Below are 57671 nucleotides of genomic sequence, written 5' to 3'. Positions count from 1 at the left end.
TCGCCAACGTAGAAGAAAACGGCGTCGGCCAGCGGCTCCGACAAGTTGCGCGCTTCGGTCGGCAGGAACTGCTCGTACTGGACAAAATTCTTGACGAAGACCCGAACCCTGATCTTGTCTTCGACGCTGAACACGCGTGAGCCGAGAAGCGCGTCCCGACCGAGGCTGGCATGCGCCTCGCCGAGCCGGCTGCAGTGACTTGGATCGAACGCAAGCCAAGTGCCGACAAACTCGTCGATCTCGACCTTGACGTCGAACAGTCCCTGCAAGAACCGCGTCAGCCGTGACGCACATTTCGTCCTCGGGGCGACCAGTCCGACGAAGCTGAGCTTCGCCATGTCGGGTACGGTGTCCCGATTGGCGAAAACGTCTGAGCCGAGGCCGGCGAAGGAGCCGACATAGGCGATGAAGCGATCATCCGCGGGACGGTCGTGCTGCGCGATCGGCCGGGCGTCGGCCCAGGCACGAAAGAAGAGCTGCAGGAACCGGCCGTTGAGCAGGTCAAGAAAGCGCGGGAAGGCGTCGTCCCGCATCAGCCACCAGCTCAGACTTTCATCGGTCGTGGCAAGTGGCAGCGCACCTTGCGGACCCAGGAGGCCGAGAAACTTGACGAGGATTCTGAGCCGGCCATTCTGGTCGTCGACTACGGCAAGATTAGAGGCAGGGAACTCGAGGTAGGGCACTTGGCCGAGATCGACGTACTCCTCGCGGCGGGCGGCGCTGTCACCGATCCGAGGTCGATCCGGATTGGCTCGCTCGAGCTGACGCAGGGTATTGAAGAAATCGAACCGCCAGGGTTCGGTCTTCATCTGGTCGATCAGCGTCACAGTGGTCTCCGCGTGCCCATGCGCGGTGGCCACCGCATGATCTCGCCACGCTCCGGCGTCGAGACGATCGTTTGGGTGAAGGTGTTGAAGCCTGAATAGTCGGCGAAGAAGCGCTCCAGCACAGCTCCGAGCAGGAACACGCCGCTCCCCTCGAACGCCTTCTCGTCAAGTGTGACAGTGATCTCCAGGCCGCGCGCGGCACCGCTCCCGGTGCGCTCCCGCACCCGTCGCACGACGGGCCGGCTTTCGATGCTGCGCACGCCCCGGATCTTGCGTTCGGTGGCGTCGTCGTACTGGTCGGCAAACAGGGACAGCATCTCGCGTAGCGCTCCTGCGTTCTTGCCGCCGTTGCGCTCGACGAGGCCGAGATAGTTCAGGCTCAGCATGTTGATCAGCCGCCAACTGACGATCCCGCTGTTGGCGATTTCGCTGCGACTGCGCAACTGGGCGACCACCGGCTCGCGCGGCCGGGTTGGACCAGCAACGCACACCAGGTCGAGGGACGTGTCGTCCAGCAGGTGGAAGTCGGCGCCGCTCGCGCCGACCGGCAGGTGCTCAGTGAGGTGCCGATTGGAACACAGCGCTCGGACGCTGAGCTCGGCGGCCGAGTTCTGCCCGTTCAATTCGCCGGGCTCGAGCAGCGATAGAAACATGTCCGTCCCGGTGTAATCGGAAGATGAGCCGTACGTCTTCTCTTCCACCGTGCGGCGCCGGGGCAGGCGGCGGACGGTGAAGTAAAGCCCCTGTGCGCTGGTTTGGTCGACGCTTGCCGAATACAGCGGGCGTACCAGCCGCTTGTCCTTCTCCGCCGGGAAATGCGCGTAGACTTCGAGGACCTGGTGCGGCTCGTATTCGAGATAGCGACTGCGATCCGGCACCACGTGATATTCGTGGGTGTTCGACTTGACGGGGATTCGATCACTCGTCTTCTCGAACAGATTGATCGCCGGTGCGGTGTAGAGCCTGAAGCTATCGGAACGCACCGCGGCGGCGAGCCGAGAATTGTGTTCATCGAAGGCGAAGACGATATCGATCGACTTGCTGCGCAGGCGCGGCATCACGCTGCGGAGTCCGGTCAAGTGAACGCCAAGGAACTTGCGCGGAAACATGAAATATTCCCGGAGCAGCTCTGAGCCGCGAAAGACGCGGTTGTCGTGCGGAAACAGCGACTCGGTTTCGTCGAAACCGATCTGCTGCACGCAGTCGTGCGGTGCGCGCGTCACCACCGGATCGCCGAAATCGTCGAGATGTCGGAAGTAGACGCCCTTGCAATTCGATATCAGTTGTTCGTAGAGCGCTATGCCATCTGATTCCGCACCGACGAGATAGATCGGGAGCTCGCTCATGCGGCAGCCCGCAAACCAGGTTTCCGGCTTTGTCCGAGCCTCTGCATCCGACAGTTCCTCGTCAACCTGGGCCGCGGTGCGGTGGGTCAACGACAGCCTGAGTCCGGCGATGACGTCGCCTCCGACCGGGATTCCGAGTGCCTGCAGCGCGCCCGCCGTCGAGAAGTATTCGGCGCCTGTGATGTCGAACGGCCAGAGCGTGATATCGCGGCAAAGTCGAAATCGGCAGGCGAGGCTTCGCTCTCTCTCGCGGTAGGTGGCGTCGAAATAGGCGCCGCGCGCGATCTTTTTGCCGTCGCGCAGCGCCGGGTCGGCATAGGGCGGTCCTGCTGCGACCAGCATGGCCGACGGGGTAGGGGCAAGGTAGTTCGGAACCAGCTGTTCCAGCAGATTCGAGGTGAATTCCGGAAATTCGTGCTTTAGCTTCAACTGGACACGGGCGGCAAGAAACGCCGCGCCTTCCAGTAGCCCGGTGATCATCGGATCCGAGCGGTCTCTGATCAGGCCGCCCAGGCGTTCAGCGATGCCGGGATACTCCTCGGCGAAATCTCCTGCCTGCTCGTACAGCAGGGACAATTCGCGATTGTAGAAGTCCAGGAATTCGCGATTCATGCTAAAGTCGGTTGATCTGGATATCGCCGCTGTCGAGCTCGACGTCGGCGACGAATTCCACGGGAACGTTGAGCGGTTCAGCTTTCAGATCGGCGTGAACGATGAAGCGCAGCTTGAGCTGCTCGGGTCCGATCGAGGCGTCGCGGCGGACCCGGATTGTCTTGCGATCGAGCCTTGGTTCATAATTGAGCAGTGTGGTGCGCAGCGAGTTGCTGAGCTCGTCGTCCGTGACCTCGTCGATCGAACGATTGGCGATGTCGGGAAAGCCATAGTTCAGAATCGACGTTCGTACGCAATCCCGGCCGCTCATGTCTAGCGTCGATTCGAGAGCGATCGTATTGAGGAGCGTTTCGACGTCATGGGAGACCTCGCGCCGGAGGAGTGCCTCCGAGATCGGATGGCGTCCTGTGCTGCGCCGGCCTGCGATAATCCGTTCACCGGACTGATCGCGCAGATCGAGCTTCTTGCGCGCATCACGCGCTTCATGCGCCGCGCGAAAGGCGAGCATCAGCGGCGGAGAGAGCCGATCCTTTTTTGGCGTAAGCGTCAATCTGGTCCCCATGACGTTCGGCGCCTATGCCGCTTCGAAGGCGGCAATCGGCGTCGCACTTGACGTATCGTGGCCAGGCACCCGGCCGTAACCGGGGCCATTCGAAGGATGCAATTTGGGATATCGCCGCATGGCGCCGGTGACCGCTATTGGCAACCGGCGCCAGGCGAGGGGCCGAAGATCATGCCCATTCCTTGTTGGCAGGAACGTCCCAGCCGAAGGTCGGCGAGGCGCCGGCGGCACCCTTGTCCGTCTGGGTCTTGTAGGTCATCTTGACCTTGGCGAAGTTCAGACTCACGTTTTCGGTTAGGCGCTCTTCGCCGTGCGATCCGCCGGTCGACACGCTGGAGACCAGGACGTGCTTCATCTCGATCTTCAGATACTCCAGCGGGTTCTCGCCAGCCTTGCGCACAGTCAGGATCGCCGTTTCGATGTGCTTTCCGTTCGCGCAGACCTTAAACAATTCCGGGGTGGCCTTGTCCACGAAGTGCGTGAAGTGGAGATCCTGGATGTTGACCTTGCCGGCGCCGCCTCCGGATCCGCTGTGGAATGTACCGGCCTGGCTTTCGCCGAACGACCAGCTCAATACATCAATCTCGTCCTTGTGCTTGTCATCCAGCGACTCGCCCTTGATGGGATCGAGTTTCAAGAAAATATCGACAGCCATAGCTTAGTCCTCTCAAAAATCTGCAATTGACAGTTGCGATGATGTGGCGTCAGGAGCTCGGGCCTGGTAGGCGCGACACAAGACTGAGGCCGACGTCCATCGCTTCGAGTTGGAAGTGTGGACGGAGAAAGAAGCGTGCGTTGTAATATCCCGGGTTCTCCTCGTTTGCTATGACCTCGACCTTCGCTGCGGCCAGCGGCTTGCGCGCTTTCTGAGCTTCTGACGATAGGGCTGGGTTGGCATCAACGTACTCGTTGATCCAGGTTTGCAGCCAGACCGTCAGCTCATCCTTTTCCTTCATGGATCCGATCTTGTCGCGAACCATGCACTTCAGATAGTGCGCAAAGCGGGACACTGCGAACATGTAGGGCAGACGTGACGACAGGTTGTCAGACGCGGTTGCATCCACGCCTTTCTCGCCGAAATACTTCTTCGGCTTGTAGAGCGACTGCGCACCGATGAAAGCCGCCTTGTCGGTGTTCTTGCGATGGATCAGCGGGATCAAACCCGCCTTGGCGAGTTCATGCTCGCGACGATCGCTGATCGCGATCTCGGTTGGACATTTCAGGTCCACGCCGCCGTCGTCGGTCGGGAAAGTGTGCGTGGGCAGGTTGATGACCTCGCCGCCGGACTGAACACCGCGGATGCGGGTGCACCAGCCGAACTCCTTGAAGGCGCGATTGATGTTGACAGCCATCGCGTAGGAGGCGTTGATCCAACCGTACTTGTCGCCGGTATGCCCGTCGGTTTCTTCCTCGAAGGCGAATTCTTCCACCGGCTCCGACTTAGCGCCGTAGGGAAGGCGACCCAGCACTCGCGGCATGCAAAGGCCGAGATAGCGCGAGTCATCCTGATCGCGGAGACCTTTCCAGGCCGCGTATTCCGGCGTGTCGAACACCTTGCCGATGTCGCGGGGATTGGACAACTCGGTCCATGAATCCATGCCCATCAGCGTGGGCTCGGCTCCGGCGAAGAAGGGAGCGTGCGCGGCGCCGGCGACCTTGCTGAGATCACGCATCAACTGCACGTCGGTCGGCAGATGACTGAAATAGTAGTCGCCGATCAAGCAGCCGAACGGCTCGCCGCCTAACTGGCCGAATTCGTACTCGTAGACCTGCTTGAACAGCGGGCTCTGGTCCCAGCGGGCGTCTGGATATAGCCGCAGGTTGCGATAGAGCTCGGTCTTGGAGATATTCATCACGCGAATCTTGAGATTGGCGTCCGTCTCGGAATTGAAGACGAGGTAATGCAGGCCGCGCCAGGCGCTTTCGATCGCTTGGAACTCGGGCGCATGAAGAATCTCGTTCATCTGCGCGGTGAGCTTCTGGTCGATCCGCGCGATCATCTCCTCGATGGTGTCGAGGACATCCGACTTGATGACGCTCGTGTCCTTCAACGCCTCCTGAACGAGCGTGGATACCGCATTCTCGACTTCGGTCGCAGCGCGTTCCGTGCGGGGCTTGAAGCTCTGCTTGAGTAGGTTCGCAAACTCGTCGGCCTCGGCGGTCCCGACCTGAGTGACGTTCGCCTTTTGACCAGCTTCTTTTGCCATGGTCCCCAGTCCTTCTCTTTATTTCTATTTCTCGGCGTCGGGTTCGGTCGGTTGGCTCGCTGTCCGTTCTTTCAGCGCGGCCATCAGCTGCGGATCGCTAAGGAGCTTCTTCAGCTGATCCTCGGCAGCCACCTTGCCGTCCATGTAGCGGAGCAGGTTGGCGAGCTGTTCGCGGGCCTCCAGCAGCTTGGCCGTGGCTGGAACCTGTCGGGCGACCGCTACGGGTGAGAAGTCGGCCATCTTGTTGAAGCGCAGGCTGACGGAAATCTTCTCGTCGGCCGCTTCGCTTAGGCGGTTGGCCACGCGGGCTGTCACCCCGGGCTGGATGGCCGCCATGCGGTTGTCGAAATTGTCCATGTCGAATTCGAGGAACTTGCGCTCCTCGACCTTGGGTTTCTCCACGCCAGCGTTGTTGCCGGAAAGGTCGGAAAGGACGCCCATCACGAACGGCAACTCGATCAGCCGCTCAGCGTCGTAGGGATCTTCGTAAGTGATGTGAACGCGCGGTGCGCGGTTACGACGGATGAATTTTTGACCGCTGTCGGTAGCCATGGTTCCCCTCTTTGCGAAATCATTGAGAAGCCGGTTTGCCGCGACGCAGGTTACAAGAGCAGCTCAACTTGCGGTCGGCAAAATCTGTATGTCCTGTTAGTGACGTCGAGCGAAATGCGGGTTCAATACGATTTGTCGATTGTCTTGAGCGCGCCCTCGGGCAGGACGTCATTCAAAAGGCTGAGAAAGTCTCGCTGTGCCAGTTCGCGCGCGCGGTCGACCAAAAAGGGAATAGGGCTCGACGGTTCTGCGGTCCGGAAAAATGCGGCCACTTTGGCCAGCATGCCCAAGGCCTGTGCTCTATTTTCTGCAGAGAAAACAGTATCTTGAACTTCGCTCTCGATCCCGGACGAGGATGGGGTGGCAAGCTCCGCCATCCGTTCGATGGGCAGGTCGAAGAACTTGTCTCGCCCGATATTGATCGCGGCGCTCTCTACGTGGGCGGGCACCAGCATTCGCATCACTTCGATAAAAGATTTACCAACCATCTCCTGCGCCTGACGCACCAGCAGCAGGGCGGGATTCGACGGTTCCATTCGGGCGAAATAGTCCGCGGCGGCGGCAAGTGCCGCGGTGGCCTGCCCCGACGACGCCAGCGCACCGGTTGCCTCAATCGGGTGTTGCGTGTCGGATAGTTCAGCGTCGTCTGACGGCGCAGCCACAACGGCGCTCGGGTCACGCTCCGCGACGAGACCCGCAAGCCAGGCGGCCATGCCATTGACGACGCCGGAGACCCTGTCGAGGCTGATGGGTTGCCCCGAGTTCAACTTTTCGTGCCAGATCGTCTTGATGCCTGCAATTTCGGCAGCGACTGCCGAACAACGTGCACTCACCGCCCTCAGGGTCTCGAGATCTGTGTCGTCAATGATCCGCTCGATCATTGCAAGATCGGGACCGTCAGTGTCGGCGCCACCAGCGGGAATTTCTCCCTTGGCAACCTGATAGGCACGGTAGTTGAGGGTCCCCTGTCTGCGATTTTCGATCAGCGGCAGGAATTGGAGGGGATTGATCACGGTCGGAAACACGTCGATCGCTTCGATCGTGACTGCGCGAAGAGCGTAGTCGCCGTCTTCGGCCCTCGGATGTACAGCTTCCCACTGCTCCCTAAGCAACGTGGTCGTCGCCTTCAGGCAATTGAGAAAGCCGTCAAGATCCCGGTTGAGGATGGAGAACTTGGCCAGCAGCATGTTCAAACGCAGATCGCGGGTGCGCGCCAGAAGAGGTCGTGCGGCCGCAAACTGGCCCGCGACGTCGATGGCCTTCGGATCGAAGCGCCCGCGATCTCCATTGGCGTTGACCACCTCGAAGTACGACATCGGAAGCAGCGATTCCGCACCTGCGAAGAAGTTGAGGTACTGAACGTCCCCACTTGCGTCGAGATCGGGCCCGCAGGGATCGTCCGCGGCTACGGGCTGGGTCAAGGAGGCGACGTCGAGCATGATCGTCCATCTGCTGGGCCCCCGCCGAACCCCGTGACGTACCCTGGAGCGCGGGAGGGACTATGATCCGATTGTCTTATGGGTCAGATGCCTGGCGGTCCCGGTTCATTCCCGGTGATCATGACAGTTTCGCGTGAACCAGCAAGCTCTTGGAGGCGACTACTTGAAGGCCTGGGTGGTTCTGTACGGCTGCTGTGGCGCGTTAGGATGCCAACCCCGGACGGACTTACCGGCCTGCCAGCAGCGGCCAGATGTCCGTGGTTCTTGCATGACCGTCTGATCTGCTCTTTGGAGCCGATCATGCGGCCGACGAGGGAGTTTAACGCCCACATGGGCCAGCTTACCCAAGATACCCGCCTCTGCGAGCTCAAGACGCCACTCGGCAAGGACGTTCTGGTTTTCGTCGGATACGAGGCTTCGGAAGGTCTCAGCGAACTCTTCGAGTATCGTATCGAATGTCTCAGTGAGGACGCCGATCTCGACTTCGACCGCGCAATCGGTCAGCAGTGCACGCTGAAGATAAAGCTTCATGAGAAGGAGCGCGAGTTCAGCGGCATTCTCACCGAAGCGCAATGGCTTGGGGTGAAGAACGACTATTTCAGCTACAGAATCGTGCTTCGGCCCTGGTTATGGCTGCTATCGCGAACCACCGATTGCCGGATATTCCAGGACAAGAAGGCGCCCGACATCATCAAGGAGGTCTTCAACGATCGCGGCTTCACCGACTACGAATCGAAGCTGACCGAGGAAGGTTCCTGTCCGAAGCTCGAATATTGCGTTCAGTACCGCGAAACCGATCTGAATTTCGTTTGCCGATTGATGGAGCAGCACGGCATCTACTACTTCTTCAAGCACGAGGGCGGCAAGCACACGCTGGTACTGGCGGACTCAAAATCGTCGCACAGTCCGATCAATGGACTCGCCTCGATCCCATACATACCGCTGACGGGTGCCGACCGGCGAGGCGAGCAACACATCTACGAATGGGTCTCGGAGCGCAGGTTTCGGACCGGCAAGGTCGAGCTCAACGATTACAATTACCAGAAGCCCAACGCGCAGATGATCAGCGACGCCAAGGGCAACGAGCATTACTCCCGATCAGAAATGGAATTTTACGACTATCCGGGGAAGTTCAAGGAAAAATCCGACGGCGAGCGCTACGCGAAGATCCAGCTTCAGTCCGAGCAAGCCATGGACCGGCGGCGCCGCGGCAACGGTGATGCAGTCAACCTGTTCCCCGGTGGATTGACTAAACTCGAGAAGCATCACAAGGACTCGCAGAACGTCGAATATCTGGTGGTACGAGCCACCCATTCGTTCTCGATCGAATCTTACCGCACGGGTGGTCCCAGCGACGCCGGTCAGCACGTCTATTTCGGGAGCTACGAGTTCTTGCCGAGCGACCGTCCGTTCCGGGCGCCGATGTTGACGCCGAAGCCAAGGATTAATGGTGTCCAGACCGCCAAGGTGGTAACCAAGGACGACAATTCGAGCGAGGAGATCGACGTCGAAAACCTCGGCGAAATCTATGTACGGTTTTTCTGGGACCGGAAGAAAAAGCGGTCTTGCCGGTTGCGCGTTGCTCAGGTCTGGTCCGGCAAGAAATGGGGCGGTCAGATCATTCCGCGCGTCGGACAGGAAGTGGTCGTCGAATTTCTGGAAGGCGATCCGGACCGGCCCCTGATCATCGGCACCGTCTATAACGACGAGTACAAGCTGCCCTATGACCTGCCGTCTAAGAAGACGATCGCGGGATTGAAGTCCGATTCGACCAAGGGCGGCGGCGGCTACAATGAGTGGAATTTCGAGGACAAGAAGGGCTCCGAGAAGATCACGGTGCATGCCGAGAAAGACCATGACGTGACGGTCCGCGATACCGAGACGCGGACCATCGGCGAAGCCGCGCTCGGCGGCGACACCCGCAAGACGACCCTCGTCAATGGCAACGACAAGCTCGATATCGAGTTGGGCGGTCAGCATATCAGTATGGCGATGGATCAGTCGGTCACCGCAGGCCTAACCATCACGCTCATGGCCAGCGTCAACATCACGCTGCAGGTCGGCCCCAGCCAGATTATCCTGACGCCTGGGGGCATCGTCATCAACGCGCCGACCATCGCGATGACGGCGCAGGGAGCCATGGCGCTAACAGCCGGGGGCCCGCTGGGTGCCCACGGCCTGCCAACCCTTGTCGGTTGAGTGCTATGAGCCAAGTTAGGTTCGGTGCGGTGCGGGATCTCTTTCAGGCCTACCCAATGGCGCGCCATGACGTCGGCAGGGCCGAGCCCGACATGCCTTCACTCGATTTCCTGCAGGACGCCACCGATGCGTGCAATTGGAACGGGGCCGTCTCCTTCTGCGCTTATCTGCTGCCCCGGCGCGTCGCCGTTGCCTGGGGATGCCGCTCGTTACGGCGGATGTTCGACCATTTCGATGCCAACGACGCCAGGTCGCTGAACTACGTCGATGCCTGGGTCAGGCAGCCCGACGAGCAGTCCCGGAACAAGGCGTTGGCCGTCGGCAACGCCAACGATCCGGAACAGCCGGCGACATGGCTTGCGCTGGCGGCCGGATGGTCTGGCGGAAGCGTGGTCCCGGCGGAATTTGCGCCGGTCGAGGCCAAGCCCGATCAAGCTGCACGCGCGGTACGCGCGGCCCTGCTGATCGCCCTTTGCCGGCTCCCCCGCGAGTCCCGGGACCGGATAATGACGGCATGCCTAGAGGATGGTATTCAGTTGGCACGCGGCGAACCGCGCCCGCCGCGCTAACGAGACGAAGAGATGGTGCTTCGCTTCAATATCGAGAACGAATCGAACCTTCCGGACGGTGGCCCTGTATCATTTACGGTCACCGGCAGGCGCTCGGTCGATATTGGCCGTGACCGTCATCTTGACTGGACGTTGCCTGATCCGGCTCGGACGATCTCCGGAAAGCATTGCGAGGTGCATTTTCGCGATGGCGGCTATTGGCTGCATGACGTCTCGACGAACGGCACCTTTCTCAATGGCGCCGACCAGCGAATGCGGGCACCGCACCGGCTGCGTGACGGAGACCGGCTCACCATTGGCCACTACATCATCGGGGTTTCACTGGAGGATGAGGCGGGCGGGCATCCGCAGGACCGCGAGGCACAGCAGCACGTTCCTCTCGTCCAGCAAAATGCCGATTATCAGGAATTGTGGGCGGCCGATCGCGACGTACCGCCGCCCATCGATCCGCAGCAATTGAAGAAGCCGCGCGAGGCGGCGCGACCCGTCAATCCGGAGTTTCTGGATTGGGCGGCGAGCGTCCCGTCGCCGGGCGTGGATCCCTTTCGACGACCACCGCCGACGTCGCCGTACCTGTCTTCCGCGCAGGACGACATGAGCTGGGCCGACGGCCCGGTCGCCGCACCGAAAGCCCCCATCGAACCGCCGCCCGCGATGCCGACCCCGCGCCGGCCCTCGGTGTGGGCCGATGCTGAAGCGGCGCCCGTCCAGCCGCCGCCACCGCCATATGTCGAGCCGTCGCGACCGGCGCAGGCGATGGACGAAACGCCGGCGCCCGCCATGACGGCCGGCGGTGCCGACTTCGCGCGGCTGGTGGCACGCGCCGCCGGATTGCCCGACAATTTCTTTGCCAACACGACCGATGCCGAGCTCGCCGGACAGCTTGGTAGCATCTTGCGCATGACCGTGGACAATCTGATGGCGCTGCTGCAAGCGCGAACTCAGGCCAAGCAGCTGACGCGCAGCACCAGCCAGACCACCGTTCAGGCGATTGAGAACAACCCGCTGAAATTCTCGCCGACCTCGGAAGATGCAATGCGGATTTTGTTCGGGCCCAAGACGAGGAGCTATCTCGACGCGCAACGCGCCTTTGCGCAGGGTTTCAGCGACCTCAAATCACATCAGTTGAAGACGTACATGGCGATGCAGCACGCCGTTCACGAGCTCATCACCGGCATCGATCCGACCCTCATTGCGCGCGAGCTCGAGCTTCAGCGCGGGGCCAAATCCTGGCTCGGTTCGAACAAGAGCAAATTGTGGGATGAGTTCATGACGCGCTGGAAGGCGCATCTCGGCCGCGACAACAGCGCGCCGATCGATACCTTTATGCTGTATTTCTCCGACTATTACGACCGCTCCGACAAAAGCGGTGCAAAGTGAACTAGCGGCGGCCGTCCGGTCGCCGACATTGCTAATGTGGATGTAGGAATGTCTTGGTACAGCAAGGTTTTCTGGTCGGAAGGTCTGTTTCTGCGGCCGCACCATTTGCAGCAGAATGATCGCTATGTCGAGCACTTGCTGGAAAAGCGCGTTCGTTACACGACGCCATACCCTTGGGGATTTGCCCAGCTCGAGATCAACACGGACCTCACTGAACAGAGTAAATTTGCGGTGCGCAACGCCTCCGGCGTCATGCCAGATGGCACGCCATTCGACATCCCAGCGGACAGCCCGATCCCGGACGCGATAGAGGTGCCGGATTCGGCTGCCGGCCAGATCGTTTGGTTGATGATGCCCGTCGCCGCACCGAACACGCGCGAAGTGGACGAAGATCGGACCGACAGCGCCAGCCGCTATGTTCGCACTTCGGAGACTTTCATCGACTCGACCTCCACGCTGCGCATCGAGGAAGAGATCGACATCGCCTATCCGCGGTTGTCATTCGAATTGCGCAAGACCAGCAAGCCAGGATACATGGGCCTCGGCATCGCGCGCATTCTGGAGGTGCGTGACAAGAACGTGCTGTTCGATGACAAGTTCGTGCCGCCGATGCTGGTCTGCGCCGCACATCCGATCATCGAGGGCTGGCTCAATCGCATCATCGGCTGGGTCGAGACCAAGCTCGATGAGCTCGCACGCTACGCGGTCGATCCATCGTCCGGAGGCGGATTGCAGAGCGTGGACTATCTGGTGCTGCAGGTCCTCAACCGCACCATTCCCGTGCTGACCCATTTTCAGCGCTCCGGAAGTATTCATCCCGAACGGCTGTACGAGGAGTTGCTGAGGTTCGCCGGTGAGCTTGCGACGTTTGCCACGCCGGAACGCCGCGCACGCAACTATCGGGCATACGATCATGATGACCTCGAAAACATTTTCACCCCCTTGGTAAGCGACATCCAGGACTTCCTGAGCGCGCGGCTTGGCCGGCGGGCGATCCGCCTTGAGATCATCGAGCGTGCACAGAATGCATTCGTGTCGCCGATCCGCGATCGGGCGCTATTCCGGAATGCGACCTTGGTGCTCGAAGTTGCGGCACGGCGGCCGCTCGTGGAAATCCAGAACGATTTCCCGCATCTGTTCAAGGTCGGCCCGAACACCAAGATGAACGAGATCGTGCACGCCAACTTGCCGGGGTTGACGTTGGTGCACTTGCCGACCCCGCCGCCGCACATCCGGGCCATCACCGATCACGTCTATTTCTATCTCGATCGCAAGTCGCCGCTGTGGCCCGAGTTCAGCACGGCGGCCTCGATCGGGATGCACTTCTCCGGCGACTGGCCGGAGCTTGAACTGTACCTTTGGGCGATCCTGGAAGATAGGCCATGAGCGACAGGGACAAGCCGGTCAATCCATTCGGTCGGGGGGAGCGGACGATCATCCGTCCCAATCCCGGCGGGAAATTGCCGCCGGCGCCTGCCGCCCAGCCGCCGGCGGGAGAAGGGCCTGCGGCACGCCCTGCCTATTCGCCGTCGCCCGTGCCGTCTCCCGGCGCCGCACCGTCGTCATCGTTTTCCCCGGTTCCGCAAGGCCCGAGCTACGCCGCCGCACCAACCAGCCACCCGTCGGAGGAATGGATATCGACCCCGACGCAACCCTCCGCGCAGCAAGCGATGCTGCCGCCCGGACCGCCTCTGCGCGTCGACGATCTGGTCGCGCCGAACGCCAATCCGGTGATGCGCGCCGCAGGGCCCTTGCTGCAACTGCTAGGCCGCTTGCGGGTGGCGCTTATGCGCGCTTCATTCGCAAGTCTGATGGAACAAGTGGCCGATGCCATAAAATTCTTCGAGAAGGACATCCGTTCGGCGGGCATCTCCGAGCACCAGGCCAATACGGCAAAATATATCCTGTGCGCCACCGCCGACGATATCGTGCAGCATATCCCGACCGAGGAGCGCCACGTCTGGACGCAATACTCGATGTTGAGCCGGTTCTTCGGCGAGCGGGTGGGCGGTGTCCGCTTCTTCGAGATCCTTGACCATTTGAAGGTTGATCCGCTGGTCAATTATCCGGTGCTCGAATTGCAGCATGCCTGCCTCGCGCTCGGCTTCCAGGGCATTCACCGCACATCGACGGGTGGGCTCGCCAACCTACAGGTGATCCAGCGCAACCTGTATGAAACGCTGCGCCGGGTCCGTCCCAAGACGATGAGCGACCTGTCGCCGAACTGGCGGGGGCAGGCGCTGGCGGCTCGCCGGCAGCGCCTCCGTGTTCCGGTTTGGCTGGTAGCGGCCGTGGCCGCCGCGCTGCTGACGGGCTCTTATTTCGTCTTGCGCACACTGCTGGCCGGCCGGTCAGAGAATGCCGCCGAGGTGGCGCTGGCCCTGCATCCAACTGATCCGATCGAGCTCAAACGCAAGGTGATCGCGCCGCCGCCGCCATCACCACCGCCTCCGCCACCACAGCCGGACCGCATCACCCAGTTGCAGCGCATCCGCAACGCGCTCGCCAAGGAGAATACCGCCTGCGCCATGACCGCGGACCAGACCGCGAGCTTCATCGTGATCAGGGTCTGTGACCTCGCACTGTTCTCGTCGGGCCAGGCCACCATCCTCGACGGCTTCAAGCCGATTGCGGTCCGGGTCGCTGCAACCCTCGACAAGGAGCCGGGGCGAATCCGGGTTGTCGGCCATACCGACAGTTCGCCGATCCGCACCGTGCGCTTCCCGTCGAACTTCGAATTGTCGGTCGAGCGCTCCAAGGCGGTCGCCGCGGCGCTGAAGCCCGGCCTGACGGATGGTTCGCGTGTCGACGTCGAGGGCAAGGGCGCGGACGCGCCGATCGCTCCCAACACGACACCTGAAGGACGCGCCAAGAACCGGCGTGTCGAAATCTTTATTGAACGCAGCGAATAGCTGCCACCACAGCTCACGCTGTTTGCGACAGGTACCGGTCAATGCTCGCCAAGGATATTATCCGCATCATTCTTTACGGAGTTGGGCTCAGCTCGCTCGGCTGCGTGATCTATTTCGCCGGTCCCTTCATCGCATTTGGCGACTGGCACCCACTCGAGAACCACATTATCCGCCAGATCGCAATTCTGCTGCTCACCACGGCGGCGGCTGGCATCGGCGGCTTCAGCTACTTCAAGCGACGCAAGAACGCCGAGAAGATCGCCGACGGGATCAGCGCGTCCGATCAGCCTGTCAGCGACGAACCGGTGCTCAAAGAGCGCATGAAGGATGCGCTCGTGACGCTGAAGACCGCAAGCGGAAACAAGTCGGGCTACCTCTACGATCTGCCCTGGTACGTCATCATCGGGCCACCCGGCGCCGGCAAGACCACAGCGCTGGTGAATTCCGGGCTCAAATTTCCGCTTGCACGCGGGGCAACGCCGGCGGCGATCGCGGGGGTCGGCGGTACACGCTACTGCGATTGGTGGTTTACCGAAGAGGCCGTGCTGATCGACACCGCCGGCCGCTACACGACCCAGGACTCCAACAGCAAGGCTGACAAGGAAAGCTGGCTGGCTTTTCTCGACATCCTGAAAAAAAGCAGGTCGCGCCAGCCGATCAACGGCGTTCTCGTCGCCATCAGTGTCGAGGATGTGCTGATGCTGCCGAAGCAGGAACTCGCGCTTCACGCCGACGCCGTCAGGATGCGCCTGCTCGAACTGCATCAGAGGCTCAAGGTCAGCTTCCCGGTCTATGCCCTCTTCACCAAAACCGATCTGGTCGCCGGCTTCACCGAATATTTCGCCTATCTCGGCGAGGCCGGTCGCCGTCAGGTCTGGGGCGCCACGTTCCAGACCGCCGACAAGACCCAGAATCTGGTGGGACAGATTCCGGTCGAGTTTGACCGTCTGCTGGAGCGCCTGAGCGAGGAGACGCTTGATCGTCTGCAGGACGAACCGACGCCGCAACACCGCGTCCAATTGTTTGGTTTCCCCGCGCAGATGGCGCGCCTCAAGCCCCAGATCCACGACTTCCTCAACCAGATATTCGAGCCGACGCGCTATCACGTTAATGCGAACCTGCGCGGGTTCTACTTCACCTCGGGTACCCAGCAGGGGACGCCGATCGACCAGTTGATCGGGTCGCTTGCGCGCACGTTCGGCGCCGAGGAGGTCGGTTCCGGATCCTATTCAGGAACGGGCAAGAGCTACTTCCTTGCCGATCTCATTTCCAAAGTCATCATCGGTGAGGCTGACTGGGTCTCGACTGATCGTGCTGCGGTCCGCCGCGCGCTGATCATCAAGACCGCGGCGCTGTCCTTGATCGGCCTTGTCTCGATCGGGCTGATCGCGGCGTGGTTGACGAGCTACAAGCGCAATTCCGACCTGATCGAGCAGAGCCTGCAGGCGGACAGCGAATATGCAGCCGCCGGGGCGCCGCTCATCAAGCAGACGCTGATCGACGACCACGATCTCGACAAGGTGTTGCCGCTGCTCTATCGGCTGCGCAACGCGCCCGCAGGCTACGGATTGCGCAACGAGGCGGTGCCCCTGTCGGCCCGCTACGGCCTCAGCCAGCATCGACGCCTGCTGTCGCCCTCCAAGGCCGCCTATCACGCCGCGCTCGAACGCATGTTCCGGCCGCGCCTGCTGTATCGCCTGGAGGAGCAGCTCAATGCGCGCATCAACGAGCCCGCGTTCGTTTACGAGGCGCTCAAGGTCTACCTGATGCTCGGCGGCCTGCAGTCGCCGGACCGCGAGCTGATCCGCTCCTGGATGCAGCGCGACTGGCAGGACAACCTCTATCCCGGTGCAACCAACGCGGAGGGACGGCGCCTGCTCGATGAGAATCTCACCGCGATGTTCGACCTCGAGACGGAGCAGCCGCCGCTTGTCCAGCTCGACGGCCGGCTGATCAAGCAGGCGCAGAACTCGCTCGCGCGCCTCAGCGTGTCGCAGCGCGCGTACGAGTTCCTGAAATCCGAGGCGCGGTCATCAACCGCAGGCGACTGGATCGCCGCCCGGCGCGGTGGTCCTGATATGGCCATCGTGTTCGAAACTACGACGGGGCAGCGTCTGGACGCTGTGCGGGTGCCCCAGTTCTTTACGTATAGCGGCTTCGAGCAAAACTTTGTCGCGAAACTGCCGGGATTGTCGGAGCGTATGAAGAAGGAGCGCTGGGTGCTGGGCGATGCCGGCCAGCAATCGGCCATCGACCAGCAGTACGACAAACTCGCCGGCGACCTCTTGAATATTTATTCCAACGAATTTGTCACGACGTGGCGAACCGCACTGGGCAGCTTGCGTCTGAAAAAACTGCTCGCCGACAAGCCGAAATATGAGGTGCTGAGGGCTCTTTCCGCGCCAACCTCACCGATGCGGCAAATCCTGGAATCGGTGCGCGACGAGACGGTGCTGACCAAGGAGCGGCCGAAGCCGGCGAACGCAGCGGCGCCTGCCGCGGCCGCGCCGGCACCGGCTCTTTTCACCAACGCCCAGGATGGACCGCCCGGGGCGACAATCGAAGCGCAGTTCAAGCCCTATCATGCGGTGCTGGAAGGCGACAGCACGCACCGTCCGATCGACTCGACCATCGCCAACCTGAACGATATTGCGCAGAACCTGACGCTGATGATCGAGAATCCACAATTGACCGCGCAGGCGACCGCTTCGCTTCAGACCCAGGTCGCAGCCCTGCGCAATAATGCCTCCCGCATGCCGCCGCCGTTCTCCGACATGTTGCGCGCGGCGGCTGCCGAGTTTGAAGGCAACATCGCGGCCTCGACGGCCGGACAGATTCTGCAGACCTTGCGCGATCAGGTCACGCCGGTCTGCCAGCAGACGGTGAGCAATCGCTACCCGTTCGTCCGCGGTAGCAATCAAGAGGTTCCGCTCGCCGACTTTGCCAAGGTGTTCAGTCCGAACGGCGTCATGGACAAGTTTTTTACCCAGTACCTCGCGCCTTACGCCGACACCTCGAAATCGGACTGGGCTTGGCGAAAGGAAAGTCCCGTCGGACGATCGTTCTCCTCCGACACGCTGAAGCAGTTCCAGAATGCGGCCTATATCCGTGATGCTTTCTTCCAGACCGGCGGCAGCGTGCCTGCAGTATCGTTCGCGATCCGGCCGCCGGGCGCATCCGGACCCGGCGTGACGGTGAAGACGGAGATCGGCGGTACTACAATAGCGAGCCCGATCACGCCGGGCGCGCCGACCGCCTCGCCGATGTTCGGCGGCGCGCAACCTCCGCCACCGCAACCGCAAAGCAACCCACCGACCACCGTGCTCTGGCCGGGCCCATCGCCGCGAACCGCGATTTCGGTGAGCAACGATACCGGAGCGCCATCCATTCTCGAGCGCATCGGCCCCTGGTCGTTGTTCCGGATGCTGGAGGCGGGCTCTTTGGCTGTGAAGGCGGAAAGCGCCAGTGCGACTTTCATCGTCGCCGGGCGGGAGCTCAACTATCAGATTTCGACCGGATCGTTGCGCAATCCCCTCAACCTGTCCGTGCTCCGCGAGTTTCGTTGCCCGACCGGAATATGACCATGCGTTGCGGACTATTCGGCAAGATCGGCGCCAAACGCGATTTCATCGCGATCGCAACGCCGCGCAGCTTCCTGGAAGCCTGGGAGCCGTGGGTGCAGGCTGGGCTGTCTGCAAGTCGCCATCAGCTTGGCTCGGGCTGGCAGCAGGCCTTCCTCACTGCGCCGGTGTGGCGCTTCTGGCTCGGCGCGGCGATCTGCGGCACCACGGTGACAGGGGCAATCATGCCTTCGCTCGATGGGGTGGGACGATACTATCCGTTGACGCTGCATGCGGTGAGCGACGAGATCGCCTTGTTGCCCCCGCCAGGCATCGACCCGCAGGATGAATGGTTCGCCAAGGCGGAGGCCTTTCTGCTCTCGACCCTGGACCGCGCCGCAACGTTCGAGCAGATCTCGGATTCGCTGGATCGTCTTTCGCTGCCGCGACTACAGCCATCGCTCTCCAATGGATCGGACGTGACCGCATTGGGCGCAACGGGGGTGGCAGCGCTTTCAGACGTCGGCGCGTTCGCCCAGTCGTTCACCACGCTTGCTGCCGCAAATCCGCAGATTCATGCCGCTGCCAGTTTCTGGTGGACCGCCGGTGGGGAAGGCTTTCCGTCAATGGCGCTGGCTTGTCGCGGATTGCCGGATCCGTTTCACTATTCCACACTGCTGACCGGCGATCTCGGCCGTACAGAATCCGGGACCGGGTGACGCGCGATGGTACAAGTCGCATCCTTGTTCGATGTTGGCAGCGTCACCCATGCAGGACGGGTGCGGACGCGTAACGAAGATTCCTGCCTGGTCCGGACCGATGTCGGCATGTGGGCGGTCGCAGACGGCATGGGGGGCCACGAGGCCGGCGATCTCGCGAGCCGCATCGTGGTGCAGTCGCTCGATGCAATAGGCATGACGGATTCCGCCGCCGACTTTCTGGCGGAGTGCGAGGAGCGGCTGTTCCGGGCGAACCAGGAGATACTGACGCTCAGCCGGGAACGGCAGGGCGCAACCGTCGGCACCACGGCGGCGGTTCTGCTCGTGCGCGACGGCTATTATGCCTGTATATGGGCAGGCGACAGCCGGGTGTACCTGATCAACCGCAGCGGCATCAACCAGGTGTCTCATGATCACAGCGAGCTGGAGGAACTGATTGCCGGCGGTGCGGTGTCGCGCGAGGACGTCAAGGACTGGCCGAGCAATGCGATCACCCGGGCAGTCGGCGTCGCCGACGATCCGGAGTTCGAGGTCGTGACAGGTCCGGCCGAGCCGGAAGATGTCTTTGTGATCTGCAGCGACGGCCTGACCAGGCATGTGCAGGACGACGAGATCCTGCAGTATGCAGCCATGCAGCGCGCGCAGGCGGCTTGCGATGATATGCTTGCTTTGGCTCTGGACCGAGGAGGGCTCGACAACGTGACGATCGTAGTGGTGCGGCTGCTGACGCCTCGATCCTCGGAGCCGACGAGAACGCCCCTGGATCGGGAGCCGCAAGCATGAACTCCAACGATCCGTTCCGGTCGAACTATCGCGGTGTGCCGCCCGGCACCCGGCTCAACGGCATCTACGAGATCGAAGCGGTGATCGGTGCGGGCGGGATGGGCGAGGTCTACAAGTGCCGTGAGATCCAGACCGGATCGCCGGTTGCCGTGAAGATGCTGTTGCCCGACATGGTCGAAAACGAGGCGGCGCTTGCGCTGTTCCGGCGCGAGGCGGCGGCACTCCACAATCTTCCGCACGATGCGATCGTTCGCTATTTCCTGTTCACGGTAGAGCCTGTGCTGCAGCGGCCATATCTCGCGATGGAGTTCGTGAACGGCCGGTCGCTGTCGAACATGCTCGACGAAGGCCCGTTGACCTTCGAGGCGCTGGTGAAGCTGATGCAGCGTGTCGCGTCCGGGCTGGATGCCGCCCACGAGCATGGCATCATCCATCGCGACGTCTCTCCGGACAACATCATCGTCCCGCTCGATGATGTGAGGCGCGCCAAGATCATCGATTTCGGTATCGCGCGATCGACCCAGATGGGTGAAAAGACTATTATCGGCTCAGGCTTTGCCGGCAAGGACAATTACGCGTCGCCGGAACAGGTCGGGCTGTACGGCAATGAGGTGACCGCCAAATCCGACGTCTACAGCTTTGGCCTCGTGCTGTTTCATGCGCTGACGGGACAGAAGCTCGACATGGGCGGGAGCCAGTTTCAGCTGGTTGAGAAGCGCCGGCGCGTACCCGATCTCGGTGCGGTAGACATGCGCATCAGGCCTTTGCTGGAGCAGATGCTGCAGCCCGATCCGGCGTTGCGTCCAACCATGGCGGAAGTCGCCAGCTGGACGCCGACCGGTTTGGCTCGCACATCCACCGCACCGTTGTCCGGCTTCGATCCGCTGGCGCGGCCCGAAAGTGCCGCGCAGGTGCGACAGGACATGGCGCCATCGACCGCTCCAAGGCGGCGCACCCCCTGGCTCGGTGTGAGCGTGGCAGCGGTGTTGCTTGTGCTCGGCGGGGGCGGGTATGCTTTATTCGAGCTGGTCCGGTCGGCGCCCGGCGTGCCCACTTTGCCGCCGCCTCCGAAGCTTGCGGGAACGATGTCGCCGACGAAGGCTGAACCCCCGCCAAAGCCCGAACGTCAGGAGACGGCGAAGCTGTCGCCACCGCCGACGGGGACACCCACTCAGCCCAGCGATGGGCCGGCTCGAGCCGACCGCATCCGCAAATACGTGGCCCAATATTCCGGCGGCGACTGCTTCTTCATCTTGCCGGTTGCGGTTAGTCAGACCGCCGCGGTGATCGAAGGTTTTGGTGCTTCGACGGCTCCGTTCGATACGTTCGACAAAGCTTTCAGGCGGGACCAGGGATTTGAGGCGTCAGTTGGTGTCAGGCAGGTGACCGAGGCACAGTGCCCCGCCGTCAAGTTCCTGAGCCAGCTCGGGAGCGATCAGACGCGGGTGCCGCGCATCACCTTGTCGGCGACGGAGCTAAAGGGAGGCGAAACCCTCAATGGCACCATCGAGAACTTCGCGAACCGCGTAGTGGAGCTGCTCATGGTTTCGGACCGCGGCGAGGTGCAGAGCTTGTCCTACCTTTTGAAGCCGGGGATCGACTCGCTTTCGTTCACACTCCCGGCACCGCGCGCGAACGGTCCGCAACTGCTGCTGGCTGTGGCCACGCCAAAGGTTCTTGACTCGTTGCGCCAGCCGCGACCGACAGCCGCTGATACATTCTTCCTGCAGGCGTTGAGCGATTCCCAGCGCAACCATGTGGCGATCACCGCGGCGGCACGCTACGTGTTGCTCACGAACTGATCAGCGCGCCCAGAGCATGATCCGGGAAAAGTTTGAAGCAGTTTTCCGCTGGGATCATGCTCAATCGACAAGCTAAAGCGCGATGGCAGTTCGTCCCAATATGATCGCGGATTAGAATTTTCCGATCACCAGGATCTTCAGGTCGGTATCCGGTTTGAAGTCGCCTGCCGTATATTCAGGCGTGCCCCCCGCAGACGATGCCTTGAGCCGTCCTTGACAGAAGCTGACCAGGCGGTCGCTGCCGCCGGCTTCGATGGTCAGCTTGAACGATCGGATCGGACCTGCCCAGTTGGCGCCGGTCTTCAGCACGTATGATATGCGCCGCTCCTGCAGCTTCGCGCTATTGGCCTGGCCGTCGCCTGCGCGCTTATCAAGCTCGGCGAGGAATGCATCCGTGACGCAATATTCCTTCCGATAACGCGCGACCTCCGGGCTAAGCGCGCTGCTGCGGCGCAGGCTCGCGCGCAGGATAGTGTCTGCGCTGGAGCCGACGCTCGGCCGGTACTGATGTTCAACGACGACGGTGCGCGCGGGCGGGAACACCTGCTGACGCACGGCGGAGGTCCTGGTGACCCAGCCGGGTGCATATTGCTGCCGACCGTTGTCGCTCATGCCGGCAGGCATCAAGAGCCCATCGTCCACCAGCCGCGTCCGGATTGTTGCGGGCAGGTCGGCTACCCGGATCTCCCGGCTGCCGATGGGCAGCAGCGGCAGCTTGAACTGGCGGAGCTGCGCGCTGACATCCTTGTCGCCGATCATGGCGCGCTGATCGATGGTCAGCGGCGCCGGGCTGCCGTCGACCTTGGTCTCGAAGTCGACGAAGTTCACCGGGTCGTTCGACGGCAGAGCAATATTGTCGGCTTCCGACAGGTCGATGTCGGGCAGCGGAAAGGCCACAGTCAGCGTAACCGGCTTATTGGTGATGTTGGCGAACTGATACCGAACGCTGACCTTGTCGAGAGCGATACGCAGATCCTCGCTCTCCATGGCCACATCGTTGGTGCGAACGAACTGCAGCCCGCCAATCGACAATTCGGCAGCCGAGTCGTTGGCCCGTGCCGGCCAAGCGGTTGCAACCATCAACGCGGCCATCAGGGCCAGCGGCCGGAACGAAGGCCGGGGCGGTGGTTCATTCACCATGCTAGTCTCCATATGGCGTGGCAACGTCTGCCGGTTCCGCCCGGCAATGGATTAGTCGAGGGCCTGGTAAAGCTCGCCCCATTCGGACTTCCAGACGCCGTCCGGATCCCACACCACGATCGCGAGCTTGACGTCATTGGCAAGCCGGATCGCGCCGCGAAAGGCATCTTGGGCAGGCAACGGGGCGCTGACCTGGTCATTTGACAGCCGCCCGCCGCTTGCAGCGGCCGGCATCACGACCGATCCAGTGGCGCTGTCATTGTCGCCTTTCAGGACCAGCGTGATGGCGTCGGGCTGGACTTCGTTGACCTGTTCAAATCTATTCCTTGTCATGGATTTGCACCGCAAGCTGAAGAATTCGGACTATCACCGTCCAGTGATAGAATTGAACGGGATCGAGATTGGTCACCACTAATTGACGCGCCGCATTCACGGCATCTCGGATTAGTCGGTCCGGCGCGACGATCGGTTCGGGGTACACTGAGGCGAATATGTTTCGTCGATTTTGCTGGACTTGGGTCTTCATCGCCGGTGCCGGCATTTTCGCCGCCGTGGCGCACGCCGAGGATACGGTCGTGCGCAGCTTCGCCGGCGGTTCGGCGCCCTCGATGGTAGGCATCGTTCCCGCCAGCGAGGACGTGGAACTGGGGGGCCCCCAAGCGCTCAGCGCCGACGGGCAGGGCAACCTGTTCGTGCTCGACCAGATCAACGGCCGCATTCTCGAGTTCGATCCCAAACAACCGAACTCCGCCCCGGACGTCCTGAAGATGCCGAAGGATGTCCAGCCGACCGACCTTGTCGTTCACAACGACGACATCATGGTTTGGGACGGCGGCGTGCGCACGTTGAAGGCAGCGGCTCACCAGTCCACGCGTGGGCTCGGCGACGAGATCCAGCTCGAGGAGGTCTCAAGCCGCGGAGTGGACGATCAGGTCGCCGCCTCCGCCTTCGCCCAGATGGGATCGCAGCCGCCAGGCAGCGCAACCGACCTACTCGACCAGAACACGCGCGCGGCCGTCATCGGGCAGGGGCGGCAGCCCGATCGGCAATACATCGCGTCCCGCAGCAAGGGCTCGGTGATCGCCGACATCCTCCCGGACAAGGGCAATTCCAGCGTACGGATCGAGATCCAGACCATGGTCACGAACGAGAGCATTGGCGCGCTCGGTCTGCGCGTGCGCGACCAGCTCGGCACGGTCGAATTTCTCGAGATTGACAACAGCGACCGCTTCTATGTGCTGGCCGAGGACATCCCGCCGTCGGGGAAGAACGCCTCGACCTTCGTCGCACGCTATGCCGCGAACGGTCGTCTCGAAGGAATCTACGAACTGCCGCTCGAGAACACCCCGCTGACAAGGCGGTTCGTCACCGTCTCGGGTGATGGCGATGTCTATTTCCTGCGAACCAAGCCAGACGGTGTCGAAGTGGTTGGCGTTGGCTTCAAACCGCTGGGCAACGTGTCGGTCATCGACGTGCGGCCGTCGCGGACCTCAGCGAAGCCGGCCCTGGGCCCCGAGGGCCGGCCCGGCCACGACGTCAAGTTCAGCGCGCCTGCCGCGGTCCGGCCGTCCAATCGTCAGCAGGCGATCGAGACCGCGTTCGCATTCGAAGGCGTGCAGTGGAAGCTGACGCAGGCGAACTATGGCAACGATCCGGATAACCAGTGCAGCGGCTTCAACCGCATTCGCCGGCCGTGGTATCTACAGGGCAAGGTGAACCAGGAGGTGCGCGGCGTACCCTATTGCTGGGGCTGCCACGGTTCGCTTGCAAACTTCCGGCAGCGGATCGAGAGCGGGACGCTGGCAGGCAACGTCTGCACCCGGAACGCGCCGCGGCCGGACGCGGCGGGCGTTGACTGTTCGGCGTTCGTCAGCGCCGCCTGGGGACTCTCGGTCCACTACACGACCGCCGCCATCCCGGCGATCGCGACGCCCGTGTCGAATCCCTGGGACCTCAAGCCTGGCGATGCGCTCAACAAGCCGGGCTCCCATGTGATGTTATTCCTGCGGTTCACGCCCGATCGCAAGGCGGAGGTGATGGAATCCTCGACCGGTGGATGCAATGGACGCGTCTGCCGCAACGTCTATCCGTTGGCGAGCCTGCTGGCACGTGGCTATAATCCGGTCCGTTTCCGTGCCTTCGCGGATGACCACGCGACGGTCTCGGCGGACGCCTATCAAGAGGACGATGCGCCGATGGGGCGCAAATCGACGGCTGCCAAAGCCGCGACCAACAAGCCGGCGACCAAGAAGCGCTGAACCCCCGGTGTCCTCGGCGCTACAGATGACTATGAACTACCGCCTCGATCCGACAGTCTGGTTCCGGGGCGGCCTGCATGACATCGAGGTGGATCAGGGATGCGAAGCTCCAGAGGATTTGACCACAGGTTCGGCCGCTTGTGCGTCGCCATCGCGCTCGCCGCGATGATCGGCCTGCCGCTGCAGCATGCTCGGGCGGCGGAAGCGCTTTCGATCGGCAATCCGGATGGCGGTGCCGTGCGTGGGCTCGTGATCGGCATTGATGATTATCAACACGTCCGCAAGCTGAAGGGGGCGGTCGCCGACGCCGCCGATATCGTCTCCAGCCTGAAGACGATGGGGGTTGGCGACATCGTCGAGCTGACCAATGCTCAAGCGGACAGGGCGAGCGTGCTGCGCGAAATCAGCGCGATGGTGGAGCGGACAAGGAACAACGATCTCGTCTTTCTGTCGATCGCTGGTCACGGCACGCAGGAGCCGGAGCGCATCAAGGGCTCGGAGCCGGACGGCATGGAGAACGTGTTCCTGCTGCCAGGCTTCGAAACCACGCCGACTGGATCGGTCGAACGTATTCTGGGGAGCGAGTTCAACCACTTCATCCGGCAGTTCGAACTGCGCGGTGCGAAGGTGATTTTCGTCGCGGACACCTGCCACGGCGGCGGAATGGTGCGCGATATCGATCCACGGGCTGAGGAGATGAGCTTTCGCCAGGTGCCTCGCTACACGCTGCTGGTCGATGAATTAAAACCGGTGTCGGACAGCAACGATCCGAAGTCCGAGCTCGATCTCGATCACACCGCGTTCCTGGCCGCCGTTGATCGCAATACCAAGGCCCCGGAAGTGCGAATCCCCGGGATCGATGGCCTGCGCGGGGCTCTCAGCTACGCGGTGGCGCGGGCCGTAGAGGGCAGCGCGGACATCAATCACGATGGCAAGGTGACACTCAAGGAGCTCTTCGCCAACGTTCGCCAGGTCGTCTATCAGCTTTCAGACCAGCGCCAGAACATCGTGACGATATCGTCACCCGCCCAGACGCCGGAGACGGACGTCGCGTTCGAACTGACGCGCGGGGTGGTGCTCATTCAAGGGCCGGCTCCGAGAACCGCCACTGCTCAGGCAACGGTTCCCGCCGACGGGAAGGCGCCCCCCGCACCGGTTGCCACGACGAAGACTCCGACGGTGCCAACCCTTGCCGCCGCGCCCAATTCAGCTCCCAGCAATCCAGTTCCGACCGGCACCGCGCTCGCCGGCACCGCACCGGCGCCCATCCGTCTTTCAACGCCAATCCGCCTGGCGGCGCTCGACGGCAAGATGAGCTATTTCTCGGGCGTGAGCACCAAGGATGTCACCGTGCAGGCGGTTCAGCCGACGGACAATCCCGACTTGATCTGGGACCCCGTGTCTCATGACGTGATCGCCTGGGGCGATGTGGTCGCTTACGGGATGGAGGTGGCCAATTTGCCGACGGTCGTGGATCGCACCGCGGCCATCCGCGAGCTCAAGCGAATGGCGACTCGTTCACCCCAGACGATGCGTATTTGGCCGGACGATCGACAGCAGCGCGCCGGCCAGACCATCGAAGTTGAACTGTCCGACGTCGCGGCGAGGGCGCTGTTGCTGTTCAATGTGTCAGGCGATGGAACCATCCAGATGTTGTATCCCGTGGGTACGGATGCGCCGTTGGCCAAATCGCCGAGCTTGCGGCTGCCGCTCAGGGTGGGCGAGCCTTTTGGCGCCGAGCAGATTGTCGCGGTGACCTCGCAGCAGCGCATGTCCGACCTTGAGACCGTCCTGATCCAGCTGAATCGGCGTCGTGCATCGGGGCAACTGATCAAGAGTCTCGAGCGTTACCTGCCAGCGGACGCGCGGATCGCCTCGGTCGGCTTCTTCAGTGCTCCCTGACAGTCTGACCGGGGGAGCCATGTTGCGATCGGAGCCGATCCGCCGCGAGCGAATATACCTCGCGTTGCTGCTCCTGTTGACGGGCGGGCCCGCGCACTCAGCGCCATTGCCCCCGCAATCCCCGCATGCAAGCCCGGCGATCGCTTCATCGCTTTGGCGCATCCAGGTCACGCGCGGACAGACCAGTGCGGTGCAGAGCAATTCCGCGAACGTGTCCCTCGAGATCCTGCCGGGTCCGACGGTCGAGGTCGGCGGCAAGGTATCGTTCGGCATAACTTCCAGGAAAAAGGGCTATCTCATTCTGGTCGATGTGGATGCGGAAGGACGCATGTCCCAGATCTTTCCGACTCCCGAGTTGGTGGAGCAGTCGGACGAACGCGACATCAATCTTGTCAAGCCCGGCGTCCAGTTCATCGTGCCGACGCCGACAGCGCGGCAACGGGGCTTCGAGTATGTCGTTGCCCCCCCGACCGGCTCGGCAATCATGGTTGCGATCCTCAGCGAGCGGCGTGTGCAATTGCTCGATTTGCCGGATCTCCCGCGCAAGCTGCAGAGCCAGGCCGACGCGTTGAGCTACCTGGCGGCCTGGACCAGCGAGTTGCGTGTGCCGGACAGCGCCAACGGAAGACTGCTGTCGAACAATTGGTCGCTGGACGTCAAGTTTTATTCCATCAAGTAAGCCCGGGCCTTCTACTGGCTCAGAACTTGAAACCAAGCGTGAGCGTGCCGGATGTTTCCATCTTGCCGTCAACCGAGCAGCTGCCGTTGAGCGCGATGTTGACACGCCCGAACTTCGCGAGGTCGACGTTGACTCCGACGCGGGAGAAATCGGTTGGCGAACTCGGGATCATGAAATTCACGTTGTCGAGCGCCCAGAAGGGCAGCTTGCCCTGCAAGTCGGTTTTCCAGAGCAGTTCGACAAAAATATGCCGCAACGCGTCCGGGTCGACGATGATGGTACCTTTGCTGTCCCTGACCACAAAGCCCATCTCGTCGATGTGAAAGTTGCAGATCCGCTTCGCGACGGCACAGTGCACCGAGGTGAGATCGGGCAGGATCTTCGAATCGCCGAACCGAGCCGAAGCCTTGGGATCAATCGCCGGCCCGGTTCGCGGGTCGGTCGTCGCAACCGGTCTTTCTTCCGGAAATGTCTGCCAGATTTGCCGAAAGCCGATGCCCTCGGTTGCCAGGAACGAGGCATTGCCGGCGAAATGACCGCGGCCGGATCGTTCTCCACGAAAAAAAACACTGTTGCCGGCGGGATATTTCAGATTCGTCAGCACGTCGAGAAGCCGGTTGTGATCCTTGGCGACGAAATTGATGCCGTCGAGCACGAGCCGTCCTGCCTCCAGGTGCGAACCGATGTGCTCGTCGAGATCGACACCAAGACCCTCCACCCGCCGGTAGATATTTCTGAACACTTCGGTGTCTCTCGCCGTAACGACCCGGGCCCGTCGCAGCGCGTCGAGACGCCGCTCATCATCTTTCTCCAGAATGTAGATCCGGCACAGCCCGGGCCGGTCGATCGCAATGTCGAGATGCACGTGAGGAGCTTTTCCGGTCTGCGTGAAGCCGACGCTCTTGACGCCTGCCTTCAGCCACGGGTCATAACCCGGCATGTCGATCTGGTCAGAACCGAGCCGCGGCGCCTTGCCGGCGGCAGCGAGCAATTGCCGCCAGTTGTCGCACATGAAGTCAAAGCCAAGCGGATTCCAGTACGGCACAAGGTTGTGGATTTTATAGAAGCCGTAGAGCTGAATGCCGGCTTCGTGCAGCTTCAGCGCGACCTTGTTCATGTCCGCCCGCATCGCGGCGCGGTCCTGCCCCATGTTGCCGGCCATCGGTGCGGTGTTCGGGTCGAAGGGGCTGCCCGTCATCTGCGAAGGTCTCCTCGCGTGGCCACGGCGGAAGCTAGCAGGTGGCCGGTTGGCCGGCTAGTCCGCGATGCCGCAGCCGTTCCCGCAAAGTCTACAGCTTGCTCAACCGGCCGTAGAAACCGCTCCTGGCGATCATGTAATGAATGTCTTTCGGAAAAGGAAAAGCGTCGCGAACGTTTGAAATCGCCGTTTTGAGGAATTCACCGTGATGCGACGCGGGCTTGTGGCCGAGGGGAACTTGGTCGGCGACCTGCGGAATCATGAAGCGGTCCACGTAAGCTGGATCCAGATCATTGACCCTGACCATCTGCCCGAAGGCTGGAAATGCGTCATAGTGACCTACGCTCACATTGAGGTTCTTGAGGGCAGGGCGCGGCGATGGAGCACGATCGCCATCGGGCGTTGCTAGTCCGCGTCCGAGCAAGTCCAGCTTCACCGATTGCGAAAGCGTCGACGGACCGTAGACGACCTCGAGTGCGCAGGTGCTCTGCGCGGACAACCATTGGTACCAGAAAATCGCATCATCGGGATGTGCCATCGCGCCATAGAGGCAGTCAAATCCCCAGCAAGCCGACAGGTTGGGCTGATATTTTCCGAGGCTTCCGACCAGATTGCGCATGCCGTTCCCCCCGCCAGAATGGCAAGCGATGATGAGCTTACCGATCCGGAGTTGGGGTACGCTCTCCGAGCCAAGCTTGGTCCCGAAGCCGGGACCGGTTCCGAGAGCAGGAGCCAGCCACTTGGCAAGAGCCCCCAGTATTTCGTCGAGGTAGCGTTCGCCCCATTTGGCGGAGGCCAGATCCTTGACGCTGTAGTTGCCGGCAAAGCTGTCGCCGACGGCATATTCGTAGCCCAGAAATGGCGCGATAAGCACAACGTCCCTGCCGGAATCCCGGACCTGTTCGCGCAAGCGCGCGGGATCATTGCGGAACAGGTATTCATGATCCCTGACATAGAATCCATGCAGCCAGAGCACGACGTCGAATTTGGTGGCGCTCGTGAGGTGCTTCGGCGGGAGATAGACCGCCGTCGGCCTCATGCCGGGCGCCTGCCGTTTGGTGAAGAGGGTCACACCTGGAAAGGTGCCGATATCCTTCTGCTCCAGTTCACACGTTGTCACTCACATCGCTCCGCTTCGGGCACCTCTTCTGCGGCGCGCTAGTTGCAGACCTCGGCATTGGCATCGTTGCCGGGGCCGCCGCCGCCGCGATATTCGAGATGGCAGCCGCGGTTGACCGCGCGACAGCCGCTGTTGTTGCAGAATAGCTGTCCGCCACTCGAGCGGCGGCTGGCGCCAGCCGCAGCAGCAATGCCCGCAGCGCCACCAAAGCCGCCGGCCGCCTCTCCGCCGGCTTGACGACGCTGCCGTGCGGGACGCTCGTCGCCGTCGTCACGCTTTGCGGTCGCAGGCTTGGCGGTCGCTGGCTTGGCGGGCTTGGCGGCGCGCTGCTTCTCGCACTCGTTGTCGTCGTTGAGGAACGAGCCCTCGGCGCAAGTGATCTTGCTGCACTGGTCGCCGTCGGCTCGGTAGCCGTGGTCGCAGATCATCGGACAGATCCGCGACGACCGGAGCTTGATCGCATCGAGCGCATCGACGCTGGCGAGCTTGGTGTCGAATTTGGTCCCCGCTTGGCGATTGAAGAGCTTCAGCGATCGCTGGGAAGCCGCATTCCATTCGCCATCGACGGCACCCGTGAAGCACCCGACGCGGCTCAATTCGCTCTGTAACGACTTGGCCAGTTCGGCTTGAGGGACATCGGTCCTAGCGAGATCGACTTGGTGCGGCCCGTCGCTCAAGGCAGCGATCGCGTCGCTCTGGACGGACTTAGCTGCCGGAGGCGAACCAACTGCGGCGGAATTCTTGGTCGCGGACCTCGGGCTGAGTGCAGCGATGATCGATGCCTCGGAGGCGGCCCGCTTCCGCTCGGCATCAGTCGCTTGCTGCTGGGCCACCTGCTTTGTCGTTTCGGCGGCAATGCGGGCGTTCTCCGCGGCGTTCAAGTCTGCGGCCGCCCTTTCCTGGTCGGTGCTCTGGGCGCCTTCGGAAGCCAGCCGAACGCGCTGCTGTTCGGCCTGGCGCGCTTTCTCGGTTGCCTCAATCCGTGCGTCCTCCGCCTCGATCTGGTTGAGCTGAAGCTTTGCCAGACTGGCGTAATATCCTTCGGGATGCTGGCTCAGGAATACGCCCAAGGCGGCCTTGTTGTTGAGTTGCAACGCCAGTTCGTAGTCACGGCGGACCTCGGACTGGGGATTCTGCGCCGCGGGCTTCGGTTCCTCTTTCTTGGCGCTAGGCACGAGAGCAACGTCCTCGCCTCCCAACGAGCCGTAGACGTAGGGCTCCTGCCGGTTTCCTGTGGCTTGCAGGACATCGTCGCGGACAAAGCCGAAGACCCTGCGCAGGTCGAGGCCGGGCTTTGCGATGTATTTGACCAGAGCCGCCGCGTACGGGCTGTTCTTGCTATTGCCGTCGAGCGCCGTCAATCCGGCCTTTGCGGCGAAGGCGATCAGCGTATTGGACACGGTGGGCTCGACCCTCGCAAGCCCGCGACTGATCGATCGTGAGGCGACAGTTCGCTTCATGGTGTCGGCAAAAGGATTGTTGCGGCAAGCATCGACGATCACGACCCGTAGCTGCTTCGCAGGCTCGATCGCCAGCAGCACACGGTCCAGCGAGAAAGCCTCGTCATAAATGTCCGTATCGCGTTCAAGCCTTGCATCGGTCGGGATCAGATAGTTTGTGCCATCGATCTCGATCCCATGGCCTGCGTAGTAGACGAGAGCAATGTCGGCGTCGCGTGCTTGATCAGCAAAATCCCTCAGGGCTCGCTTCATGTCCGTCGCGGTGAGATTGAGCCTCGAGTCGACTACGTCAAACCCTGCGCCTTTCAACGTCGCTGCGATGGCGGAGGCGTCGTTGGCCGGGTTGGGAAGCAGGGGTGCGTTTTGATAGGTGGAATTGCCGACCACCAAGGCCACACGCTTCGTCGCGGAAGCCGGCTCAGCAGTCAGGACCAGCAAGGCGCCGAGGACAAGGGCGAATAATCTGATTTGCGTACAGAAGCTCATGGCGCAACGTCCAGTATCAGCCGAGTGGGGAGCGTCAACGGAGGTGGCCGCGCAGAATGCTTAAAAATGAGCTCTCGGCGGCCGCTTGTCTCCGTTTAGGAGTAGTCTCGAGCCCGATCCATTCCTAAATTTGTCGCGCATTTCAGTGAATGCGTTCAAAGGCCTGAGACGATTGTCGTGCCGGGCACGTTGGGCACGGTTGGCGCGTATAGGGGGCGTGCTGTAATTTAACGTGCTGATATTTAACGACTTTTTGGTCTTGTGCGATGGCTTCGTTGAAGCGTACAAGGGGCTAGGCTTGCCTAGAATCGGCGTTCCGCTGGCGGCACATCAAGCGGAAGTGAAATCCGGTGTTAGACCTGCGGATCGATAGCTTTAGCGAAAGCTCTTGGCCAGCTTTGGCCCCTGAAATATTTGGCAGCCTTGCGCATGTCCGTTCCGCTGAGAGTTTATATCACGCCGTTTGCCGATAGAGGCGTTCTCGAGCCTGCGCAATGGGATTGCGACACGGCCAAGAAGGCGGTTGATGTCGTCAATACGATCTGGTCGAAGGCCAAGATCGCATTCGTGATCAGTGATTCCGTGATGGAAAGGCCGCTGGACATGGCAAAGAGCCGGCGCAGCAGCGACGAGGTCCTGCTGGGTGTTCTGGCGTCCCGGCATGACCCCGACAATGCGGTCCACATCTACCTCGTCAATTCTATTCCAAATCTGAACGCCGGCGGGGGCTCGTTTCCGAACGGCGCTCCCGAGCCGACGAGCTTCGTCCAGTGGTATGGCAATGACCACGCCAATGGACGCGCCTGGGCACACGAGCTTGGGCATCTGATGGAGCTCGATCATGTCGAGATCGATTATTCCAACGAGAAGCAGGCGGCGCAGCGCGTCAAGAACCTCATGGTGCCTGGGTTGAGTGCAGGCAGCGATTTGACCAGCCAGCAGATCGGCACGGCCAAGGGGTCAAAGCTTGTCAAGAGATTTGGCGGCTAACCCGCGTCCGAAGCTCCACCATGCGATTGATCCGCGCAGCGTCATCGCTGTCTAAATTAGATAAGCGGGCAGCCGCATTCGGAAAACGGGCTTGGTTTCTGTTCAAACACATGATCGAGAGCGCGCCAAAGGCCACCCGGATCACCGACGTTGCGGTGAGCACCTATCTCTGCCGACCTCCGAAATTGTGACCGGAACCGGGCGGCTCGCCGCGCAACGCGCTCCGGTGTCTAGTCTGAGCCACCCCTGCCCAGCGTAACCCGCTTTCGAAATTTCACCCGAGGCTTCAGATAGTTCTCCGGCTGCAGCGCACCTCGCACCCGCAGCCGCCATCTACTATGCATGGGGTTGTTTTCGACCTTTGTCGTTCGGCCGCGGATTGCGCATTCGCCGGAGCGCCGAATCGCATCGCGACCGCAGCCGCGAGCCTGCAGATACGCGCCGGGTCCATTGAACGCCGTCGCGCTTCGCCGCGACCAAGAGGCGCATCCTGCGGTCGAAACCTCTGTTGGAGGAGCCCATGGCACCGTCCTACAAACCTGTCCCGCTCGTCGGCGCGGCATTCAGCTCAAATTCCAGGACCGGCGGCAGCGTTCCGGCCGCGTTCGACACCTTCCTCTACCAGGCGACTGGCGGCTTCAAACACGTCAAGCTCACGATTAAGCTCAAGATCAGCCTCAAACAGGCGAGGGGATTTCTGCCGGTCCAGCTGGACGCCGACAACAAGCCGTTCCTCACGACGCCGTGGACCGACGCCCAGTGGTCTGCGTTCGTCAACAGCGCGTCGACGCAGGTCAACCTATGGAATAACAGGTTCTGGCTCGTTCCGCCGCCCGCCTTTTCGGGGCTCGACGAGGTCTACCAAAAGGATCCGTTCTTCAACAAGTTTCCGAACAAGATCTTTCGGCCGAACCTGCTGTGTGCACTAGAGGTCGACTTCTCGCCCGCAAGCGGTGCCCACAGGACCATCGAGGTCACCAACCTCAACGCCGCCTTTATCACCGCAACCGGCAGGGTGCCCGATCCCGGGGTATTTCGCTCCCACGCCTTTCTTTACGACTCGTTCGACGCGACCCCATGGGCGTTCCCTCTCGGCCACGCCCCCGGCATGCCGCCGAGCCACCCCGTGATTGCTCACGAGATCGGCCATGCCATCGGGCTCGACCACATCGGTGTGCTGACGAAGGCGCCGATCTGCCAGCTCGCCGCGAATCTCAACACGGCAAATGTCGACCGGTATCTGCCCGCGGGAAGCCCGCTCGCGGGCGGCACGAACGCGCTGGTCTGCTATGGCTCAACCAACGCGGCACTCGCGGGCAACATCATGGGCGCCGGCCAGGCATTCTCGGGCGAGAACGCGAGGCCCTGGCTGTGGGCCCTTTACACGCTGCTGGACAAGCTGCTCGACAAGCCCGAGCCGATCACAGAAAAGGCCAAGTGGCGGGTGGTCATGACAGATCCAGGGCCCGGCCGCTGGATCGATAACGGCTTGGACATCATCACGTCGGATCCCGGCCCCGTGCGAGTCACCGCCAATGATGACTCGCTGATCAGGATCAGCGGCGACGTCTTGTTCGATACCGACAAATCGAACATCAAGCCGGAGGCCAACGCGGCGCTGGAGAAGGCCGCAGCGGACATCAAGGCGAGAATCGGCCCGCGCCTGAGATATGTCCTCATCAACGGGCACACCGACGCGACAGGCTCGGCAGACTACAATCAGCGCCTGTCGGAAGCGCGCGCCAAGGCGGCCGCCGATTGGTTCGTCACGCGCAAATATCTCGAGCGCGCCAAGATCCGGACGCAGGGTTTCGGCAAGACCCAGCCCCTTTCGCCGAACACGGATGAGCCGGGCCGAGCCAAGAACCGGCGGGTCGAGCTTCACATCGTGAACAGCTGACGCGCTGATGCGCGGACTGTTAATCGTAGATCGGAGTTCGAAATCGTGGAGAGAAGTCCCACTCTCTCCGCCACGTTCAATCGAGCGAATCAAAACCTTAAATGTGGGCCCGCGAACGCCGGGACGAGCCAGCGTGTGACTCGCAGGCCAACCCCTTTCCGGATAGCTCACCAGCATCTTGAGAACTGTCATCTGGAAGCGATTAACAGCGCCACATCGTGGGTGCACGGGACAGGGCATCGCGGCCGACCCGCCTGACGCCATCGAGCGAAGCCAAAGGGCGATCAGCGAACTTCGTCACTGGAACTTATCCCAAACGCCGGTAGGCCAGACACAATGCACTTCTTTCTCGCCTGCCGGGACGAGGAAGGGAGATGTTACGTGTTCCGTGAGGCTGTCGCTGGCCCCCAGCAACCGCGAAATTTCCTCGGCCGAAACCGGGCGACTGAACAGGAAGCCTTGAAATTCATGACAGTCGAAATCCTTTAGAATAGCGTCTTGTTCCGCGGTCTCCACGCCTTCGGCAACTACGGTCAAACCCAGCGCCCGTCCGAGCGTGATGATGGCTGCGGAGATAGCGCGATCTTGAGCGCTTTCACCGATTCCGCCAACGAAGCCAAGGTCGATCTTTATCGTGTCAATCGGGAAACTTCTCACCAACGAGAGAGACGAATAGCCCGTCCCGAAGTCGTCAATAGCGAGGCGAACACCGCGACGACTGATGGCCTGCATGACCGCAGTCGCCTGCATGAAGTTCTGCATCACCATGCTTTCGGTCACCTCAAGCTGCAGCAGCTCGGGAGCTAAGCCTGTTTCACGTAGGACTGCGTCGAGAAATCCCAGCAGCTCATTGTCGGTGAACTGCTTCGGCGAGAGATTGACGGCCATAGAGAGAAGGCCGCACCTATCTCAGCGCGGCCCGCCGAATTCTCGCCGATCTCGCCCAGCAGGCGATCTCCGACCAAGGTTCGCTGCGCCGCCGCGTCCGAGTCAGCGCTGCGGTGTCCCACGGGCGTCTTTGCATTGTCCCCTTGCTTGGCGATCTCGTGCGTCGCTATCCGAACATCGTGGTCGACATCGATCTCAGCGACGCGATCGTCGACGTCGCGGCGGGGCAGGCGGATGTGGCGGTGCGCGGCGGTCCGCTGAGCGACAGCGCGCTCACTGCGCGTCGCCTCAGCGAGAACGGCCGGACCATCGTCGCCTCGCCGGACTACTTGGCGCGCTGGGGCGTACCCGAGATCCCGGAAGACCTCCACAACCACAACTGCCTGAACTTCAGTTTTCGCCGCGCAGAGCCGGTCTGGCCGTTCCGCCGGGACGGAGTCGACTTCGCCCTGAAGGTGCGAGGCGCCATCGAGGCGAACAGTGGCGAGACGCTGGGCCAGCTGGCGCTCGACGGCGTGGGCATCGCGCGGGTGGGCAATTTCAGCCTCGGAGACGCGATCGCGCAACGGCGCCTGGTCCCGCTTCTCGAACCGTTCAATCCCGGGGACAAGGAGATCTTCCAGGCCGTGTTCGTTCGGGGGAGCGAACATGCCTGCTCGCGTCCGGGTATTCGTTGACTACCTCGTGGAGTGCATGGGCGGCAGTCGCGGACCCAGACGATCAACGCCGCGCCGCCGCCGCCGAACTAGACAGACGTGCGCGGCAATCCTTCTCGAACCTGTGCGAGCCTCGGACCGGTTCAACTAGTATCGAGACGCGCTCGCTGGGCCGCAGCCCGGATGGGCGGACTGACGGCTCGACCCTGTCAGCTAGGGGGCCCTGAATGATTGAGGAGGTTACCGCCTCGACCAGTTGGGCCGGCGCGAATGGTTTGGACTGCATCACGCTGCGCGGCACTCCGTTCGCCGCCCACCTGTGAGCGCTATCTCCAGTCACGTAGAGGATTGCGCAGCAGGGATCGTGCTGCCGCGCCAGGCGGGCGAGCTCCTGGCGCGAGATTGATGTCGGTCACCAAAGCGCGCGTCAGGAGTGTCGCGCCGAGCAGCCTGATCCCCTCCTCGCCCGATGCGGCGCTCAGGACGCCGAAGCCGCCTCGCTCAAGGTTTTCTCCAGCATCTCCCGAGGCGCCAGTATTAAGCGCGTCCTCTGGACGATTCTCACGGTCAACGGGCGCGATTACCGAAAGTGGGAACTCGCGCGCTCCGCTAAGTTGCCAGTGGTCGGGGACCGCGCGGTGGGGTGGTTGGTGGCGATACCGCGCCGCAGCAATGGCGTTGGCGAGCCATTGGCGCGCCTGTTCTAACTGCGTAGGGTGCGCATTGAAAAAGTGAGAGGTCGATCATGCCCTTGCCGCGGCCCGTGCCTTTTGTAAGCCAAGCCAATGATCCCACAGGTTGCTGGTGGGCATGTGCACGCATGCTGCGCTTATACTACGGGGGCGGCTATGCCAGTCCGCTGCAGTTGCCGGAACTCGAGAACGAAGACGGCACTCATCAACGACTGGGAGGGGACGCGTATAACAAATTTATGAGAAACGAGGGTTTAAGCTTTCTTCACAAGGACGTTCCGACTTCCACAGCGAAAGATATCGACCTAGCGCTGACCGCGCTCGGGCCAATCATGGTTAGCTGGGACGGAGGTCTACACGTATCGCTGGTCGTTGCCGTCCTCGGGGTGGACTTGTACCACCATGATCCCGCCGTTGGACCCAATCAAACGATGCCGGTGAACAGGTTCAATATTTATCGCACCGGTGGAGGCGCCTTCAAGGGTGGAATGCTGGTGCGCGACCCGCAGCTCAACCAGTGGGCTCGATACCAGAAAGAACTCGTTCTCGCATCAGACGGAGTGACAAAAAAAGATGGATGGCCGACGGGCTGGTGGCGTGTGTGGGACGGCAGCACATGGTACTATTACCTCGGCAACGACAGTATCGCGATGTCGAGTAAGACGGCGCCGTCCTCGCCCGGCCCCCCCGCCAAGCCACACAACACTGGCAGGTGGGTTTTCACTGATCCGAGTACGCTCGCGATCACTTGGAGGCAGGCCGCCGGCACTACGAAGCCGTGCGTGGAAACATTCTGGAACGCGTCGCGCGAGTGCGAGCGGATGAACGCGAATTCGAACCTGTACTCACCGCTTGTGGCGACACGGTTCGGGAAGTGAGGCGGTGCCGGAAGTCTGTCCCCGGTGTCAGCGATGCGCGTAAATGCAATCACAGCCGCCGCCGCGGCCATCCTTCACTCCCTCGAAAGCATGCCTTGATCTTGAAAATGCGGCCGGTACCGCGGATCATATCCGGTCGTGCGGCACCGCTGGGACCATCACCGCTGGTGACAGGGCCCGACAGCAAAAAGCCGCGCTGGTCGAGGGCGCGGCTTTTCCTCGGTCAAGCGCTTTCCACCATTCGCCGCGAAAGGGTTCGTATCGAGCAAGGGCGGCTAACGGGCGTCCCGCTTCCCCTGGCCTAAGGCCCTGCTCGTGGGCTCGTTTCGGAGTCCTTCGCCATTCCGCTCTGCTGCCTTGGTGGAATCGGACAGTCCTAATCGGTCTCGAAATCGTCCGAGATTGACGGCCGAATCGGGAGGCGCTGTGGTACACAGCGGTGGTCACAAAATTCGGCCGGGCCTCTTCGGAATCCTTGTTTTTCGGCGCTTTTAGCGTATCTGCGGCATAGCGGATGAGAGTCCCACTCTCTCCGCCATTGCAGTCGATCAAGATACTGAAATGGCTGTATCATCTCAAAGTCCGAAGGTTGCGGCCCCAAATTGGTGCCCAAAAGGCTGCGCGTTGAGACAGTGCGCATTGCTAGAACGGTCTATAAATGCGCGCAGCTCGGCGCGACTAACGGTTCGCGTGATCTGTTCCGAATAATCTCGAACAGTTCACTGTCGGGCAGCGCCTCGACCGAGATAGTCCGCTTCACGGTCATTGGAAAGGGACCGGGTTCATGCCGCTGAGGACAGGAAAGGCCATTGGGTATGATGCCGACCTCGTAGCGTTTAAGTTCACGATGAGGAATGGACAGCAATATAGGCTGCGATGCACCGAAGCGCCTTCCGGTCGACGTTGTCCGAACAAGCCTCGGCTGCAGCGGCCTTTTTGGATTGCGCACTGGGTGTGTTGGCCAGTAGTCCAAAGACCATGCCCGCACGTATAAAGCTGGTTGCGCCGCCAACCTTCTCAACGAGTTCGCGCAGCAGCGCTTGAACCATTTTTGCTGTCAGCGCTCGCCGCCTACCGTGTCGGCGACCTTCGCTCCTCTCGATCCGATCGGCTTGGATCTGCCGGTTGTGGTATCGCGCTCGGTCTGATGCTCCATCTCGGCATCGATCTCCGCACCGAGCAGGATGACGATGGCGGAGATCCACAGCCAGGTCATGAAGCCGATGATGGCCCCAAGCGAGCCGTAGGTTTCGTTGAACTTGCCGAAGTTTGCCGCGTACCAGGAGAACGCTCCCGACACCGCGATCCAGAGCAGAGCCGCGATCGCACTGCCCCAGGTCACCCAACGCCAGCGGGCCGTCTCGCGGCTGGGCCCGTAGCGATAGATCACTGCCAGCGCGAGGGTCAGTATGAGAAACATTGCTGGCCACCGTCCGAGCCGGAGCAATAGGTCGCCTGCGCCGGACAGGCCGACATAGTCCAGGATAACGGGCACAGCGACGATGGATCCGAGAGCGACGATGACGAACGCAATGCCGCCGAGCGTAAAACCTAATGAGACGCCATTGAGCTTGAAGAACCCACGTTTCTCCTCCTCGCCGTGGACGATGTTCAAAGTGTCGAACAAAGACTTCATGGCCGCGTTGGCGCTCCATAGCGAGGTACCAAGGCCGATGGCGAAGGTGATCCCGAGCGTGCGCGAACCCTTCGAGGATACCTTGGTGAGTTGCTCGCGAGCAATATCGATCGCTCCGCCGGGAAGAAATCCGCCCAGCTGATCCAGATGCCGCGTTATGCTGGTAGGATCGGCGAAAAGACCGTACATCGCTACTAGAGCGGCGATGGCAGGAAAAATGGCCAAGATGCTGTAGTAGGTCATGCCCGCCGCCAGCGCCAAAATGCGGTGGTTGGAGATGTTCGTGTAGACACGCAGAAGGATGTCTTTCCAGCCGCGCAGGGGAATCTCCGAGGGAGTTGTGGCCTGGCGGCCTCGCTCTTGGTCAGCGCCGTCTGCTCGCCTACGCGAGGAGGGAATAATGGATGGGCTCTCCACCTGATCCTGTTGCGTCGGCAGCAAGCGATCCGAGATGAGCGCAAGGCCGAGAAGCGCCAACGTGGACGCCAGGGACCAACCGATCGACTGCCGCTCTGAAACGTCCGATTGTTTCGTCATGCCTCTGTCGTCCTCGCCTTGCGAGCCGGGACAACATCGGTCCAATCACGATCGTTCCTGTACCGCTTCGCCTTGGACGCATGGCAGTTGCGGATTTGCACCGAGGACGATCCCCGGCCAACGAAGCAACCGCGTTTACAGCGATAATGACCCAATCGCCGCGCAGCGCCATAGACGACGACCCGCAGAGAGCCGCCCCATGGTCAGCGCCATCACGAGCCCAAGGAGACATGGCGGTAGATCCTCGGGGGGCATGCCTTTTGGACCTGCGGGACGAGGGGGTCACAGCAGCTGCGGTACGCACGTGGTCAGGCCAAGGAAGCCGTACGCTCCGCTCTACCGCGCTTGCGATGCCGCCAGGGCGGCAGTGCTGCATTGTCCCATGTCCTTACGAGCCGCCGATAGACACACATTCACCGCCTCGCGGAGCGAGGTCACGTAGTAATCGGCGCAGATGGCAGTCTGAACCTGCCGGTCTCTCAGAACGTCATCTTCAGCCGGCCACAATCCGACAAGGACGGATACGCTTGGAGCTTTTCGCTTCAGTCGTTGCAGAAGATAGCGCAGGTGCGAAGGGTTGCCTCGGATATCGAGGTAGGAGATGCAGATCATCACGGTACCTGTCACGTCTAGCGACATGATGCTCTCGCGCGAGGCGGCGTTGTACCTCGTGACCCGCGCCCCCAGACCATGCTTCCCGAGAAGTTGTGCCAACATCGCAGACGCTGCTTCATCGAGCGGTCCCTTGCCGGCAAGGCATAGAACGGGGGCCGCTCCTTGCCATGGGGCGGAAAGCGCGGATCTCTGTGGGCCACCTTCGGGCGCCGCATTGCTGGGGATGCCCCGTTGATCTCTGGGCGTGCCGGCAGGCTGCGTGTCCAGCGAGGAGGAATCATGGTCCTCGTGCTCGGCGAGTTCGCGGATGAGCCCACTTATCGTATTCCGCACACGTTCCAGATGCCTTTGGCCGATCACGCCACGTTCGGCGTCGTTAGCGGCCAGCTGCAGACCTTTTAGAGCGACTTCGTCGTAGTAGGAAGATAGTGATCGTTCCTTCAGCAGCAGTTCGGCGTGATCCCGGGCCTCGTCCGCGTCTCCCGCCAGAATGCGCTGATACGAAACTCTCGACAGGCGTGAGCGGCGGGCGATCTCCAAGCAGGATGTCCAGGAACTCGAGCCGATCAACATATCTGCCGAGCACGACCAGGCACAGCGTAAGCGGCATCGAGAGCACCAAGCCGATCGAGCCCCAAAGCCAGCTCCAGAAGATAGCAGATACCACAACCGCCAGTGGCGAAAGGCCGGTGCTGTGGCCATAGAGGATCGGTTCGATGCCCTGGCTTACTCCAAGTTCGACTACGATGTAGAGGGCCGCTGTCCAGATCGCCATCGACCATCGCGGATCGACGGCTGTCGCAAGCGTGATGGGCAAGCCTGCTGATATGAACGAGCCGATGTAAGGCACAAAGCGCAGTAGCCCGGAAAGAATGCCCCACAGCACAGGATTGGGCACGCCGATGACGAACAATCCCGCGCCGATGATTACACCGAACGCCGAATTTAATCCGAGTTGAGCGAGGAAGTATCGGCTCAGCCGCTGAGCGGCGTCGTCAAGCGCCACCGTCGTCCGATGGAGGTCCGTGGCACCGAACAGCCGGATCATCCGATCGCGCAGATCCTCCTTCTGCAGCAGCACGAAGATCGAGATCACGAGGACAATTCCCAGTGTTGCGAACGGCGACAGGATAGGGGACAGATACTTTTGGAGTAGCTCGAGCGGGCTCGACGTCGCTGGTTTTGAGCCGGGCTGGTCACCCTTGACCGGGGTCTCGGCTCCAGCCGAGCCTTGCGGTACCGTTGCACCGGCGTTGCATCGTAACCCACGCGTTGAAGCAGGCCAGAAGCCTTTTCGGCCAGGTAGGTGCGGGCGGCTTCGATCTTCTTTTCGATCGTGCCTGCATATTCGGGTGCACGGGGTGCCAATTGTGCGACCTGCGATCCGATCACCGTCCCAATCGCACCGATGATGGCAATCGCAACAAAAACAGCAATCAGCACAGAAGGTACCCGTCCCAGTCGCCACCTTCGGAGTAGATCGACCAGTGGGGCCAGCACGAACGAAAGAAGTATTGCGGCCGTGATCGGCACGAGCACTTCGCGCGCCAAATAGAGTGCCGCTATGACGACGACCCCTATTTGAAACGACAGAAGTGAGGTAATGGCAGGCGCCTCCGCGGCCGGAATGCTCTCCTGCAATGCGTTTAGGGGATTCTCGGACTCTGCCACGGGAAGCACCTCAACCGCTGACGCGGCACCAGCTTGAAGGTAGTCGGCGAACAGTTTCGGCGTAGCAAATGTTCCTGGGAGCGGCGGATGCGCGTCCCGCGGCTCTGTGGACGCCACGATGGCTCAGCCAGCACCGAAGCGAACCGCTCGAAACGGTCTGGTGCGAAGTGAAGCAGCTCACGCGCCGCCGAGAAGGCCACCGAAATTGGTGGGACGGACGGGTGGATCAACGGCGGAATTGGCGAATTGCTCGAGAGATTCAACCGAAGTAGTCAAAGTGAGGTGGCGCGGTCATGGAGCGCCTTCGCCCATCACGCCCTCCCGACGTCCCATGCACCGCATCGCAAGCGAAGCTGCTCGCTGCGGCCCTGGCTTCGCCATACCTGAAAGCTCCGCTGCTTGTCTCGCTTGTGACGTGGCTTTTGAAGCTCAAAGAGTCGCGGACGCACCCTGACAGCACCCAGGTGGCACCAAGGTGAGCGAGTTGGGTCGCGCCAACAGGATTAGATCTTTTTCCCGTTTTCCGTAGGAACGGTGCCGTACGAGCAATGTTGGAAGCCGCGGTAGCTTAGGAAGTATGCACCCGGTCGGTCGCCCTCTGATGTAAGGAATCCATAAATGCAAGCAGCAGATGCCATCGAAAAGGCGGAGAACATCGCGGAATGGCCGAAGCAATTGGGCGCAGACCAGGCCGAGCAAATGGCCAAAGCTGTCCACAAGGCGGCCAGTGAACTTGAAGAGCAGATGCCGAAAGCCGCTGAGTTCGTGCACGCGGCAGCTTCCCGGCTTGAACAAGGAGCCGAGACCTTGCGCAACCAAGGTCTGGGCGATCTCGTAACCAAGTACACCGACCTCGGGCGCAAGGAGCCGCTGGTGCTGTTCGGCGCGGCGGTCGCTGCTGGTTTCGCCGCCTCGCGGTTTCTAAAGAGCTCAGCCAGCAAATCTCACGAGGCAAGTCAATGAGTGTCCCTAGCAACTCCCGCTCGGTGCCCGACATCATTAGCGACCTGTTTTCGCAACTTGCAACTCTGATGCGGAAGGAGACGCAATTAGCTCGTGCCGAGGTATCGGAGAACGTGGCGGCGGTCGGCCGAGGCCTTGGCATGATCGTGGGAGCGGCGGTGCTCCTCATCCCCGCATTCGTCATTCTGCTTCAGGCCGGCGTTGCCGCACTCACACAGGGTTACGGTCTTGCTTCCTACTGGTCTGCCCTCATCGTCGGCGGCGCCACACTGATAGTCGGTGTGGTCCTGGCATGGATAGGTAGCAGCCTTCTCAAAGCCGAAAACTTCATGCCGAAAAGGACCGTCCACCAGCTTCAGATGGATGCTTCCGTGGCCAAACAGCAGATGAGCCCAGATCATGACCTACGCCGAGCAGCTTGAACGAGAAACAGAAGAGGCGCGAACCAGCCTCTCCAAAACCCTGGATGAGCTGCGCAGCCGGATGACTCCGGGGCAACTGCTCGATCAGCTAACCGACCGGCTTAACGACGGCGCGCCGGCTGAGTTTGCACGCAACCTGAAGAACCAAACAGTGAAGAATCCTCTTCCTGTCGCGATCATGGGTGTAAGTCTCGCTTGGCTGGTGCTCGGCTCTCGCAGCGGCTCAGGGCAAGGGATCGTGAATCGTGCCTCAGACCGGGTCAGTGATGCCGCTGGTGCCGTTGCCGAGAGCGTGCGGTCTACAGCCGAACGGGCCGGCGAGTTAGGATCTGAATGGGCGAACAAGATGTCTTCGGCCTCGTCGGACGGCGCGTCACAGGGCTCCGCCGCAGCTCGAGCTGACGGGGCAGCAGAGACGCATCGTGATGGCGACGGCTCTTGGGTGGAATCCGCACGTCACATGGCCGAGGATGCACGTGGCAAGCTTGGCTCCTTGTCCAGCTCTGCGCAGCGCGCCACATCGGAAACGTACGATGGGGTGGCGGATGGTGGGCGTCGAGCCGCGGCCTCGGTTGCCGATTCTACGAAGGCTGCCGGTCGCCGGGCGGTCGAAGCGGGCAACTCTCTTGCTCAATTCAGTCGAGAACAGCCGCTCCTAACCACCGCAATCGGAATTGCGATAGGTGCACTTCTCGGCGCGTTGGCTCCGTCGACCGAAATGGAAAATCGTCTAGCCGGGAACGTCAGTGATCAGTTGAAGGATGAGGTCAAGGAAGTGGCCTCGCAGCAGTACGAGGCGATCAAAGAAGCCGGTGAGCACGCAGCCGGAGCGGCCGAAACTGGACAGGAAGGTAACCGCAGGATTGAGGAAGCCGGTGTAAGCGCTTCCGACGGCCACGCGGCGGGAAGCGATAGAGTGTCCTTGGTGCCGGATGAGCTTCATCTACCGGTGGATCCTGACCAGGCGCTTGCGATGCAGGAGCCCCACGATGCGGCGCCGAAGGCGGGCCGTGCTCCGATCTGATGATTGGTTTGGACGAGCGGCCCGATCCAAGGCGAGCATACTCCTGAGACATCTTATGACGTGGGTTTGATGCTCGCGCCGTCCGTTCGACGCCGCTCTCTCGTCAAATGATCGCATCGGTCAGTATCGCGATGAAGCCGATCGCAGCAGGCGTGTCGCGCCAAAAGCGGCCACTGCGAGATTAAGCTAAACACTCGGTAAGGCAGGAGGGCGGCAGTAGGTCCTTAACGTTCGGACAACCCCTTGACGAAGGATTGCGAACGGAGACGCGCATGCTGTTTAGGCTCATCTACTTCAGCCGCAATCTACTCGACGCTCAGCCTTCGCGAGACCAAGCCGGCTCCTTGGATATTCTGAAAGCGGTGGAAAGAAACACCTGAGTCTCGGGCTTACAGGGGCTCTTCTATTCGACAAAGAACACTTCGCGCAGGTCCTCGGGGGTGACCGAGCGAAGGTTACCAAACTCTTCGGTTGAGACCCTTTGTGAAGCGTGGCAGCTCGGCTGGCGCATCACCGCACGGTGTGCGTTCGGCAACGAACGACGGCATGCGTTCAATCCGTTCGTGCATCTATCAGTACGACTTGGATCTGAAGACGCTCATCTGGACACGCGGCGCCGCGTACCCGCTCTCCTTCAGTCCGGTCCCGTAGCTCAGCCGGATAGAGCGACGGTTTCCTAAGTCGTGGGTCGAGAGAATAACGTGCGGTATTCCATTGTATGCGATTGGCGAATTCATCTGCTTCTACTCAGCAGCCTCACCCTTCGCCTCGATCATGAGCACGTCCAGGCTCTCGATCTCCCGCATGGCGCGGCCGGCGATGCCCTGGATGTCGCCGTACAGGCCGGCGGTGGACTCCAGCACGCCCCTGAGCTGCTCCTCGCGCTTGGCCCACAGGCGCGTCATGGTGGCGCGCTCGCGATCGAGGTCCTTCTGCATGTCGCTGAACTTTTCGACGATGGCCTCGATGCGCTGACGAAAGCGCGGCCCGGTCAGGTAGCTGTACACGATCTCGGTCTTAGTCTGCTGACCAGTCTGGGCCTGGCGGCTTGTGGCGACGTCGATCAGCAACTGCCGGAGTGCGACAGCCAGCGGAATTGCAAAGCGGGGCTCTGCCACCCAGACATTCTCGACCAGGTCGAAGCCCTCGACGCCTTTGGGAAGAACGGTCGAGACGATCAGCGCCAGCTCCGCCTTCGCGGCGCGTTGGTCATCCCGCAATTTGCCGAGCCAGGCCGGGTTCCAGGCCTTCGTCCGCTTCGATTCCCACAAGATGGTGCCGCAGCGCTGGCCGCCGGCGGAGACTACGCCGTGCACCACGTCGCCGCCGAACTCGCCCTTCGGCACCGGCTCGATCAGGTCGCTGTGGAAGCGATTCCGGAGCAGGGATTCGAGCTCTACTTCGAGCGCCTCACCCTGCAGCTGCTGCGAACCCTGATCGGCCTTGCGACGGAGGTCTTCGATTTGCCGCTGCATGCCCGCGAGTTGGGCCTCCTTTTCGGCGACCTTCGACTTGAGCGCGTCTTCCGCCTCGAGCCGCGCCTTGTCGCGCACCGCAGCCAGGTTCTCCTGCACCTTTTTCTCGACTGAGAGCTCGACCTCGCGCTTGGCGACGTCAAGTTCACGCTGCTTGCGGAGCATTTCAGCCTGCGTCCGCTGAGCTTCGATCAGTTTGGCATCGTTTGCGGCAAGCAGCTGTTGCAGGTCGGCAAGCTGCCGGTCCCGTAGACCAAGATCATCAGCGAGGGCCAGGCGGGCCTTCTTGGCCTCCGCCTCCGCGATGGCGTCGCGTTCCAGGGTCATCTTGGTCGCGATCTGCTCGTCGACGGTTTCACGGAGCTTGGCGAGATCGTCTTCAGACTGACGCAGCTGTGCTTCGCGGCGGCTGAACGCGGCCTCCTTGGCCGCGAGCTGCGCCTCGAACTGCTTGCGCGCGGCGACGATCAGGGGGGCCGCAAGGGATTCGGTCAGCTTGATCTCAGTTCCGCACTTGGTGCAGGTGATCTGGGGGTCGCTCACGCGATTGGTCCTTTGATGGTGAAGTGTGAGTGTATCCTTGTTTTCAGTATCAGCCGGGATCTCTGCCGGCGTTATCCCCGGCAATCGCGGCGGCCGTGGTAGCGGCGATGCTCGGTGCGGCGCGGGCTTCTCGTGGGGCTCTCGGCTCATATTAATTCCTCGTGGCACTGAAATCGCGTTCGCGCAGGATGACCTCGACAATGCGGCGCAACCGCCGCACAGAGCCACCCTGCCACAGCTTGGCAACCGCGACGTGTTCGTTCTCGTCGAGCGGCCGTATCCAGCGTTGATCCAGCCCGCGCTCTTTGATGAGATCCACCATCACTGCCGGCAATAAGGCATCCAAGTCCTCGGCGCCCGGCTTGGGGAACGTCACGACCAAGAACCGATCGCGGATCGGGCTCGGCAACGGGTCCAGGTTGTTGGCGGTCGCGATGAAAGAAAGTCGCGACAAATCCACATTGACCTGCAGCGCGGGATCGGGATAACGCGCGTTCGTTTCCGACTCCGTGAAGCTCAACAGGCAGTCCCAGAATCGGCCTGCCGAGTTTGCGCTGGAGGGCGCTTTTTCAAGCTCGTCGAGCAGCACCATCGGATTCGCCGTTCTGCTTCGAGCGACGGCGAGAAGCGGGTGGCAGGGCTCCGCGGACTGCCAGCGTCTGTCAGTACCGCCGAATGCCGCGTCTCCCCGAGAGCAATCAGTGCGCCATACGTGGAGGTTGAGAGTTTGGCCCAAGCTTCGAACGAACCGCGTTTTACCTCCGCCTGGTTCCCCGACTAGGATCATCGGACGGAGCTGAACGATGCGCCGGCCAATAAGATCAGATAGGACCAAGTCGATGACGCGCTCTGCGTAGGGAAACTCGAGCAGCAGTTTGCTGCGCACCTCGTGCAGCGGCGGCACCATGACGAGCGGCAGCGGCACGTTGACGACGTTCTTCAGCGAAGCGAGAATTTCCTTCAGCCGGATGTTCTTCATCTCGTCGGCGCTCAGACGAGCGACGATAAGATGATCAGAGGGCAGGGTCTCCTCCTTAGCTGGAGTCTCGCGCGAGATCTCGGCTCTTTCCTGCTCGGCCTCTTCCATCAAGCGCACCTTTTGCTCCTGCGCCTGAGTGGCTTCTCGCCAGGCAGCAGCAATGCGATGTTCCACCATGCGCGAGCCGAGCATGAGCGCATTTTCCGCGGCGGAGGCGTGCCCTACGGATATGTGAGCGCACGCAGGCAGTGCCGCCCAGCCAAAGGCGAACCGCTCCATGTCGCAACACAGTTCTTCGTCACGGTCGCGAATGATCTCGAAGGACAGCAGCAGCGCCTTTGCGACCCGAAAATAATGCTGGAAGTGAAGACCCCCTCGCGTCGCGGGTAAACAAAGCAACCGCACACAATCTGACAAGCTGCGCAGGTTCGGATCGTTATATTCCGCCGCGCGACGATCGAGCTCGGTGGCAAGCGCAAGCCCACTGTCAACATCCAGCGCAACCGCCCAAGCGGTGTTCAGCGCGAGATCCGGGCAGAGCTCGTCGATCTCGGCAATCAGGCGTTGTTCGACGTGCCTGGCGTGGTCTCCGAGTAGTTTCGCGTAACGCAGAATACGGGGCATGTTTTTCAGGTGTTTCTCGGAATCGGCTGAATCGGCTGCCGCGCCGGTCAACACATCATCGCGTGCGACCGCCGGCAGCTCGAAATCGTAGCCATCATCGCCGGTGTTGCTCATTCGATCTCCACCACCATGGCGCCGTTGAAGCTCGGGTTCTCGGAACCGTAGGCGTGTGGATTACATACGATCCGCGTCCCGCCTGCGCAGACGCGGTAGTCCGATGAATTGTGAACGTGGCCATGGACCCACAGCGTCGGCTGAAAGCGCTCGATCAGCGCGCTCTGGTCGGAGACGAAGGCGGCGGTGAGGGGATCGTTCTGAAATTTCGGGTGCACAGAATTCCAGTGCACTGCGTGATGAGTGACGACCACGGTGCTGCCGTCAAATGGTGTCGCCAAAATCCCAGCGAGGTACGCCTTAGATTCATGGTGTACCAAGGCTGCTTCCTGGGGCCTGAACCGGCGCCACGGCTGCTTCCGCCAGGTGATCAGGCGGTGATCATTCATGCCGGTCGCGCAGGTGTTCATCACTCCGAACTGATTGGCTTGACCGAAAGCGAGATAGTCGGTCCACAACGTGGCACCGACCACACGGATCGCTCGTTCGCCGTCCCGGCCGGCCAAGATCACGGTCGCGTTCTCCAGCAGATAGATGTTGAACGAGGCCGCCTGCGAACGGGCGGACGCGAGTTCTTCTGGAAGGCAGTGGCGATAGTATTCGTGGTTGCCGAGCACCATCGCGATGGGGATCTGCAGGGGCACGATGCGACGGAGGTACTGGAAGGCGCGGATCGCGCCCTCGCAGGTATCGCCGGCGACGATCACAAGGCTAACGCCGGGCGCGATCGTGATGGGCTTGACCGGATGCACGTCGCCATGGAGATCGGAGAAGATCTGGATATTCATTCATCTTGCTCCCGCTCACGATCCTGGAAAGCGGTCAGCAGCACGGCCGCCCCATCGCTGAACTCGCGGGGATTTTCCGAGCATAGCCTGCCGTAGGCGAGCCATGTGGTTGCGAGCTCGTTGGCATAGGGATGACCGAGGTCGGTCAAGCCCGTGACCTGAGCCAGAACCAAGGAAGCCGCCGCATTGCGTTCGAGGGCGCACCGCAGGAGCGCAGTCATTGCGATGTCAGTCCCCAGCGAAATCTCGCTCATCGGCATGAGCGTGAACGTGACCTCGATGGCGGCGGCCGCGTCGCCCTTTACCGCGGCCATAAGGTCGAGGTCGGCATGCAGCACGTTGATCTGCTCGAGCGCTGCGTGGAGGTGAAGGCGCTCGGGTTGGCCGAACGCCTGTGACGGGAGCCTCCGCCACCATTCGAGCGGTGAACTGTCCTCCGCCTTGAAAGGCCAGGAACGTGCACTTGCGGGGTCGTAAGCTGCCAAGCGAACCTTCGTTGCGGAACGGGGCGCCGCGGATGTCGTGCTGTCTTTCTCATTGTTGAGCATGAACGTTTGTGGCCTATCTGCTCTGTTGGTTGGGCGTGGCGCCCTTCGGGGGGCGGCGTAAAGACAGCAGCAAGCCGGTGACCTGCCAGGACGCCGCGAGCTTCGTACGCAGGCGGGCCTCCAGCGGCATCTGGCGAAGCTTATTGCACAGCGCGAGCGCCGCACCGGAATCATCGAAGGCGCACGACAGCAACAGCGTCATCGGGAAATCGACCCTGACGCCGATCGAACTGGGCGCCTTGCAGTGCATGACCATGCCGATAGCTGCATCTGCATCGCCCGAGATGGCGCGCTGCAACTGCGGGATCGTCGTGGTCGTCGCCTGCACGAACGAGATCACCTCGGCCTTGGTCGCGTCGTCGAACGCCTCGGCCGAAATCGTCCGCCAGTACTTCAGGACGCCGGGCCACGGCTCTGTCGGGGCGTCCTCCTGCCGTTCAGGGTCACCATTGTCGATGTGGTTCAAAGGCGCGCTCCATCGTTCACGCATGGCCAGCCAGCGCGTCGGGTCGGTGTTACCGTCATCATTGCTCGTGGATCAGTCTTCGGAATTATCCACGGCGGGCCGTGCAATACCTCGCCGGGCCACGAACCCGGCAAGGGGGGTTATTCGAGCGCGACTTCCTCCACCTGGAAGCGACCGAACCCGGGGGTAAAGTCGGCCCGCGCCGTACAAGCCAGCCGTACGGAAGAATTCGAGGACATTCTCGCGATTGAGCCGCGCAGTCAGATAGGTGCCGTGCACTTGCGCCTCGTCCCCGGAGGCGAAGCACGCGCGGCGGTGACCAGCAGCACTGAGCTCCGCCAGCCGAGCGGCGCTGGTTTGCCAAGCGGCGCTGCTGATGTAGCGTCCATAGTGGTCTGAGTCGCGGCCCGCAGCCTCTGAAGGGCGCGGCGAAAGTGCATGAGCGGTGGTCGCGACGGGATAGGTTTGGAAGGCGGTAAGGGCTTCGTCAGGCAGCTTTGCGGTATCGGAGAAAATCATATGGTCCTCGTGGGCTTCTTTCACTCGCACCCAAGCCGGTTGACGCTGGCTCCGACGCGCGATGTACGCGCGCGATGACCGAACTCCCGCTCAATCTTCACTGGAATAATGTCTGCGATCTAGGCTGGGAAGTCAACGGTTGCTGGAAAAATTCCAGCAAAATCTAAGGCATGGTTAACAAAATCTCACCCGCCCAAGATATCTGGCCTTCGCCACGTCTCATTCGTGCCGGGCGGGCGCTGGCCGGTGTCGACCAGGCGACTTTAGCTTTGGAGGCTGGCGTGACTCGACAGGCGGTGAGCGTCGTCGAGACGGACGAGAGCGTAAAGATGGATCCTCGTCGCCGAAAGATTCTCGAGGCAATGCAACGAGTGCTGGAAGACAAGTACGGCATTGAATTTTTCGCAGCATCCCAGAATTCCGGCGAAGGCGTGCGTTTCCGGAAGTAGCGCGAACGGACTCGCTGTGGTGGACCAAAGCTAGAAAAATTGGACAAGAGCGGAAGGCTCCGCTCAGCGGGGGAATACCTGATAGTGAACCGGCGCGACGAAGTAGGTCATGATGAAGCGGCCCTGCTCAGGAAGCTGATCACCGAGTCAGATATATATATAACTCGCGCGACCCTTGGCAGGCCGATTGACATACTCACCGGCGGCAGCGGAGCCGTCGCCTCTGCTCAACATGATCTCGCAGAAGACCCCGCTCTGAACGGGGGCCCCCGATTGCGAACAATCCTCCGATCGTACCTTCCAGAACGACATCGTGCATCGCGCGTTAGGCGGACCGCACTAACGAGCGCCCGTTGAAGGAACCGACGCGGATCAACCATGTTGCCGCGCGACGCCTCGCGAAGTCAGTGGTCCGCGCCCGCTACAGTAGGTGGCGGAAAACGGAATTGAAGGAGCCGGCGAGCACCGCGCCGCGCGCGATCTTCTCATATCGACCGCGCCCCGATTGAGGGGAGAGAGCCTGCAGGTCGTGGGCGAGGATAGTTTGAAGACCGCCACCCGAATTGCGCTTGCGTTGGACCAGAGTGTCTACCCGGTTCAAGGGCCGCCGGGCGCCGGGAAGACGTTCACGGGAGCCTGCATGATCTGCACTCTTGTGCGCGCAGGAAAGCGAGTTGGGATAGATGTGCGTGACCGAAGTCGGCGAGGGCGCAGATTGCGAGCAGCAACCGGTATTCTCGACTCGAGCAAACCTTGGCGTAGCATCGCCCGGCCGCACGAAGCGCCGACCTCGACATCACTGTGCAGCACGATGGCGTAACGCAGCCCTTCGAACGATTGCGCTACTTCGAACACGGTGGGCCAATCCGTGCCCAAAATCCGCACAGATGACGCGCGGGTCCGATCGTGAAGTCCGAAAACGACATCGCTGTTCTCCTCCTGCGATCGTCTAGAAAGTCGCTTCGTCACGGCGAGCACTCCCTCTGGTAACCGACGCCGATCATCGTCCGGCCCGAACGACATCGACGGGGGCCCGATTCCTCTACACCGGGGGCGCGGTGCCGGCCCCGGCGCCGCCGTCCGGCGTCACTCGACCTGCCACGCTTTCCTGCCGATGTGCTCGCCGGTCAGCAGTTTGGAGGCGATCGGTAAGGTGGCGCACCTCAGTCCCACACGCAGACGCCGGTGTTGCTCCTCGCCCGGCACCGGCTGGAGGAACTGCTCTAGGCCCTTGCGACGGAGGATGTTGTATTCGGTCATGCCCGGCTGTGAGGTGAGCGCGTAATCAGCGCCGGGCTGGACGTAAAACTTGCCCTCCGACAGGAAGCCCGTGGCCTGCAGCCTCTTGTGGCGGAGGCGGTAGAGTGTCGCCGGCGGCGGTGGCATCCGGTCCGGCTCGATTGGGACGACATCACCCAGGATGCGCGTGGCGGGCAGCGAAAGAGAGGGGCGGCCTGCGGTCGAACCAGGCGTTTCGAGGGGACGGAAGCCGGCGACGCCGAGGAGGATCTCCGCCTGTCGGACGAGTTGTTCGAACCCTGGGTCGAGGTTGAGGTCTCCCCCCAAGGGACGGTGAAGGTTCGCGAGCGGCACTCCGATGTCGTGAAGCCGGTCGACCAATCTCGCCTCGACGTAGCCGGCCGCAAGCTTTTGGAAGCGGGGGTCGAGAGAATACAGCAGATAGACTTGCGCGTTTTTGAGGACTTCGGCGGCGACGCGCTCGCCGATCTTCCGATCCCCGTTCCCTTGGCCGACATACACGACCGATCCGTGGACGAGATAGCAGATATTGCGGGAGGCGGAGGGGAGTTGCGCCTTCAACCGGTCGAGCTGCAGAAACGGCGCCGCGACGACGGCCAGAATGCCGCCCATGGACTGCGATCGGCGCAGTCCGCAGAGCGACGTGTCCAGAAGTTCGATCGTGGCCACGAAGGGGAATTCTCGATCGAGCAGCGGATACTGTTGGGAAACTACGGTGTCGTTGGTCGGCCCTTTGAGATCAGCCATTGTCCTCACGCTTCACGGATTGCATTGGTTACAATATGTAACCGACATTGGCGCCGACGCAAGGGCCGCGTGGTTGCGTGGTTAAGACCCGTACGTCGGGCTTGCGAGGCGTCTGGAAGGAGGCGGGGTGAACTAGCGACGTTTGGGCCGTGACAGCCGAACCCCTTCGCCCTTGCCGCCGACGGCTTTGATGAACTCAACGCCGCGTTTTTCCAGGCATGCGGCCACCTTCTCGAGCACCGCAACGCGCCGATAGTCCAGCACCACCGACTCGTCGCTTTCGAGAGCGACGATGGCCTTCCTGGAGACGTGCGCGTACTCGGCAAGCGTTGCCTGATCGATGCCGACGAGACCGCGAGCGGCCTTGATAAGATAAGGCGGTGGCCACACATCCGCCACGGGGATTTCGGTCGGCATTCCTGGCCAGGTCGGTATCCGTCGCCGCTGCAAACCGGCGACTCATCTCGCCAGACTACCGCACTTCGACAATCCGATGAAGATCGCGCGGTTAACCTGACGGGCACAAAAAGACACCAAGCGTATTGACTTGTGCGTCCCTATCTAGCCGGGTTTTGCCGGCTTGGGGATTCAGGCATGTTAAGCTCCGCCGAAAATGCGTGGAACATGAGAACCAGACGCGCTGGGATGTGCAGAGCTATCCGGGCAGCAAAACCTCGCTTCGATACTCATGCGGACATCAGCCCGCCGCATGTCGCTAGTGACCCTGGCTGTGTAAAAACGTGAAATCTCGCGAAGCGTGGAGAATCTGCTTCTCAGACGGAGCGGCGCCGCAGTTCAATATGCTCCTCACGATGCCGGAGCAGGCTTCTGAGGGAATGCTTTTCTCTGTAATTTGCGCGACACTGCGTTGTCACACAACCAAGACCCATAGCGGTCATGAGCCGCTATTTTAAGTGTCGGGCAGGACGGCGAGCGCCGGCGCGCGGGTCGTCGGTAGGTCGAAGTCCAAGATCTCCAGCAGCGCGTGACAGTCGTCCACGGCCCTGTGTGCCTGGTGGAAGTAGCCGGCTCCGTTCAGGAGATAGCCGAGTTGCGAGCCGGCGAAGCCGTGTTTGCGCCACTCGATCTCGCTCATGCTGCAGCCCCTGGCCTTGCGCTCGAACACGGGCTAGTAGCGTTCGACGGATTTTCCGCCGCCGCTGTTCTGGGCGATAACGATGACGGCAGGCGCGCATTTTCGCTTTGCGCTTCCGGTGCCGCGGGTTGCCGCACCCGACTCCAGTGTCGTTGATCTCACTGGACAGCAGTCTGCTCATTGAGCCGTCGTCGCGGAGCTGCTGGGGCGAGCGCGCAGAGCCCGTCACTATCCCAAGGTACAGGTCGATCTATCCACTGAACCAGCCGGACCGGACTCGTCGCACGATACCATCGCGTGACGTTTGCTTCCACATTTCGGGCACAGGAGGCAACGGCGTCGCGTCTCCCTATTGTGAGCATACATCTATGAACAAGCTTGTCTTACGCGATAGTTCGGAGAAGCCCGCGCCTGATAGTAGGCAGGCGCTGGATGACCGGTTCAGGCAGCAACTGAAGAATCTCCGGGCGGTATCTCGCTTAGCTGCGCGCACGGGTTCACCAAGCGCCTTTGAGCCGACTTTGGGCGGGTTATCGCCGAGGGCGTTGGGCCCCGCAATTGAGCGTTTGCGCTCAAACCCCGATGCAGGCATCTGGCTCGCCGCTCTGGCTTCTCATGCTGGCGTGTCGCGTTCCCATTTCTGTCGCGCCTTTAAGGAAAGTACCGGACCGTGGCCGTATGCCTGGGTGCGTCAGCGACGGCTTGAGGAGGCAATAGAATTTGCTCCGCCACGCAGACGCGTCGATCTCTCAAATAGCCTTCTCCGCAGCATCCATGCGGCTGACTGGCGAAACGCCAAGCGATTGGCGCAGAGACTCGCCTTAACAGCAATCGCTCTGCAAACACCTCAATCGCTCTGGGGCAATGCGAATCCCGGTTAGCTAAATCATCCTTATGACAACGCCACCTGTACGGAGATGAAAATGTCCTGGATCGTCAGTCAGCTTGCAAGTACGTCGCGGCGAAGCATGCTCGCGAGTGCGATCGCCGGCGCCGCTTCTTTAACTGTCCGGTCCTCTTCGGCCCTCGGCAAAGAAATCAATGCCTCGAAATCGGGCGCTCAAGGAACCGATCTCGTGACCTCCGTCACGACCAAAGACGGAGTGAATATTTTTTACAAGGACTGGGGGCCGAAGTCCGCCCAGCCAATCGTTTTTCACCATGGTTGGCCCCTGAGCTCTGACGATTGGGAGACCCAGATGCTCTTCTTCCTCAACAAGGGCTATCGTGTCATCGCCCATGATCGTCGAGGTCACGGTCGGTCGGCTCCGGTTAGTAATGGCCACGACATGGATCACTACGCAGCCGACGTTGCGGCGGTCGTCGATCAGCTTGATCTTCGCAATGCCATTCACGTCGGTCATTCCACAGGCGGCGGAGAGGCCGCGCGCTATGTTGCGCGTTATGGCAGAGACCGCGTGGCCAAACTCGTTCTGATCGGTGCTGTGCCGCCGCTGATGCTGAAAACGGAGGCCAATCCAGGCGGCGTGCCCCTCGAAGTTTTCGACAACCTACGTGCTCAGTTCGCGGCGAACCGCTCAAAGTTCTATCTCGATTTCGCGAGCGGTCCGTTCTACGGCTACAACCGTCCAGGCGCCGAGGCGTCGCAGGCGGTGATCTGGAACTGGTGGCGCCAGGGTATGATGGGCAACGCCAAGGCGCAATACGACTGCATTAAAGCGTTCTCCGAGACCGACTTCACCGAGGATCTGAAGAACATCGCTGTGCCTACGCTCGTTCTGCACGGGGGCGACGATCAGATCGTACCCGTTGCCGACTCCGCCCTACTGTCGGCGAAGCTGCTGAAGCACAGCATCCTGAAGGTCTACGACCTGCTACCTCACGGCCTTTGCACGACACACGCCAGCATCATCAACGCCGAGCTCCTCTCATTCATCTCGGTCTAGCTGCGTTCCGCCGACTTTTTTCCAGCACTCAGATCTACAGGAGTATTAGATGCGCCTCGTCATCATAGGCGCCGGCTTCGCCGGCATGTACGCCGCACTTTCCGCAGCCCGCCTGCGCGACATTCAGGGCGTTTCCCCCGAGGACCTCGAGATTTCACTGGTCGCACCTGAGCCGACTTTGGTGGTGCGCCCGCGGCTTTATGAGCCGAAGCCGGAGACCCTGACGGCGCCCCTTCAGCATGTCCTTAAGGCGATCGACGTCGTCTACGTGCAGGGTAGCGCAGAGACGATCGACACCAAATCCCGGTCGGTGGAAATCGTCGCTGCCAAGGGCAAGCGAAGCTCGCTCTCCTACGATCGGCTAGTCGTAGCCACCGGCAGCCGGCTGTTTCGTCCAAATATCCCAGGCCTCGCCGAGCACGCCTTCAGCGTCGACCAACTCGAGGATGCGATCGCGCTCGACCGGCATCTGCACAGTCTGGCCGATCGGCCGGAGAGGAACGGGCGCGACACCGTCGTTGTCGCGGGCGGCGGCTTCACCGGCATTGAGGCCGCAACTGAGATGCCCGCGCGGCTTCGTGCGATCCTCGGCAAGGGAGCCAAGCCGCGCGTTGTCATCGTTGATCGGAACGGCGCAATCGCTCCCGACATGGGCGAGGGGCCACGCCCGATCATTGAAGAGGCCTTGCGCAAGCTCGGTGTGGAAACTCGGCTCGGAGCCGGCGTCGCCGAGTTGGACAAATCAGGCGTCACGCTTTCGAACGGCGAACGGATCGAATGCGCGACCGTGATCTGGGCTGCCGGCATGCGCGCTGCGCCGTTGACCATGCAGATCCCCGCCGAACGCGACAATTTCGGCCGGCTGTTGGTCGACAGGGATCTGCGCGTGCTGTCGTTGCCAGGCGTCTTTGCCACAGGCGATGCCGCTCGCGCAGCGTGCGACGATTTAGGCAACTATGCGCTGATGTCGTGCCAGCACGCGACCCGGATGGGCGCCTTTGCCGGCAACAATGCCGCCGCGGAACTGTTGGGAGCGCAGACCAAGCCGTATCACCAGAAGGGCTACACCACCTGCCTGGACCTTGGCGATACCGGTGCGTTGTTCACAATCGGTTGGGAACGCAAGGTCAAGATGGTAGGCGACGTCGCCAAGAAGACCAAGCAGGAGATCAACACCGTGTGGATCTATCCGCCAAAGGCCGAGCGCGCCGCCGCGCTGGCATCCGCCGATCCCGAGCGCGTCAGCGACGTGAGCGGCTTTCTCTAACACAATACGGGCCGCGCTTCGTCGAAGCGTGGCCTATCCGGGATCTAACGCTCGATCTGGCACAGAAGTTTTCGAAGACGGATCCGATGATCCACCACAGGAGACGAACATGAACGTACAAAACACAGCACACGCCGGTAGATCGCAGCCTGAAGAGTTAGTTCCGTCGCGCTACGCGCTCAAAGTCGGCGAGATCGACGTGCTGGTCGTCAGCGATGGGGTGCTACCGCTACCCACCAAGATGTTGGGACACAACGCCGACCCGGCGGTGCGGGCGACCTGGCTGCACGACATGTTCCTGCCGC

At 61.6% G+C, this 57671-nt stretch carries 47 protein-coding genes and 2 pseudogenes (1 of these 49 running past the window's edge); 24 read left to right on the top strand and 25 right to left on the bottom strand.

Annotated features, from left to right (window positions below):
- The 7 genes from tssG to AC0L27_RS29020 all read right to left on the bottom strand — a co-directional run.
- Positions 1-860, bottom strand: partial view of a type VI secretion system baseplate subunit TssG gene (gene tssG / locus AC0L27_RS29050; RefSeq protein WP_275170265.1) — the 5' portion only. The gene continues 205 nt to the left of window position 1, outside the view; 860 of the gene's 1065 nt are visible here — the first part of the coding sequence; the start codon lies at positions 858-860; its stop codon lies beyond the left edge, outside the window.
- Entirely contained in the window at positions 824-2785 is a 1962-nt protein-coding gene (tssF, locus tag AC0L27_RS29045; RefSeq protein ID WP_275170266.1) for a type VI secretion system baseplate subunit TssF, read from the bottom strand. The genes tssG and tssF overlap by 37 nt, the downstream gene beginning before the upstream one ends.
- 1 nt (position 2786) lies before the next feature.
- Positions 2787-3293 carry a type VI secretion system baseplate subunit TssE gene (tssE, locus tag AC0L27_RS29040; RefSeq protein WP_275170665.1) on the bottom strand — a complete coding sequence of 169 codons (507 nt, stop codon included), beginning with the start codon at positions 3291-3293 and terminating at the stop codon, positions 2787-2789.
- Positions 3294-3516: 223 nt separating this feature from the next.
- Entirely contained in the window at positions 3517-4002 is a 486-nt protein-coding gene (locus AC0L27_RS29035; RefSeq protein ID WP_275170267.1) for an Hcp family type VI secretion system effector, read from the bottom strand.
- A gap of 49 nt (positions 4003-4051) precedes the next feature.
- Entirely contained in the window at positions 4052-5554 is a 1503-nt protein-coding gene (tssC, locus tag AC0L27_RS29030) for a type VI secretion system contractile sheath large subunit (protein WP_473321123.1), read from the bottom strand.
- 24 nt (positions 5555-5578) lie between these two features.
- Positions 5579-6106 (bottom strand): type VI secretion system contractile sheath small subunit, encoded by a 528-nt coding sequence (tssB, locus tag AC0L27_RS29025; RefSeq protein WP_211397493.1) that lies wholly within the window; start codon positions 6104-6106, stop codon positions 5579-5581.
- A 122-nt stretch (positions 6107-6228) separates the two neighbouring features.
- Positions 6229-7545 (bottom strand): type VI secretion system protein TssA, encoded by a 1317-nt coding sequence (locus AC0L27_RS29020; RefSeq protein WP_473321120.1) that lies wholly within the window; start codon positions 7543-7545, stop codon positions 6229-6231.
- 330 nt (positions 7546-7875) lie between these two features.
- Here AC0L27_RS29020 and AC0L27_RS29015 point away from each other — a divergent pair, with 330 nt between their 5' ends.
- From AC0L27_RS29015 to AC0L27_RS28975, 9 genes are read left to right on the top strand one after another with little or no spacing between them, the layout of a single operon-like run.
- The gene (locus tag AC0L27_RS29015; RefSeq protein ID WP_473321196.1) at positions 7876-9744 is read left to right on the top strand and encodes a type VI secretion system Vgr family protein; all 1869 of its coding nucleotides are present in this window, start codon (positions 7876-7878) and stop codon (positions 9742-9744) included.
- Between the two features lie 56 nt (positions 9745-9800).
- Positions 9801-10313 (top strand): DUF6931 family protein, encoded by a 513-nt coding sequence (locus AC0L27_RS29010; protein WP_473321118.1) that lies wholly within the window; start codon positions 9801-9803, stop codon positions 10311-10313.
- A gap of 12 nt (positions 10314-10325) precedes the next feature.
- Positions 10326-11693: a type VI secretion system-associated FHA domain protein TagH gene (gene tagH / locus AC0L27_RS29005; RefSeq protein WP_473321116.1), complete on the top strand. Its 1368-nt coding sequence runs from the start codon at positions 10326-10328 to the stop codon at positions 11691-11693.
- A gap of 48 nt (positions 11694-11741) precedes the next feature.
- Positions 11742-13079 carry a type VI secretion system baseplate subunit TssK gene (tssK, locus tag AC0L27_RS29000; protein WP_275170272.1) on the top strand — a complete coding sequence of 446 codons (1338 nt, stop codon included), beginning with the start codon at positions 11742-11744 and terminating at the stop codon, positions 13077-13079.
- Positions 13076-14605: a type VI secretion system protein TssL, long form gene (gene tssL / locus AC0L27_RS28995; RefSeq protein WP_275170273.1), complete on the top strand. Its 1530-nt coding sequence runs from the start codon at positions 13076-13078 to the stop codon at positions 14603-14605. The genes tssK and tssL overlap by 4 nt, the downstream gene beginning before the upstream one ends.
- A 41-nt stretch (positions 14606-14646) precedes the next feature.
- Positions 14647-18186 (top strand): type VI secretion system membrane subunit TssM, encoded by a 3540-nt coding sequence (gene tssM / locus AC0L27_RS28990; protein ID WP_275170274.1) that lies wholly within the window; start codon positions 14647-14649, stop codon positions 18184-18186.
- Complete coding sequence (gene tagF, locus AC0L27_RS28985) at positions 18183-18884, top strand: type VI secretion system-associated protein TagF (RefSeq protein ID WP_342761039.1); 702 nt, start codon at positions 18183-18185, stop codon at positions 18882-18884. Before tssM ends, tagF begins: the two co-directional genes overlap by 4 nt.
- A 6-nt stretch (positions 18885-18890) precedes the next feature.
- Complete coding sequence (locus AC0L27_RS28980; protein ID WP_473321113.1) at positions 18891-19667, top strand: PP2C family protein-serine/threonine phosphatase; 777 nt, start codon at positions 18891-18893, stop codon at positions 19665-19667.
- Positions 19664-21469 carry a serine/threonine-protein kinase gene (locus tag AC0L27_RS28975; protein WP_473321110.1) on the top strand — a complete coding sequence of 602 codons (1806 nt, stop codon included), beginning with the start codon at positions 19664-19666 and terminating at the stop codon, positions 21467-21469. Before AC0L27_RS28980 ends, AC0L27_RS28975 begins: the two co-directional genes overlap by 4 nt.
- Before the next feature lie 111 nt (positions 21470-21580).
- On the opposite strand, the gene AC0L27_RS28970 is transcribed toward AC0L27_RS28975, so the two are convergent.
- Both AC0L27_RS28970 and AC0L27_RS28965 read right to left on the bottom strand, forming a co-directional pair.
- Entirely contained in the window at positions 21581-22609 is a 1029-nt protein-coding gene (locus tag AC0L27_RS28970) for a DUF4424 domain-containing protein (protein ID WP_275170278.1), read from the bottom strand.
- 51 nt (positions 22610-22660) lie between these two features.
- Positions 22661-22942, bottom strand: a complete 282-nt coding sequence (locus tag AC0L27_RS28965) for a hypothetical protein (RefSeq protein WP_275170279.1) — start codon at positions 22940-22942, stop codon at positions 22661-22663.
- Between the two features lie 158 nt (positions 22943-23100).
- Here AC0L27_RS28965 and AC0L27_RS28960 point away from each other — a divergent pair, with 158 nt between their 5' ends.
- The 3 genes from AC0L27_RS28960 (at position 23101) to AC0L27_RS28950 (ending at position 27448) form a co-directional block, all read left to right on the top strand.
- Positions 23101-24867 (top strand): NHL repeat-containing protein, encoded by a 1767-nt coding sequence (locus tag AC0L27_RS28960; RefSeq protein ID WP_275170280.1) that lies wholly within the window; start codon positions 23101-23103, stop codon positions 24865-24867.
- Positions 24868-25005: 138 nt separating this feature from the next.
- Positions 25006-26769: a caspase family protein gene (locus AC0L27_RS28955; protein ID WP_473321106.1), complete on the top strand. Its 1764-nt coding sequence runs from the start codon at positions 25006-25008 to the stop codon at positions 26767-26769.
- Positions 26770-26980: 211 nt separating this feature from the next.
- The gene (locus AC0L27_RS28950) at positions 26981-27448 is read left to right on the top strand and encodes a DUF4384 domain-containing protein (protein WP_473321104.1); all 468 of its coding nucleotides are present in this window, start codon (positions 26981-26983) and stop codon (positions 27446-27448) included.
- A 19-nt stretch (positions 27449-27467) separates the two neighbouring features.
- Here AC0L27_RS28950 and AC0L27_RS28945 read toward each other — a convergent pair whose 3' ends face one another.
- The 3 genes from AC0L27_RS28945 to AC0L27_RS28935 all read right to left on the bottom strand — a co-directional run bounded on the left by AC0L27_RS28945 (position 27468) and on the right by AC0L27_RS28935 (position 31712).
- Positions 27468-28646, bottom strand: a complete 1179-nt coding sequence (locus tag AC0L27_RS28945; protein ID WP_275170283.1) for a hypothetical protein — start codon at positions 28644-28646, stop codon at positions 27468-27470.
- Between the two features lie 91 nt (positions 28647-28737).
- The gene (locus tag AC0L27_RS28940) at positions 28738-29766 is read right to left on the bottom strand and encodes a hypothetical protein (protein ID WP_275170284.1); all 1029 of its coding nucleotides are present in this window, start codon (positions 29764-29766) and stop codon (positions 28738-28740) included.
- 38 nt (positions 29767-29804) lie between these two features.
- A complete protein-coding gene (locus AC0L27_RS28935; protein WP_473321102.1) occupies positions 29805-31712 on the bottom strand; it encodes a caspase family protein in 1908 nt (635 codons plus the stop codon).
- A gap of 429 nt (positions 31713-32141) precedes the next feature.
- Here AC0L27_RS28935 and AC0L27_RS28930 point away from each other — a divergent pair, with 429 nt between their 5' ends.
- Both AC0L27_RS28930 and AC0L27_RS28925 read left to right on the top strand, forming a co-directional pair.
- Positions 32142-32702 carry a hypothetical protein gene (locus AC0L27_RS28930; RefSeq protein ID WP_275170286.1) on the top strand — a complete coding sequence of 187 codons (561 nt, stop codon included), beginning with the start codon at positions 32142-32144 and terminating at the stop codon, positions 32700-32702.
- Between the two features lie 520 nt (positions 32703-33222).
- A complete protein-coding gene (locus AC0L27_RS28925) occupies positions 33223-34602 on the top strand; it encodes an OmpA family protein (protein WP_473321098.1) in 1380 nt (459 codons plus the stop codon).
- A gap of 297 nt (positions 34603-34899) precedes the next feature.
- On the opposite strand, the gene AC0L27_RS28920 is transcribed toward AC0L27_RS28925, so the two are convergent.
- Entirely contained in the window at positions 34900-35490 is a 591-nt protein-coding gene (locus AC0L27_RS28920) for an EAL domain-containing protein (RefSeq protein ID WP_473321096.1), read from the bottom strand.
- Positions 35491-35603: 113 nt separating this feature from the next.
- Here AC0L27_RS28920 and AC0L27_RS28915 point away from each other — a divergent pair, with 113 nt between their 5' ends.
- Together AC0L27_RS28915 and AC0L27_RS28910 are read left to right on the top strand one after the other, a co-directional pair.
- Positions 35604-36167 carry a LysR substrate-binding domain-containing protein gene (locus AC0L27_RS28915; protein WP_473321093.1) on the top strand — a complete coding sequence of 188 codons (564 nt, stop codon included), beginning with the start codon at positions 35604-35606 and terminating at the stop codon, positions 36165-36167.
- A gap of 724 nt (positions 36168-36891) precedes the next feature.
- Positions 36892-37716: a papain-like cysteine protease family protein gene (locus AC0L27_RS28910; protein WP_275170289.1), complete on the top strand. Its 825-nt coding sequence runs from the start codon at positions 36892-36894 to the stop codon at positions 37714-37716.
- A gap of 842 nt (positions 37717-38558) precedes the next feature.
- Here the strand turns inward: AC0L27_RS28910 and AC0L27_RS28905 are convergent.
- From AC0L27_RS28905 to AC0L27_RS28890, 4 genes are all read right to left on the bottom strand, one after another.
- Complete coding sequence (locus AC0L27_RS28905; RefSeq protein WP_473321090.1) at positions 38559-38765, bottom strand: hypothetical protein; 207 nt, start codon at positions 38763-38765, stop codon at positions 38559-38561.
- An 8-nt stretch (positions 38766-38773) separates the two neighbouring features.
- On the bottom strand, positions 38774-39889 hold the full coding sequence (locus AC0L27_RS28900; protein ID WP_473321086.1) for a YihY/virulence factor BrkB family protein: 1116 nt from the start codon (positions 39887-39889) through the stop codon (positions 38774-38776).
- Between the two features lie 991 nt (positions 39890-40880).
- The gene (locus tag AC0L27_RS28895) at positions 40881-41600 is read right to left on the bottom strand and encodes an AI-2E family transporter (RefSeq protein WP_473321082.1); all 720 of its coding nucleotides are present in this window, start codon (positions 41598-41600) and stop codon (positions 40881-40883) included.
- Positions 41597-42175, bottom strand: coding sequence for an AI-2E family transporter (locus AC0L27_RS28890; protein WP_473321080.1), 579 nt, complete (start codon positions 42173-42175; stop codon positions 41597-41599). The genes AC0L27_RS28895 and AC0L27_RS28890 overlap by 4 nt, the downstream gene beginning before the upstream one ends.
- A 618-nt stretch (positions 42176-42793) precedes the next feature.
- Here AC0L27_RS28890 and AC0L27_RS28885 point away from each other — a divergent pair.
- The 4 genes from AC0L27_RS28885 (at position 42794) to AC0L27_RS28870 (ending at position 45059) form a co-directional block, all read left to right on the top strand.
- Positions 42794-43138, top strand: a complete 345-nt coding sequence (locus AC0L27_RS28885) for a hypothetical protein (protein ID WP_473321078.1) — start codon at positions 42794-42796, stop codon at positions 43136-43138.
- Positions 43139-43161: 23 nt separating this feature from the next.
- Entirely contained in the window at positions 43162-43560 is a 399-nt protein-coding gene (locus tag AC0L27_RS28880) for a phage holin family protein (protein WP_473321076.1), read from the top strand.
- Positions 43538-44584: a DUF3618 domain-containing protein gene (locus AC0L27_RS28875; protein WP_473321074.1), complete on the top strand. Its 1047-nt coding sequence runs from the start codon at positions 43538-43540 to the stop codon at positions 44582-44584. The genes AC0L27_RS28880 and AC0L27_RS28875 overlap by 23 nt, the downstream gene beginning before the upstream one ends.
- A gap of 376 nt (positions 44585-44960) precedes the next feature.
- Positions 44961-45059 carry a BLUF domain-containing protein gene (locus AC0L27_RS28870; RefSeq protein ID WP_473321195.1) on the top strand — a complete coding sequence of 33 codons (99 nt, stop codon included), beginning with the start codon at positions 44961-44963 and terminating at the stop codon, positions 45057-45059.
- 268 nt (positions 45060-45327) lie between these two features.
- Here the strand turns inward: AC0L27_RS28870 and AC0L27_RS28865 are convergent, their stop codons facing one another.
- The 5 genes from AC0L27_RS28865 to AC0L27_RS28845 all read right to left on the bottom strand — a co-directional run bounded on the left by AC0L27_RS28865 (position 45328) and on the right by AC0L27_RS28845 (position 50121).
- Complete coding sequence (locus tag AC0L27_RS28865) at positions 45328-46602, bottom strand: DUF2130 domain-containing protein (RefSeq protein WP_473321072.1); 1275 nt, start codon at positions 46600-46602, stop codon at positions 45328-45330.
- Between the two features lie 151 nt (positions 46603-46753).
- The gene (locus AC0L27_RS28860) at positions 46754-48319 is read right to left on the bottom strand and encodes an AAA family ATPase (RefSeq protein ID WP_473321070.1); all 1566 of its coding nucleotides are present in this window, start codon (positions 48317-48319) and stop codon (positions 46754-46756) included.
- Complete coding sequence (locus AC0L27_RS28855) at positions 48316-49107, bottom strand: metallophosphoesterase (RefSeq protein ID WP_473321069.1); 792 nt, start codon at positions 49105-49107, stop codon at positions 48316-48318. The genes AC0L27_RS28860 and AC0L27_RS28855 overlap by 4 nt, the downstream gene beginning before the upstream one ends.
- On the bottom strand, positions 49104-49655 hold the full coding sequence (locus AC0L27_RS28850; RefSeq protein WP_473321067.1) for a hypothetical protein: 552 nt from the start codon (positions 49653-49655) through the stop codon (positions 49104-49106). The genes AC0L27_RS28855 and AC0L27_RS28850 overlap by 4 nt, the downstream gene beginning before the upstream one ends.
- Before the next feature lie 13 nt (positions 49656-49668).
- Positions 49669-50121, bottom strand: coding sequence for a hypothetical protein (locus AC0L27_RS28845; RefSeq protein WP_473321064.1), 453 nt, complete (start codon positions 50119-50121; stop codon positions 49669-49671).
- Positions 50122-50810: 689 nt separating this feature from the next.
- On the opposite strand from AC0L27_RS28845, the gene AC0L27_RS28840 reads away from it, so the two are divergent.
- Positions 50811-51089: a helix-turn-helix transcriptional regulator gene (locus AC0L27_RS28840; RefSeq protein WP_473321062.1), complete on the top strand. Its 279-nt coding sequence runs from the start codon at positions 50811-50813 to the stop codon at positions 51087-51089.
- A 1086-nt stretch (positions 51090-52175) separates the two neighbouring features.
- Here AC0L27_RS28840 and AC0L27_RS28835 read toward each other — a convergent pair.
- The 3 genes and pseudogenes from AC0L27_RS28835 to AC0L27_RS28825 all read right to left on the bottom strand — a co-directional run.
- A complete protein-coding gene (locus AC0L27_RS28835) occupies positions 52176-53096 on the bottom strand; it encodes a hypothetical protein (protein WP_473321060.1) in 921 nt (306 codons plus the stop codon).
- A 132-nt stretch (positions 53097-53228) separates the two neighbouring features.
- On the bottom strand, positions 53229-53513 hold the full coding sequence (locus AC0L27_RS28830) for a transcriptional regulator (RefSeq protein WP_473321059.1): 285 nt from the start codon (positions 53511-53513) through the stop codon (positions 53229-53231).
- Positions 53514-54009: 496 nt separating this feature from the next.
- Positions 54010-54282: pseudogene (locus AC0L27_RS28825) on the bottom strand (3'-5' exonuclease); the annotation flags it as partial.
- A gap of 986 nt (positions 54283-55268) precedes the next feature.
- Between AC0L27_RS28825 and AC0L27_RS28820 the strand changes: the two are divergent.
- From AC0L27_RS28820 to AC0L27_RS28810, 3 genes and pseudogenes are all read left to right on the top strand, one after another.
- Positions 55269-56099: an alpha/beta fold hydrolase gene (locus tag AC0L27_RS28820; RefSeq protein WP_473321194.1), complete on the top strand. Its 831-nt coding sequence runs from the start codon at positions 55269-55271 to the stop codon at positions 56097-56099.
- Between the two features lie 49 nt (positions 56100-56148).
- On the top strand, positions 56149-57366 hold the full coding sequence (locus tag AC0L27_RS28815; protein ID WP_473321058.1) for an NAD(P)/FAD-dependent oxidoreductase: 1218 nt from the start codon (positions 56149-56151) through the stop codon (positions 57364-57366).
- Between the two features lie 109 nt (positions 57367-57475).
- Positions 57476-57671, top strand: a pseudogene (locus tag AC0L27_RS28810) (MBL fold metallo-hydrolase); the annotation flags it as partial.

The organism is Bradyrhizobium sp. Ken51 (assembly GCF_055807435.1).
The sequence above is the reverse complement of the archived record's forward strand: the minus strand, read 5'-3'. Positions and strand labels throughout refer to the sequence as shown.

What these genes read in the sequence shown, in the direction of transcription:
- tssF (WP_275170266.1), bottom strand. Translation starts at nt 2,785, where the DNA reads ATGAATCGCGAATTCCTGGACTTCTACAATCGCGAATTGTCCCTGCTG.
- tssE (WP_275170665.1), bottom strand. Translation starts at nt 3,293, where the DNA reads ATGCTCGCCTTTCGCGCGGCGCATGAAGCGCGTGATGCGCGCAAGAAG.
- AC0L27_RS29035 (WP_275170267.1), bottom strand. Translation starts at nt 4,002, where the DNA reads ATGGCTGTCGATATTTTCTTGAAACTCGATCCCATCAAGGGCGAGTCG.
- tssC (WP_473321123.1), bottom strand. Translation starts at nt 5,554, where the DNA reads ATGGCAAAAGAAGCTGGTCAAAAGGCGAACGTCACTCAGGTCGGGACC.
- tssB (WP_211397493.1), bottom strand. Translation starts at nt 6,106, where the DNA reads ATGGCTACCGACAGCGGTCAAAAATTCATCCGTCGTAACCGCGCACCG.
- AC0L27_RS29020 (WP_473321120.1), bottom strand. Translation starts at nt 7,545, where the DNA reads ATGCTCGACGTCGCCTCCTTGACCCAGCCCGTAGCCGCGGACGATCCC.
- AC0L27_RS29015 (WP_473321196.1), top strand. Translation starts at nt 7,876, where the DNA reads ATGGGCCAGCTTACCCAAGATACCCGCCTCTGCGAGCTCAAGACGCCA.
- AC0L27_RS29010 (WP_473321118.1), top strand. Translation starts at nt 9,801, where the DNA reads ATGGCGCGCCATGACGTCGGCAGGGCCGAGCCCGACATGCCTTCACTC.
- tagH (WP_473321116.1), top strand. Translation starts at nt 10,326, where the DNA reads ATGGTGCTTCGCTTCAATATCGAGAACGAATCGAACCTTCCGGACGGT.
- tssK (WP_275170272.1), top strand. Translation starts at nt 11,742, where the DNA reads ATGTCTTGGTACAGCAAGGTTTTCTGGTCGGAAGGTCTGTTTCTGCGG.
- tssL (WP_275170273.1), top strand. Translation starts at nt 13,076, where the DNA reads ATGAGCGACAGGGACAAGCCGGTCAATCCATTCGGTCGGGGGGAGCGG.
- tssM (WP_275170274.1), top strand. Translation starts at nt 14,647, where the DNA reads ATGCTCGCCAAGGATATTATCCGCATCATTCTTTACGGAGTTGGGCTC.
- tagF (WP_342761039.1), top strand. Translation starts at nt 18,183, where the DNA reads ATGACCATGCGTTGCGGACTATTCGGCAAGATCGGCGCCAAACGCGAT.
- AC0L27_RS28980 (WP_473321113.1), top strand. Translation starts at nt 18,891, where the DNA reads ATGGTACAAGTCGCATCCTTGTTCGATGTTGGCAGCGTCACCCATGCA.
- AC0L27_RS28975 (WP_473321110.1), top strand. Translation starts at nt 19,664, where the DNA reads ATGAACTCCAACGATCCGTTCCGGTCGAACTATCGCGGTGTGCCGCCC.
- AC0L27_RS28970 (WP_275170278.1), bottom strand. Translation starts at nt 22,609, where the DNA reads ATGGTGAATGAACCACCGCCCCGGCCTTCGTTCCGGCCGCTGGCCCTG.
- AC0L27_RS28965 (WP_275170279.1), bottom strand. Translation starts at nt 22,942, where the DNA reads ATGACAAGGAATAGATTTGAACAGGTCAACGAAGTCCAGCCCGACGCC.
- AC0L27_RS28960 (WP_275170280.1), top strand. Translation starts at nt 23,101, where the DNA reads ATGTTTCGTCGATTTTGCTGGACTTGGGTCTTCATCGCCGGTGCCGGC.
- AC0L27_RS28945 (WP_275170283.1), bottom strand. Translation starts at nt 28,646, where the DNA reads ATGACGGGCAGCCCCTTCGACCCGAACACCGCACCGATGGCCGGCAAC.
- AC0L27_RS28935 (WP_473321102.1), bottom strand. Translation starts at nt 31,712, where the DNA reads ATGAGCTTCTGTACGCAAATCAGATTATTCGCCCTTGTCCTCGGCGCC.
- AC0L27_RS28930 (WP_275170286.1), top strand. Translation starts at nt 32,142, where the DNA reads ATGTCCGTTCCGCTGAGAGTTTATATCACGCCGTTTGCCGATAGAGGC.
- AC0L27_RS28925 (WP_473321098.1), top strand. Translation starts at nt 33,223, where the DNA reads ATGGCACCGTCCTACAAACCTGTCCCGCTCGTCGGCGCGGCATTCAGC.
- AC0L27_RS28920 (WP_473321096.1), bottom strand. Translation starts at nt 35,490, where the DNA reads ATGGCCGTCAATCTCTCGCCGAAGCAGTTCACCGACAATGAGCTGCTG.
- AC0L27_RS28910 (WP_275170289.1), top strand. Translation starts at nt 36,892, where the DNA reads ATGCCCTTGCCGCGGCCCGTGCCTTTTGTAAGCCAAGCCAATGATCCC.
- AC0L27_RS28905 (WP_473321090.1), bottom strand. Translation starts at nt 38,765, where the DNA reads ATGGTTCAAGCGCTGCTGCGCGAACTCGTTGAGAAGGTTGGCGGCGCA.
- AC0L27_RS28900 (WP_473321086.1), bottom strand. Translation starts at nt 39,889, where the DNA reads ATGACGAAACAATCGGACGTTTCAGAGCGGCAGTCGATCGGTTGGTCC.
- AC0L27_RS28885 (WP_473321078.1), top strand. Translation starts at nt 42,794, where the DNA reads ATGCAAGCAGCAGATGCCATCGAAAAGGCGGAGAACATCGCGGAATGG.
- AC0L27_RS28875 (WP_473321074.1), top strand. Translation starts at nt 43,538, where the DNA reads ATGACCTACGCCGAGCAGCTTGAACGAGAAACAGAAGAGGCGCGAACC.
- AC0L27_RS28860 (WP_473321070.1), bottom strand. Translation starts at nt 48,319, where the DNA reads ATGAGCAACACCGGCGATGATGGCTACGATTTCGAGCTGCCGGCGGTC.
- AC0L27_RS28855 (WP_473321069.1), bottom strand. Translation starts at nt 49,107, where the DNA reads ATGAATATCCAGATCTTCTCCGATCTCCATGGCGACGTGCATCCGGTC.
- AC0L27_RS28850 (WP_473321067.1), bottom strand. Translation starts at nt 49,655, where the DNA reads ATGCTCAACAATGAGAAAGACAGCACGACATCCGCGGCGCCCCGTTCC.
- AC0L27_RS28840 (WP_473321062.1), top strand. Translation starts at nt 50,811, where the DNA reads ATGGTTAACAAAATCTCACCCGCCCAAGATATCTGGCCTTCGCCACGT.
- AC0L27_RS28835 (WP_473321060.1), bottom strand. Translation starts at nt 53,096, where the DNA reads ATGGCTGATCTCAAAGGGCCGACCAACGACACCGTAGTTTCCCAACAG.
- AC0L27_RS28830 (WP_473321059.1), bottom strand. Translation starts at nt 53,513, where the DNA reads ATGCCGACCGAAATCCCCGTGGCGGATGTGTGGCCACCGCCTTATCTT.
- AC0L27_RS28815 (WP_473321058.1), top strand. Translation starts at nt 56,149, where the DNA reads ATGCGCCTCGTCATCATAGGCGCCGGCTTCGCCGGCATGTACGCCGCA.